Genomic DNA, 55,974 nt, shown 5'->3' on the forward strand with positions numbered 1-55,974 from the left:
TTCACCAACTCAGCAGCCAAGGGCATCCGTAGGCCATTAAATCTGCTTCGATCCCGCTTGTTAGATAGACGCTATGACTTTCTTCTTCATCCAGGGGATTGGGAGCCAGACTTAACGGGAAGGGTAAAAAATGACCTCGACAAACTACTAGAAGGCTGGCTTGGCCATGATAAGCAAATCACCATATTAGACTTGTCCGGAGTTCCTAGCGCTGTTCTCACGCGCCTCATTGGTTCTATTCTCCGCATTGTTTATGAGGCGCTTTTTTGGAGCAGGGAAAAATCAGAGGGCGGCGTAGAACGGCCTCTCTTAGTCGTGATGGAGGAAGCTCATCGCTATCTGGGGCCTGACGCAGGGACGGTCGCCTCCGAGGTAGTGAAGCGTATCGCGAAAGAAGGGCGAAAATATGGTGTTGGTGCCATGGTCGTGTCCCAACGCCCCGCTGAAGTTGACGAGACAGTCTTGTCCCAATGCGGCACAATTATCGCGCTTCGGCTTTCTAATCCTGTAGATCGCGCACGTGTGAAAGGAACTTTGCCAGACAACCTCGCCGGGCTGATGGACTTGCTGCCCGTCTTGAGAACTGGCGAAGCAATTATTACAGGCGAAGCGGCCCGCCTTCCTGTCCGCTGTCGTATTGCCTTACCTCGGCAAGAGCATCTACCTAGGAGCAACGATCCCAAGGTGACTCAAGCTTGGTCTCGGCGGCGCTCAGCGGAAGGATATGATCGGGTGGTTGCATCTTGGCGCAGCCAGCAGACCAATGCGGTTATCCAGAAACTTGAAATCACCCGTTCACCAATCGAAGACGACCCTGAGGAGGGCTGAAAATGGACCGCGACGCAGTATCTTCTTCAAATATTATATCTGCGGGTTATGACCCTGAGAGCGAGACCCTCGAGATTGAATTCAAGGATGGTGCTGTTTATCAGTATTACAATGTTAGCGAGCATCTATATGAGCAGTTCCGGACAGCATCTTCCAAAGGGCAATTCTTCCATGTCTATATAAGGAATGCAGTACCGTTCTCAAGAGTTTGATGGGCGGCAAAAAGGAGACCGGAGGAAATAGTGACGGATTTATTTGATTTACCTAGAAAATAAATCAAATAAATCTACCCCATCATCTTTCAAACCAACCCCCATTTATACCACCTTCACCCCCACAAATATCAAAAAACTGCTACGCACTTACGCCACATCACAACCACAAGAGAAAACCATCAATGAAACCATTAGTTGAGTACTGTCGCGGAGCCGTAAACGCCCTAAACGCTCAATATGGAATGACTAATGTTTTAGGGCACTCTGTAACTTCTGGATCTGCCCGTGAGCATCTCATCCAAGACTTTTTAGTCTCTCACATCCCAGAGATGACCAGCGTAGTGAGTGGAGTTATTATTGATTCAAATGATCGCAGATCAAAACAGCAAGATGTCGTACTCATGTTAAAGTCGATGCCACGACTACCGTTCGCTAGCGGCCATGATTTAATTTTCCAAGAAGGAGCTATAGCAACGTTCGAAATCAAAACACAGGTATTTCCATCGACTCTTAAGAGTATCGTCCGAAACATAGAAAGTGTAAGGCTACTAAAATCTAGCACTGGTGAAGGAGCTCAACTTGGAAATTTATCTTGGCCCTATAGAAGAATATTAAACGTTATAATTACATATGATGGCTCTCCTTTGCAGAGCATAGAGAAAAGGCTCCAAGAATTCCCTGAAATATGCTTACCCGATGTTTACCTAGATCTCACGAAGGGGATTTTAGTAAAAAATGAGGGTCTGCTTTTTAGCCAAGAAGGCACAAACACGCACCTCAAATTTAATGACCCCGCAATAGGCCTCGCCCGCTTACTTGTATTATTATCAAAAGTAACTGGTCGCTTAGTAATGCACGGGGTTAACTGGGAATCTTATATCACCGATCCTGCACAAGATCCTTTATCCAAATAATAACTTTCTAGACGCCCCCTAAACTTTATACAGCTTATAATTCGGAGCACCAATGAATCAGGCTTAGACCCCTTTATCTATTGAACTCGAAAATGACGGGCACGTCCGAAAGCAGCCACGTCTATTTGCCTATGTGAAACACGCTCCCTTTTCCTTTGATCATGAGCCACTGGGGTAATGACCCAGACAAGTCATATGATATCTAAATCATATCTATCTCAATCCAATTATCTCCTCCAACTCGATGCACTCTACGAAGACTGGCACATACACCCTAAAAATTTGGCAACCAACGTCTTGCTCCTTCAAGCCAAACACGCTAAAACCCCTCCCTCAAGTTGTACGACAACCTAAAAATAATCCCCCATCCCCGATGATGGCGCCAACTCCCCGAGCCCCCACCATGACTCCCCCTGCCCCCACCCAATTCCCCCGCCACATCGCCGTCCTGATCCTCCTCTGCATGGGCTGCGCCTTCGCCGGCAACCACATCGCCGCCCGCGTGGCCTTCGACGACGGCGCCGGCGTCCTGCTGGCCATCCTGATGCGCTCCGGAGGCACCCTGTTAGTGCTGGCGATACTGGTCCTATACCAACGCCAAAACCTGCGCCTCCCCCCAGGCGCCTGGCGCTGGCAAGTCCTTCTGGGCCTGCTCATCGCCACCCAAAGCCTCTGCCTCTACTCCGCCGTCGCCCGGGTGCCGGTGGCGCTGGCCTTGCTGGTCGCCAACGTGTTCCCCATCCTGCTGGCCCTGCTCACCTGGGCACTCGGCGGCCCACGCCCCACCGCGCGCACTGCCTTGCTGATGGGCCTGATTCTGGTGGGCCTGGTGTTCGTGCTGGACGTTCCCGGCCGCCTCTCCGCCAGCACCACACTCGGCCCGGATTGGCTGCTCGGCGTCTCCCTGGCCTTTTGCGCCGCGTTAGTGTTCGCCTGCGCGCTGTGGATCACCGACCACAAGTTGTCCCGGGTGCGCGGTTCGGTGCGCAGCCTGCTGACGATTTTCATTGTGTTCAGCAGCGTCAATCTCGCGGGCTTGAGCGGTGCGCTGGTGGATAGCCTGAACCTGCCGGCCACCAGTACCGGTTGGCTGGCGCTGGCCACGCTGGTGGTGCTGTATGGCACGGGGTTTATCGTGCTGTTCATTTCGGTGCCGCGCCTGGATATGCCGCGTAATGCGCCGGTGATGAACATTGAGCCGTTGGCGACGTTGTTGATGGGCTGGATCGTGCTCGATCAGATGCTCAGCGCCGGGCAGGTGGTGGGCGGGGTGATTGTGGTGACGGGGATTGTGCTGCTGACGTATCGCAAGGCTGCCGCGCCTCCCGTCAAGGCGCAGGTCGCGTAAGTCGAGAGGCGGAACGAAAAAGGGGACGGATCCATTTTCAAATGAATCCATCCCCTCTTACTGCGGGTTCAGGCCAAGGCCTGGAATGCCTGCATTCCTTCAACCCATCTGCTCAAACCGCCGCCGCTTCAGGAACAATCCTACCCCCAGCGCAACGGCAAAGATCGACAGCAACCCCAGGTCAACCCCCAACAACCGGACCTGGCTCGCCGCAACACAGCCAACCGCACCCACCACCACCAGCAGCACCCCCAGCCACTTGCGAAGCAGGTACGACTTCACAAACCGGTCAATCAGAAAGAACAGCACCAGGGCCACGACCAGCTGAGTAATTTCAGACATGTGTTTCTCCAGTCAGGTCTTGACGATCAGTGTCGTGGCGGTACGTTGCGGGCCGATGCCGCCATTCACCTGCGCCTCGATGCTGACCAGTACGTCGCCTGCATGATAGGTGGGCAGGGTCTCATTCACATAGGTGCGCACACCGGCGCCGACCGGAACACCCGCGTATGGGGAGGCCACGTAAGAGGTGGCGCCGGCGAAGGCCGAGGCCGTAAGGTTGGCGATTTTGGTGCGTTGGGCGTTGAGCACGTCGCCCTGTTGCCGGGTCAGCGGCTTGGAGATGCCGATCATCATCAGGCATGGCAGGTTCTTGGCCAACATCTTGTCGTACACCTCGACGACCTTGCGGTTGACCTCGTAGTGGGCGCTTTTCGCCTCGCCAAAATGCAACTCGCTGAGGCGTCCGCGCTCGCTGTCGGTAAGGGTGATCTGCGAGACGTTGAACACGATCCCGTGATTGCCCATGTATTGGAAGGTCTCTTCGAACTTCATCGCACGCATCCTTTCGAGCCAAAGGCGGGGATTGTCTAGAAGGCGCGCGCCGGATTCAAATCATTTCACCTGGCTGGCAAGATGTGTTGCCCGCCGTAAGGTGCTGACGGACATAATAATTGTCGAATTCGGTGCTTTCGACGAACTGGAAACCATGGCGGGTATAAAAACGATTCGAGGCGCTGTCTTTGAGGGCACCTACTTTAATCGGGAGTGCAGCCGCATCCGCTTCTTTGAAAATCTGAGTGAGCACAGCAGAGCCGATCCCTGATCCTTGCGCGCTCGGCCTCACGTATAAGTGGTCGAGCACGAGTTCATTGGGGTGGTGCTTGACCACTACGAAGCCAACCCGCTCTCCAGACACCTCAATGTGATGTGTGTTGTGGGCTTCAAAACCGCTAACAAATCGCTCGCGCGCCCGTACAGGATCAAATCGCCCGACGCGCTCCAGGCTTTCGCGCATGGCTTCGATTCGAAGGGCAACAAGATCGTCCAAGTCGCTTTGTTGAGCGCGGACTAACGTCACTGGGGAGTTTTGATTGGGTTCGATGGGCATAGGTCGCGCTTCGCCTAGCATGCTGGGCTGGCCAGTATAGGAAGATCGGATCAGATCACACTCCACGATTTGCTATCGTGGTCTGACATTATTTTTTCTTACACAGCCTCAGCCAGCAGCAGGCAGTCAGCGCGGTTCCAGTTTTGCCGCCCAGGAATGCCCCAAGCCCTGCCCTCAAAAGCTGGGCTTGGGCAGTAGGAGGACGCCCATTTTCGCGTCCGCGAAAACAAAGGAATGACTACATGGACATCGCAACCAAAATGCAGCGGTATCTGGCCCCTCCCGCCTTCCTCACTGCCATGACCTTATTGATGTCGACTAACATGGCTGTTGCAGAACCGAATCTCTGGGTATCTGCCGACCGAGTGGCGCGCCACACCTGTCCGTCCGTTAAATGTGGGGTTGCGGGCCAATTAATGTTCCGCGAAGGCGTCGAGGTTTTGGAGACGAAAGGCGCTTGGGTCCGCATTACCAAGCCCTACTCAGCCTCTTGCTCAGGTGGCATCAGTGAGTACGTGAAGAGTGGTAACTCCGCGTGCGTCGCCAGCAACGGTATTAATAACGGGATGTTCGCAGAGTGGCTGTCTACAAAGTCGCTTACCAAAGACAGGCCTGCCGACCCCGGGGAGGGAGCGACCGGTGACGACGTGCTGGTCAAAGACTCGGACGATTACCGTAGCTACCGCGCCCAGTTCACCAAAGCAGCGCGTGAGCTCATAGACAACGGCACCTGCACCGCCGGTGACTTCGAAGAAATCGGCGGATGGATGGCATCCCCTGCCAGAGGTCAAGGTATGTATTTCATGTACTGCGGCGGCATGACCACAGCCAATCGACTATACCTCGACGTGCGCTCGGGCAAAGTGAGCCGCTAACCGGTTCTGAACAGATCAACCACCTGCAAGCCTAGGTGAATGGGAAAAGAAAATTGGGGTCAGACCCTACGACTCCAAGTTACAGGCATCGAGAACATATAGACAAATATCATACTAAAGGAAATCCAACCTAAGATCGGATCCTCTTTTTCACCAACAACAGGAAGACAGCTATATTTAACGTACTTCATGTGCACATAGACGCATAAAATATTGTAAATCAACATAGTGAAAAATTTTCTCTTTGAAAAACCAGTTCCCGACCATGAATATCTCGCATAAAACGAAGGGAGATAAGCCAGCATAGTAAAGAACGCATATCCTACATAAAACATCACTCAACTTTCCTCCACCTCTGCCACACATCATCCGCCGTCAATATATCTGCCCCCTCGATCAAAATTAGCCCCTCCAAGCAAAGCCTCCTTACAGGCCTCACATAGTCCAAAGCCTCCGGAAATCCAGGCTTTAAACCATTCTTATGGCGCTACAACCAGATTAAGAGTTACGTTTCTTCATATCATTAATGTATTTTTTCGCCAAAAAAAATAGCAGCAACATGAAAAACAAAGCCCAAAAAAAGACTCACCGCTATTACTTTAATATATGCTATTTTTTCATGACGCTTATCATAGCAGGCTAAGGACAACGCTAAAAAACCAATGAAAAACATTATAAACGATAATGTCGGAAGGATAATTGCCATGCCTGTGAATTCATATGATGCGCTATGACCCCGTCCTCTATAGGAAACCGTAGTGTACTGAAAATAAACCGAGCTGATTGATAGCGTCAAGAAATATAAAGATATAGCACCGAGGATTACCGGCGCTAAAAATGACATTTCCTTATCGGCGACTTTCTCATGAGATTTCTTTCTGCACGTATAGCAGCGTCCATTTTTTATTTTAAATACTGGCGCGCTATTCATAACCCGACAACTTTTGCATATTTTTGCTCTAGAGTTCACTTCTTGAAGCTTTCCATTGCTCGGCTTATAGGCCCTAAACTTATAGAGCAAGTACAACGTTTGAGAAGAGGGGGTTAGGCCACGCCCCACTACTGCCTATCTTGCTCTCACCCGAATTTTTCTTCCTGAACAGCCAGCAACGAAGACACCCCGCCAATCAGAAGGGGACGGATTTATTTTCAAATTAATCCGTCTCCTTTTTACTGCCTCCCCTTGTGCGTGTTTCTTTATTACTGGTGGCCACTCATTTACTTAAACTTCAGCAGCACGGCTACAACAGCCATCCCGGTGAAGGAAATGACTTTCATCGCCACATCGATGATCAGAAGACGCTTCAGGTGAGGCGGAAATTTATCAAGATCAACAGGGTTTACCTCTCCAACATGGATATATGCTCTCGACCACACCACCATTCCGGAGATTTTTGCTATCTCCAAAAGCGACCAAATCACACCTCGCCTCCCCAGACTTGGCCCCCAGAGATAAATATAACGGCTGTTCCTTAAGGCCTCTTTCATTGCGTCCAGATGACAGTGGCTCAGGTACATACTGTATGCAACGCTCACGATGGCGAGCAGACTTGGTCCGATTACAATCCCAAAAGCCAGCCAGGACTTCCAGAACTCCTCCATTGTCATGGCAAAGTTTTCTCGTACAAAATTTCCCCACCCATTTCGCCAGCAGCACCACCAAGAGTCGTACCAACCCATGCGCCAGTACCTACGAGGGCTGCGACGCAGACAACACCAACGATACCTGTAGAGACGCCAAGTGCCAGGCAGATCGGAACACCGGCTAATTTCCCCAGCCCTCCACCTACAGCACCACCAGCCGTGGACAATCCAAACTTCCCACCCTCAGTAAACCTAACCTTCTCGCAAGCGGATCCAGAATCCCCGCTACACACCTCCTGAATAGCCAGAAGCGAGGACACCCCACCAATACCAATCCCGATGTACCCACCCGCCTTCATATACTTGGCTGCCCGACTCGTCGCCTCCACATGCGTCGCATACCCCGGAATCTGCCCCGGCCCACCGGCCTTACCCCAATGGTGCACCAGGCTTCGGCTCGAAATACCCAGAGCTGTTTTCAGCTTCGGATGATCGCCCATGGTTGTTTGGCCACGTAGTCGAGTGGAGTTAAGCAAATGCGCATCCAACTGCGCCATCAGCCGCTTGCGTTCAGCAAAAAACTGCGGCGATTTAAGATGCCCATGCTGACGATAGCTTTCCTGATGCAGCCGCTCCATGGCCTGAAGCGTGTCCCGCAGTCGGGTCAGGTGCGTTTCCATTACCACCGCGCTGACGCCGAGCCAGGTTGGGTCGGGCGCCATATAACTGGCAATTTCGGCAGCGTGAAGAAACGCGAAATCGGCCTCGTCCGGCGTTAGAGGATCCAGGGACGCCTTGACCTGCTGAGCAGCCTGCATCAGCTGTGCCTCCTGGTAGGTACAGGAAGTGTTTGTCGGATCGCTCAATACGATCAGAGAGCCGGCTTTGACCTCGCCCAAGTTAGGGTTGAGCGCCCTGAACTTGCACATCACGGCCGGATCGACGGTGGGGAAAAGCAGAGTCTCCAGTGCTTCGCGAGTCATGCTTTTGGGCACCACATAGAAACCCGGCTCCTGAGGCTCCAATCGGTTAAATACCGGCGGGGCTGCATGGCCCGAAGGAGCAAACGCAGATTGACGCGGTGCTACAGAGGGACTGGCTACCGTTGAAACAACGCTTTGCGCCGCTCGCCTGCTTGCCTGGGGTGCAGCGCTTTCGTTCCGGTATCTGGCTGTCAACTCCGTGGGAATCAGCCGGGCGTTACAGGGGCAGTCACTGCGGCTGTCCAGCGTGCCCGCCACCAGCCTGCCGTGGCTTTCAATGTGCGAAATGCCACCGACAATCCGATACGTTTTCCCGTCCACCCCACACGTAACCCGGTCACCGGCACAGGCATGAAGCAGGCCCATTATGTTGACTCGGGGATCACCATCCAGAACCTCCCCGCCGCAGGTGGTTTTATTGCCTTTACCAATGAAAAAACCTTCGCTCATTGATGTGTCTCCACGCGCTCGATAGCGGGCAGAAAATCCTCGGCCAGCAGCACGCCTTCACGGGCGATGAACACACAGCCACCTTGGGGCGTATTGATAATTTCGTCGCCATTGCTCAGACGACTGCCGACCAGCGCAAAATGGCTATTGCCTTCCCCCGCCCCCGTCACGATTTGGGCCTTGCAGCCATCGGCATATATGGCGTAATCGCCCTTCTGCGCCGCGCGCACTTGCTGGCCGTTATCCAACTTGAATTCCATGGGGGTAGTCGCTTGTTGAATCACACCGCCGTTACGGGTTTGGCTGCCCTCGGCTGCTACGCGGTAAATAGCAACTGGAGGGTGAGCTTTGATGTAAGCCTGCCGCTGATTAACGACCGCCAAGGCGTCTTCATGGAAGTCGGCAAGCTGTTGCTCGCTAAAGTGCGATTTGTCGAGGGTCTGGAGAAATTCTGGGGACACTTCATTGGTATATAGGCGAGGCGCTGCGTGTTCCATTGTGCTGTCCTTTTCTGGCGCCCAAGCAGGCGATTGCGCCTGAATGGCGCGCCAGAGATGCTGCTGGACCGCCCAAACCCTGACAACTGTCCGTTCGGCCAGGTTCTACAAAAAACGAATCGTCAGACGCGCCATCCGGAAAAACCTGTGGGAAAGTCATCTGTCGCCCCGTTTTCTAACGCAATTCTGTCGAATGCTTGGGTGCGTATGAGTTACCCGACGATGCGTCGGCTGGGGGCGCTGGGTTGCTCGCGGAGGCGGTGGATCAGTGACGAATTTGCTGACTGATACACCGCCTTCGCGGGCAAGCCCGCTCCCACATTTTTGACCGCGTTTCGGCAGCTTTCAGTTCGGCCGGATGAAGTGACCAGTGCAGCCGGCGAGATCTGGAAGGCGCGCGCCGGGTTTAAATCATTTCACCCCTGGCCAGGAATGCCGAGGCTGTTCGTCCCCAGGACTTGGCCCAATTCCTGCCTCCCCTACCCCATCAAGTCGCTACTGACTACGCGGACGACTCTTTTGAGCCCCGCCGCCCAACCCCCTTCCCCCGATAATCAAGCATCCCCCTACCACCGCCGAGGCCTTCCCCCATGACGAGCCCATCCACCGAACAGGTCAGCCCCCAAACCCTGCGAAGAGTGATCATCGCCGCCGGCATCGGTAACTTCGTGGAGTGGTTCGACTTCGCCGTCTACGGCTTTCTGGCCACCACCATCGCCCAGCAATTCTTCCCCAGCGGCGACGCCAGTGCGGCGTTGCTGAAGACCTTCGCGGTGTTTGCGGTGGCCTTTGCCTTCCGGCCCCTGGGTGGGATTTTCTTTGGCATGCTCGGCGACCGCATCGGGCGCAAACGCACGCTGGCCATGACGATTTTGCTGATGGCCGGCGCCACCACGCTGATCGGCCTGCTGCCCACTTACGCCGCCATCGGCGTGGCGGCGCCGATTCTGTTGTCGCTGATCCGCTGCGCCCAGGGCTTCTCCGCCGGCGGCGAATATGCCGGGGCCTGTGCCTATCTGATGGAGCATGCGCCGAGTGACAAGCGCGCGTGGTACGGCAGCTTTGTGCCGGTGTCGACGTTTTCTGCATTCGCGGCGGCGGCCGTGGTGGCGTATGCGCTGGAGGCTTCGTTGTCCGCCGAGGCGATGGGCAGTTGGGGCTGGCGCTTGCCGTTCCTGATCGCCGCGCCACTGGGGCTGGTGGGGCTTTACCTGCGCTGGAAGCTGGATGAGACGCCAGCGTTCCAGGCGGTGAAGCAAGAGCATGCGGTCGCTCACTCGCCGCTCAAGGAAACCCTGCGCAACCATGGTGCGGCGATCTGCTGCCTGGGCGCTTTTGTGTCGCTCACGGCGCTGTCGTTTTATATGTTCACCACCTACTTCGCGACGTATCTGCAGGTGGCGGGTGGGCTGAGCCGGGCGATGGCGTTGCTGGTGTCGCTGATCGCGCTGATTTTTGCGGCGGCGATCTGCCCGCTGGCGGGGTTGTATTCGGATCGGGTGGGGCGTCGGGTTACGGTGATGACGGCGTGTGTGTTGTTGATGGTGGTGGTGTATCCGTCGTTCCTGATGGCCAGTTCCGGCTCGTTCGCGGCGTCGGTGGTCGGGGTGATGTTGTTGGCGGTGGGCGCGGTGTTGTGCGGGGTGGTGACGGCGGCGTTGCTGTCGGAGACCTTTCCGACTCGCACGCGCTATACCGCTTCGGCGATTACTTACAACATGGCTTATACGATCTTCGGGGGTACGGCGCCGTTGATGGCGACGTGGTTGATCAGTACCACGGGCAGCAACCTGTCGCCGGCGTTTTACCTGATTGCCGTGGCGGTGCTGGCGCTGGCGGGTGGGTTGGCGTTGCCGGAGACATCGCGGATTTCGCTGCATTAGGTGGGCTCGGAGGAAAAAGGCGCGGCGGCGGTGTTGTCGCGTTAAAGTCGGCGGGTGTTCACCCCCCGGAGACCTGAGCGATGCGGATTAGCTGCCTTCATACCGCCGAGAGCAACATTGCAGTGTTTGACGCCGCCGCCGCAGCGCTGGGGATCGGGTCGCAGGTGTTGCACCATGCGGTCCGGGCCGATCTGCTGGCAGCGGCCGAACACGCGGGCAAGCTGACCGCAGAGATCGCCGAAGAAACGCGGCTGGCGCTCGTTGCCCTGGCTCAGCACTGTGATGCGGTGGTGCTCACCTGTTCGACCCTGGGCCCGGTGGTTGAACTTGCCGGTACTCACACCCGGGTGCCGATTTTGCGGGCGGATGAAGCGCTGGCATTCGCGGCGGTTGAAGCAGGTGGGAAGGTTGTGGTGTTGTGCGCAGTCGAAACCACGCTCGAGCCGACTTCTCGCCTGTTTCTCCAAACGGCACAGCACACCGGGACATCGGTGCAGGTGCAGTGGGTTGCGGGGGCATGGGCGATGTTCAAGGCGGGCGACCTGCAGGGTTATCTGGCGACCATCGCGAAGGCGGCCGACCGTGCCTATGCGGATGGCGCGTCTATCGTCGCGCTGGGGCAAGCGTCCATGAGCGGCGCCGCTTCGCTGGTAACCGCGGGCCCTGTTCCGCTGACCAGTGCATCGACAGGGCTGCGGGCTGCACTGAGTCGTGCCGAACGCGGGTATGATCCAGGCTGACCCGGCCCGATTGGACCCACCCTCATGCCCGCCTCCCAAACCCGCCCTACCCCCGCGCCGCTCCTCAAGCCCGGTGAAACCGTGGTGTTGTTCGATGGCGTGTGCAAGCTGTGCAACGGCTGGGCAAGGTTCCTGATTCGCCATGACCGCGACCACCGCGTGCGGTTGGCGGCGGTGCAATCGCCCGAGGGCCAGGCGCTGCTGGCCTGGGCCGGATTGCCGCTGGATCAGTTCGACACCCTCGCCGTGATCCGCGACCGGCGCTGTTGGGCGCGTTCGGAGGCGGTGTTCGAAATCATCGCGCAACTGCCGGCCCGCTGGCGCCCATTGCTGGTGCTGCGCGCAGTCCCGCGTGTCCTTCGGGACTGGGCGTACGACCGCATCGCGCGCAATCGCTATCGGCTCTTCGGAAAGTACGACACCTGCCTGTTGCCGGATCCCGATCATGAACAGCGCTTTTTGAAGGCCCAGCCATGAACGCCCTGGCGCGCATCAACTGGATCGCCCGGAGATGCTCAGGGAGGCGTTTAATCCGGTGTCGCTGAATGTGGCGGGGTTGGCGTTGTGTGGGGTGGCGTGGAATACCAGGGCTGGAACGTAATCTTATCCAGCCCTTTTATACCAGCAGCCCAACCAACTGCCACGGCGTCATCTTCGTCACCATGATCATCACGATCACAAACATCCCCAAGAACCCGAAAACACCCATCCAGAACCATTTGCGGTAAACACCGGCGTATCCATCATCAAGCGCCCTGCCCGTCTCAACCGCACTCAACGCCATCTGCTGCAAACGCTTCTGCAACACCAGCACCGGCAGCCACAGCGCCCCCACGCACAGGAAGATGATCAGCGAGGTCAGCACCCATTCCGTGGTCAATGGCAGCCCGGCAAGCCTGATCAGCAGGAAGCCCGTGATGATCTGGATAAAACCCGCCGGGGTGGTAATCCAGGTATCGAACCGCACCACCATCCGCGCCACATGGGCGATCACCTGCGGGTTGGCCGTACGGCTGGCGGCAATCAGGTACAGGTACGAGCCCATGCCGAAGCCGAACAGAAAAATCGCCGCGAGGATGTGGATGTACTTCAAGCCCAGATAGAGCATGGGTCAGCCCTGCCCGTCGGAGAACTGCACGCTCAGGCTCAGGTTCGCCGGGTCGTTGATGGCGGCCATGTATTCGTCGACGGTGATTTCACCCACGCATGGCCGCGCGCCGGGTTCTGGCACGTAGCCTCGGGCAATTTTGATGGCGAGGGCCACGGCGGCGCAGCTGGGGATTTCCGGGCCTTTGTCATTCAGGGCCGTGAGTTGCACCGCCAGGGACAGCGGTTGCCCGTCTGTGCCGAGGCCGTGTACGTCGATGTACATCGCGCTTTTGCCATCGCCGAAGCGCTCGAACCAGGTACCCAGCCGGTGCAAGCGTGCGGCCCAGGCGACGTGGTCGCGCACGATGCCCATGCGCAGCGCCTGGGCCAGCAGCCCGTTGGCGACACCGCCCAGCTTGAGCCCCGCGCCGGCCTTGAAGCTCAGGGTGTGGGCACCGTAGCGGCTGGCGAAGATGTCCATGTCGGGCACGTCCACGTTGGCCAGGACTCGTGTGCCAAGCTGGGGCAGCTTGCGCAGTGTCAGGTCCTGCCAGCCCAGCACTTCATGCACCTGGCCATTGCGCAGTTGCTTGATCGGTTTGCCCGCGTAGGCCAGCACGCCTTCGACGGTCGAGAGGCCCGGCATCTTGGCGGAAGAGGAAATGCCATGCGCGATCGAGTCGATGCGCGTGAAGCGATAGCGGTACTGGTCGATGATCGCAGACGACAGCGTCGGTACCGAGCTGCAGCCACTGAGAATAGCCACGCCCGCCAGTTTGGCCTGTGCATCCAGCACGCCCACACCGTTGACGAAGGTGCGGCAGTCGGACAGGTCGCAGTAGTTCACGCCTGCGTCGATGCAGCTCTGGGCGACGGCATAGGATTGCCCCTGGAACGGGCCGCCGGTGTGGATCACCAGCTGGATGTTCATCGACTGCAAAACAGCGGCGAACCCGGCGCCCATGGCATCGCCGCACCAGCCTTCGCAGGCTGCGGGCGAGTGGCTTTTCAACTCATCGACTTTGCGCTGCAACTTGTGTGGGTCGCGGCCCGAGACCACCAGTTCGATGCCCGGCGCCAGCGCCAAGTGCCGGCACACGATGCTGCCGAAGTTGCCGTAGCCACCGACCACCATCACCCTGAGTGTCATTCCATTCTTCCCTAAACAATCGATCATGCGCCGAGTCTGAGGCAGACTGGCGCCATAGGCGGCTAAAGATACCCGATTTGTTTAACTGCTTGAGCCAGGATCAACCGAGAGCGTCAAATAATGGAGCTATACACCGAGCGGCTTTATATGCGGCAACTGGAAGCCGGCGACTGGGACTTTTTCCTCGCCTTGCACACCGACCCGTCGGTAATCCAGTACGTCTGCGACGTCCCCAGCGAAACCGAAACCCGCGAGAAATTTGAAACCCGACTTCCGCGATGGCTGCCAGGCGCGAGCCATTGGTTATGCCTCGTGGTCTTCGACCGGCACAGCGGTTGTGCCGTTGGGGTAACGGGATTGAAGCGAGTACCCGATGAACATGCCACGGCAGAAGTCGGCTACTTGTTCCTCAGCGGGCATCATGGGAAAGGCTATGGTTTTGAGTCGCTGCAACGGCTGATGACGTATGGCCGCGAAACGCTCGGGCTGAACGCGCTCATGGCCGTGGTGACCGAGGGCAATGCCGCCTCTTGCCGCCTTCTTGAGAAGTGCGGCTTCCTGTTTGAGCAACGTCATTGCGACGCTTATCAAATCAATGGGCAGTTGTTTGACGACCTCATTTACCGGGCGCCCCTGGAACCCTGAATGCCCCTACCTGCCAGGCGTTGCAGCCCGCTCTTCCAGCTTTCGCCTCAGCCGCTTCAGGTGCTGATTGACGATCAGCTTGTGCGCCGGCCCAACCGGCAGCATGTAGAGGCGCCCGTAGGTGTTGTGGGTGACAACCGATGCGGTGATCGTCAGCACGCGCTCGGCGATCGCAAGACAGATCATCACATCCAGGTGCCGGTCACGCTCGGTCAGCACCAACATGTCGCGGGCGCTGTGCTCCACCAGGAAGAAGTCCAGCCGGTCACCCACCTGCACCGTCTCGCGCCGGGTGCCGGAGAACCCGCCGATGCGCTTCACGCCAAACATCGACGAAATCGCGTCCCTGATTCGGAACGCCTGGCGCAAGAACGGCCCCGGTTCGCCGGTCATGATGTTCCAGGCCTCCAGCGCGGTGATGTCAGCTGGCAGCGGTACCGACCGGGTGTCGTAGTAATCAAGTTCGGACGGTGCGCGCAGCGTGTGAACAACATGGGTAATCGCCAATAGTCTCTTCCCTGTTCGCTCGGCTAGAGCGGTTGGCCTGCATCAATACGATTCCCGTCCGGGTCCTCGAACACAGGTGAAATCGGCGGCAGGACGGCGCCGGCGAGGCAGAGGTTATTTTGCGTGAAGGCTGAAGTAAAGAGAGGAAAGGCTTGCCGTGTTTCGGGAGTGGCTTTCCTCTCTAACGTTTTTCAAAGGTGGAACGCCGCCGCCTCCGCGCCCTGTGGAGCCGCCTCAACCTTCACCTTCAACGCAATCAACAACGCCGCCAGCAGCATCAACACCCCCGCCGCCACAAACACACCGTCGATCCCCCTGAAACTGAACATCGCGCCCCCCGCCGCCGCCCCGGCGGCAATCGCCGACTGCACTGACGCGACCACCATGCCGCCAGCGCTTTCGGCCTGATCGGGCACCGCCCGCGCCACCCAGTTCGACCAGGCCACCGGCACCCCGCCAAACGCCAGGCCCCAGAGCATCAACAGCCACACCTGGCCCGTCACGCTAGCCGGCAACAGCGCCAGGGCGAGCGCCGCAACACCCACCAGTGCGGGCATCAGCACCAGGGTGCCGCGCGGCAGACGGACCAACAGCCATCCCGCCAGCAGCGTGCCGGCGAAGTTCGCCACGCCGAAGCCCAGCAGCATCAGCGCCAGCCCTTCAGCCCCGACACCGGTGGTGCTTTCCAGGAACGGCCGGATATAGGTGAACAGCGCAAAGTGCCCGGTGTGCACCAGCACACATCCCAACATGCCCACGGCGATGCCCGGGCGCAGCAGTACGTCCAGCACTGTCCTCAAGCGCGCAGTCCTGCGGGGTGCGAGCGACGGCAATGTGAACAGCTGGAAAACCAGGGTCACGCCGCCCACGGCAGCAGCGGCCAGGAACGCGCTGCGCCATCCATAAAGACCGCCCAAAAAGCTGCCCAGCGGCACTGCCACGACAGTGCCCACCGCGATCCCGCTGAAGATGATCGACAGCGCACGCGGCAGCAGCGCCGCCGGGACCAGCCGCATCGCCACCGCCGCCGCCATGCTCCAGAAGCCGCCCAGAGCGATGCCCAGCAGGACGCGCATCAGCAGCAACACCGCCAGGCTCGACGAGACCGCCACCAGCAGGTTGGAACAGATCATCAGCGCGCTGAAACCCAGCAGCACCACACGCCGGTCGATCCCGCGGGTCAGGCCCGGCACCAGCAACCCGGCGAACAACGCCACCACCGCCGTGACCGTCACCGCCTGCCCGGCCAAGGCTTCCGACACGCCGAGTTCGGCCGCCATCGGCGTCAGCAGGCTGGCCGGCAGGTACTCCGCCGTCAGCAAGCCGAACACGCCCATCGCCAACGAAAACACCGCCATCCAGGCGGGTGTCGCCGGTACGGCATCCGCATCACACACTCTGTTGCTCATCACCAGGCATCCTCCAAACGTTATCGAGGCCGGAAGTCTAGGTGCGACGATCAGGATGATCTATGATGCGGAATCTTGAATCCTTTACCGAAACCCCGGAAATGATGCCTACCGATCCGTTCGACGCGTCCTCTGACCTTATCAACGAGCTGCTGCGCGGCATGCGCCTGAGTGGCGTCGAGTACCGCCGCATCCAGGCCGGGCCGGCATTTGGCCTGGGCTTTGCGGCCAGGCCCGGGCACGCCTACTTTCACCTTGTCGCCGCTGGCTGCGTCACCCTGCGTACCGAGGACGGCACCCTGTACGAGCTGACGCCGGGCAACGCGGTGTTCATCTCCCATGGGGGCGCCCACCAGTTGCTCTCCAGCCCGGAGGTGCCGGTGCAGGACATCGCCAGCTTCGACGCCGCGTCTCTCGGTGATGCGGTGTGCGCCGTGGATGCCCGGGCCGATGCGGGCGTGGCTCAAAGCGCCCTGCTCTTCAGCGGCTGCATGGAGTTTGAGCTGGGCAGTTTGCACGGCCTTGGCCGCCTGATGCCGGACCTGATGCTGATCGACGCCAAGGGCCAACGCTATCCGGGGCTGATGCCGATCCTGGCCGCCATGGAGCGTGAAGTCAGCAGCGCCCGCATCGGCTTCGCCGGCATTCTTGCGCGGCTGGCGGACGTGGTGGCGGCGATGGTGGTTCGCGGCTGGGTTGAATGCGCCTGCGGAAATGCCTCGGGCCTGGTGGCCGCGCTGCGCGACCCGCGCCTGGCCAAGGCCTTGCTGGCGTTGCACCAACAGCCTGGGCGCGATTGGACGGTGGAGGAACTGGCAGCGCAGTGTCATACCTCGCGCTCGGTGTTCGCCCAGCACTTTCAAACCACGCTCGGCATACCGCCGCTGCGCTATGCCACCGAACTGCGGATGCGCCTGGCCAGCCAGTGGCTGACGCTGGAGCGGTTGCCGATCGAAACCGTGGCGCAGCGCCTTGGCTATAACTCCCAGGCGGCGTTCAGCCGGGCGTTCAAGCGAGTTACCGGGCAGCCGCCAGGGGCCAGCCGGCGACCGGCCAGCCCCGCGCCGGCTTGATGTCAGACGGCTTGAGCCGCTAGCCGCATCAAGTCCGTGAACAGTTGCACAACCCGCTCATCCTCCACGCCCAACAACCGGTCACCGACATAACACTCGGTCTTGCACCACCCCGGCACGTCTGTGGGTTCCAGGTTTGTGAACAGCCAACACCCGTGCTCTCTGGCAATCTCGTCGCGGGCGTTGAGCAGTGCCGCCCGGTCTGCGTCGAAAAACAGGTGGAGCATGTTCACCTGAGGCGTGCGCGGCAGAAGGCGAATACCGGGAATCGCCTGCAGGCAGGTCGCCAGGCTCAGGGTGCGTTGATAGCAGGCCTCCAGCATCCCCAGGCGGTGATCGAAGCGCATGGCCGCCGAGACCACCATGGGGCTCTGCTTGATCAAGGTGCCGCCCATCCTTTGGCGCCACAGGCGTGCCTGTTGGATAAAGTCGGTATCGCCCGCCAGCAGCGAGCCGGCGATGCCACCGAGGCCCTTGTAGGCCGAGACATACACGGAGGAGAAACCTTCAACGATTTCGGCGTAGGGGCGCTGGTAGAAGGCCCGGGTTTCCCACAGGCGAGCCCCGTCCATGTGCAGCGGTGTACCCGAGGCCGCAGCGGCGGCCTTCAGGGCCTCCAATTCGTCCCATTCGGGCAACTGCCCGCCGATCTCGCGGGCCGGTAGCTCCACCACCAGGCAGCTCAGTGGCTCGGCCACCGCTGTCAGGTCGTCGGCAACGATCGGTCGCAAGCGGTGACCCACGATCACCCCATGCAAGTGCAGCAAGGCCTGAAACGCTTGCTCTTCGTGCAGCTGCAAATGAGACGAGGCATGGATCCCGAAACGCGGCAGCCGGCGTCGTTCGCTCCAGAGGTTGACCGCAATCAGTTGCGCCATCACCCCGCTGGGCATGAATACCGCAGCGGGCTTGCCCAGCAGTTCGGCGACCTTGGCTTCAAAGCCTTCGATCAGCGCCCCGCCGCCATAATGGTCATGGGACACATGGTTGGCCTGGGCCCAATCCGCCATTTCCTGGAACCACTGGGCAGGCGTGGGCTCTGCAAACCCGCTGATCTCGGCCGTGCAGGCCGACTTGAGTTGGCGGCGTTCTTCATCAGTGTTTGGTATCACGGTAGAGCGCCTGTGCAGGAGAAAGTAGGTTCAGGAATATCCGGCCCGTGAACGTATCAGTCCTTGACGAGCCTGGCCATGCGCAACCTGAAAAGATCATGCCCACTCACCACCACAATCCCCACCAGCACCAACACCGAACCCACAATGAACGATGACTGCAACGTCTCGTCCAGCAACCACACGCCGAACACCACGCCAAACAACGGCGTCATGAACGACAGCACACCGAGGCGCGAGCCCAGGTAACGCCCCAGCATCCAGAACCACACCAGCAGGCTCAGGAACGAGAACACCACCGTCTGGAACGCCAGGCTGGCGACGGTGATGGCCGAAAAATGCACCCCGGTTTGTCCGGTGGCCCACGCCAATGCAGCCAGGATCACAAACGCCCCGGCGAGCTGATAGAACAAGGTCAGTGGCGCCGGTGCCTCGGCCAGCCGCGAGCAGCGAATGGTGACCGTGGTCGCGCCCCACGCCGCAGCGCCCAGCAAGCCCAGCGCATCGCCCAGCCGTTGATCGGCCATCGAGGCACTGCTTTCACCGGGTGCAAAAAACGCGACGATCACGCCCGCAAACGCCAGTAATATTCCGCCCCACTGCACCGCCGTCAGGCGCTCACTGGGGAACCGGACGTGCAAACCGATGGCCGCAAAGATCGGCGCCGTGTACAGGAAAATCACCATGTGCGAGGCCGACGTATAGCGCAGCCCCTCGCCGACGGCCACGTACTCCAGGGCAAACAGCACGCCCACCAGCAGCCCGCCGCGCCAGGTGTCGAGGTTCAAGGTCATCCTGTTTCGGCGCAGGACCAGGATCAGGCCCACCAGCACCGCCGCAATGCCGGAGCGCAGGGCGATCTGGAAGATCGGCGCAATATCCGGCGCGGCGACCTTGATCGCCACTTGCTGAAGCCCCCAGATGGCGCACATCACCGTCATGGTGACCGCTGCGGGCCCATCAATCGGCTGACGCTTATCCACGACACTCTCCCACCCACGTTTGTATGAGCGGAGTCTGCGATCTGCGGAACCGCTGGATATAGCGCCAAAACGACAAGCGATAGCGCACAATAGCCATTCGACCAGCCTCGTTGCGTGATCCTCATGAACAAGCCATTTGCCCACCGGGTCGTTGCGCCTTTCACTGATGAGCTGCCGGCACCGCTGTACTTTCGCGCCGCGCAGATGCAGGCCTTGACCACCTACCCGTGGCACCGGCATCCGTGGGGCGAATTTGTGTATTCGTTCAGCGGCGTGATGGAGATCAAGCTGGCTGACGAGCACTTCATCGTGCCGCCGCAATTTGGCCTGTGGCTGCCGCCCGAGGCCGAGCACCTGGCGCTCAATCGCCAGGAGGCTTATCACTCTTCGCTGTATATCGCGCAGCCCTTGTGCGAGCACTTGCCGGACACCGCGTGTGCGTTGACGATCACCCCGTTGATCCGCGCCCTGCTCGACGACCTGCGGGCCTCACCGCCCGCGCCGGTGCAAACCGAGGAAGACAGCCGCCTGCTCTACGTGCTGCTGGACAAGCTGAATCAAACGTCGCGGGTCGGCTCCTACCTGCCCGGCTCCAATGACCCGGTGTTGTCGCCCATTCTGGAAGCCCTGGAACAGAACCCGGCAGACGCCCGCTCCCTGGCCGACTGGGCGCGCCTGGTCAACGCCACCGAACGCACGCTGCTGCGACGCTGCCAGCGTGACCTGGGGATGTCGCTGAACCACTGGAAACAACGGCTCAAGGTGATGCACTCGCTGAGCCTGTTGCGAAGTGGCGCCACCGTCGAGACCATCGCGCTTGACCTGGGCTACAGCAGTTCTTCGGCCTTTATCAGCATGTTCCGCAAGCTCACGGGCGAGACACCCGATGAGTATCGCAAGGCAAAATTAGGCTCAGTCAAGGAAGGTTGATGCCGGGTTTTCTGACAAAAATTTCATACAGCTAAACTGTACAGTTTTCCTGCACGCATGCTAGTGTCCGGGCATGAACGCATCTACCAACACTTCAGAAACCCAATCCGCCGCGGCCCTGGCCGCCGAGCTGCGCATCTCTCTGGGCAAGCTGATACGCCGGCTGCGGGAACAAACCCATCCGAATGATTTCACCTCGGCCCAGAAGTCGGTGCTGCTGCGCCTGGACCGTGACGGGCCCAGCACCGTCTCGGCCCTGGCCCGGGCCGAGAGCGTGCGCCCGCAGTCCATGCGCATCACCGTGGCCGGGCTGGAGACGATGAAAGCCGTCACCGGCAAACCCGACCCCAGCGACGGCCGACAAACCCTGATCGACCTGACACCCGCCTTTCGCAAACACCTCATCGCCAGCCGGGCAGCCAAGGACGATTGGCTGCTGCGGGCGCTGCAAGAGCAACTGTCTGCCGAAGAGCAGGCCGAACTTGCGGCGGCAGTAAAGCTGCTGGAGCGCCTCGCTGACTTTTGAACCACCCCTTCCCGTTTGAGGACATCCCATGGCCGTCACCTCGCTGGATCCCAACACCGCGCTGATCATCGTGGACCTGCAAAAAGGCATCGCCGAATACCCGCTCATCCACCCGATCGGCGATGTGGTGGAGCGCTCCCGCGCACTGCTCGACGCCTTCCGTGAACGCAGCTTGCCGGTGGTGCTGGTCAACGTCACAGGCTTTGCCCCCGGGCGCACCGAGCGGCCACGGCGCAGCGATGTATTTCCGGCGGGATGGGCCGACCTGCTGCCCGCACTCAATCAGCAACCCGGCGACATCCTGGTGACCAAACGCACCTGGGGCGCCTTCGCCAGCACCGACCTCGAGTCGCAGTTGAAGGCCCTCGGCGTCACCCAGGTGGTGATCACCGGAGTGGCCACCGGCACCGGCGTGGAGTCCACCGCGCGCCAGGCCTATGAAGCGGGTTTCAACGTGACCCTGGCCATCGACGCCATGACTGACGCAAACCCCGAGGCGCACCACTACAGCCTGCATCAGGTGTTCCCGAAGCTGGGGGAAACCGGCACGGCGCAAGACATCATCGGTTTGCTTGAAACGAGAGGTGCGTGACCATGCAGTGGCATGAGCTGGTGTCTTACTTCTTCGGCGGTGTGTTCCTCGCCAACGCGGTGCCGCATTGCGTCGCCGGCGTGATGGGCCAGGCCTTCCAGACGCCGTTTGCCAAGCCTCGCGGGCAAGGTCGGTCGTCCTCGACGCTGAATGTGTTCTGGGGATTTTTCAACCTGGCGATCGGCTACGTGCTGGTCTGCCGGGTCGGGGATTTCGCGCTCGAAAGCACCGCTGATGTGCTCGCCCTCGGGCTTGGGGCATTGGCCCTGAGTGTGTTCCTGGCGCAGCATTTCGGGCGCTTCAACGGTGGTAATCCTTCAAGGCCGGTGTGAGTTCGATGGGCATTTTCCGCTCGCTGCGCAGCGTCAACTACCGCATCTGGGCCGTCGGTGCACTGGTGTCGAATATCGGCACCTGGATGCAACGCACGGCCCAGGACTGGCTGGTGCTGACCCAACTCACGCCGCATAACGCCTCGGCCGTCGGCATCGTCATGGCGTTGCAGTTCGGGCCGCAATTGCTGTTGCTGCCCTGGACCGGCTTTGCGGCCGACCACTACGACAAGCGCAAGCTGCTGATGGTCACCCAGGGTGTGATGGGCGTGCTGGCGCTGATGCTGGGGGTGTTTACCCTCACCGGTTTTGTCCAGTTGTGGCATGTGTATCTGTTCGCGTTCTTGTCCGGCTGCGCCTCGGCGTTCGACGCGCCGGTGCGGCAGATTTTCGTGGCGGAGCTGGTGGGCGAAGCGGACCTGTCCAATGCCATCGCGCTCAATTCCACCTCATTCAACATGGCCCGCATGATTGGCCCGGCGGTGGCCGGCGTGACCATCGCGTCGGTGGGCACCGGCTGGGCCTTCCTGCTCAATGGCGCGAGCTTTTTCGCGGTGCTGGCCTCGCTGTTCCTGCTGCGGGTTTCGGGCCTGCACACCAGCCTGCGGGCATTGCGCACCAAGGGCAGCCTCACCGAGGGCTTGCGTTATGTGTGGGCACGGCCGGACCTGATGGCGATCCTGATCATGCTGTTCTTGATCGGCACCTTCGGCATGAACTTTCCGATATTCATCTCGACCATGGCCGTCACCGTGTTCCACGCCGATGCCCGTGGTTATGGGCTGCTGACGTCGACCCTGGCCATCGGCACCGTGGCCGGAGCGCTACTCGCCGCCGGTCGCGAGCGGCCGCACTTCAAGGCGCTGCTGATCGGCGCACTGGTGTTCGGGGTGGGTTGCACACTGGCGGCGATTGCTCCGAACTATTGGCTGTTCGCCGGGGCACTGGTGATCATCGGCGTGGGCGCCCTGACCTTCAGCAACACCACCAACAGCCTGATGCAACTCACCACCGAACCGTCCATGCGCGGCCGGGTGATCGCCCTGCGGGTGGGCGTGGCGCTGGGCGGCACACCGATTGGAGCACCGATTGTGGGTTGGGTGGCCGACCATCTGGGCCCACGCTGGGCACTGGCGGTCGGCGCAGCCTCAGGCCTCCTGGCGGCCGGGGTGGCGATCTACACCATGACGCGCAAACTGGATCGGCCCAAAGAGATCTGACCGTCCAGCGTAGGAGCTGTCGAGCTTAAGCGAGGCTGCGAAGAGGCCCTGTCAGACGATAGAGATGTCGCCTGCCAATCCGCCATCGCAGCCTCGCTAAAGCTCGACAGCTCCCACAGTTGATCTTCGCAGCCTTGAACAGCGTGCCCGCCTGGCTGACGAGGCTGCGGCCAAACGTACCTTTCCCGCTGATGTCTGTGCGTAGGAGCTGTCGAGCTTCAGCGAGGCTGCGAAGAGGCCCTGTCAGACGATAAAGATGTCGCCTGCCAGTCCGCCATCGCAGCCTCGCTAAAGCTCGACAGCTCCCACAGTTGATCTTCGCAGCCTTGAGCAATGTGCCCGTCTGGCTGACGAGGCTGCGGCCAAACGTACCTTTCGGCTGATGTCTGTGACTCAAGAGATCGCGCGCGCCAACAATCCTGCGTAGGAGCTGTCGAGCTTCAGCGAGGCTGCGAAGAGGCCCTGTCAGACGATAGAGATGTCGCCTGCCAGTCCGCCATCGCAGCCTCGCTAAAGCTCGACAGCTCCCACAGTTGATCTTCGCAGCCTTGAACAATGTGCCCGCCTGGCTGACGAGGCTGCGGCCAAACGTCCCTTTCCCGCTGATGTCTGTGCGTAGGAGCTGTCGAGCTTCAGCGAGGCTGCGAAGAGGCCCTGTCAGGCGATAAAGATGTCGCCTGCCAGTCCGCCATCGCAGCCTCGCTGAAGCTCGACAGCTCCCACACTGGTTCTCTCGCGTATCATCCCTATCCTCCCCGCCCTAGGAATCGTCATGCCTTCAACCAAACGCGACAGCGCCCGGATCGAACGTCGCCTGGTCACGACCCTGACCGAAGCCTGTGAAATCGCCAAGGCCGAAATCACCGGCTTCGACTGGCTGACCCACGAAGTCGATTACGCAGCCTTCGCACAAAGCCTTCGGGTGGTCTGGGTATTTGATACCCGGGCGAACAAGGAGCTGGCCCTTTCAACGGGACTGGACGGGCGTATGCGCGAGCTGACCGCCACGGCACTGGAAGACGCCGGCGTGGATCGCCCCGCTTCGGAGCGCTATGTTCGCTTCGACTCCGAAGAAGAATGCCGCCTCCAGCATGGCGGCGATTGGCGTCTGCGCGTGGCCAGACTGTATGCCGCAAAGGGGTGAAGCCTTGGCTAAAGATATCGAGAATCCATGTGTCTCAACCTGCCAGCTCAGCGGTGAGCTGTGCGTGAGTTGTGGACGCACCAAGGACGACATCCGCAAATGGAAAAAGATGAAGCGGCCAGAGAAGATGGCCGCTGTGCAGCGTGCAACATTGCGCTTGAAGACGTTGAAAAAGGCCAAGTGAGCCCCTCAGATTCAAGCCATCACGTACGCCCCACCGAGCCCGTCACCGGCAGGTTCCCCAACAGCTTGAGCCCGGTGGTCTTCACGAACGTCGCGTAGTCCATCGGCTTCTCGATGCGGGTTTCAGCGTTGGGCAATACGTAGGCCCAGGCGCGCTGGGACGATACGTCGTACACCAGCTTGAACAGGCGGGTCGGCACCCACACCTTGTTGTCGCCGATGGTGCTGTAGCCCGGGTCAAACAGCGGGCCGGTGAACACGAAGACATTGCCGTCGGCACGCTTGGCAAACTTGCGCACGTCCGCCTCGACCTTGCTCCAGATCTTGCGGTTGTTGGTGGGGTCCTGGGGCACCATGTTCGACAACGCGAAGGATTGGGCCATGGCGTTGGTGCTCGGCGCATCGGCGGCCGGGGATTGATGGCCGCGGTCCACGGCCGGGTGTTGGCCACGGTAGTCACTCAACTCGGCCCGTGCGCCCTTGGGAATGCGCGGGTCCGGGTAGAACTGGTTGGTGCGCTCCTCGCCTTTGGCGTCCTGCAACTGGCCGGCGTTCAGGCGCTCGACCACCACCAGCGGGGTCTTGCTGGTTTGCGAATACAGCACCGCAAAATTATCGGAGCACAGCGCCAGGGGTTTCATGGTGGCTGGCACGGTGGCGGTGTTGATGGGTTGCCTGGCCGGGAACAGGTCGGCGCAACTGTCGAACGACGGCTTTTTCTGTTGGCTCGAATAGAGATCCAGGGCCGCGCCCTGGCCAATGGAGCCCGAGCGGGAAGTGTGTTGCGGGTGCGGCGTGATGAGGTCCAGCAGGCCACGGGCTTGTGCCCCGGTGGAGAGCAAAACAAGGGCCGACAGCCCAACTGCAATTTTGCGAAGGTGCATGGGTTAAATCTTCAAATGGGAGGGAGGAAAAAACGTACCGCGAGGCTCTATTCCGAGCCACACGACCGCTAACAGTCGTGCGGGGGTTATTGACCGTCACCCATCACATTAGTTGCCGGGTACCGTTACTTCACCGGTATATATGAATACCCGCGCACCATGGTTTTCCCTTCGTTCGCCTCCCGCTTGCGAATCTTCTCGAACATGTTCTCCTGGGTGTACTCAACGAAGTATTCCTTACCCGGCTCAACCGACAGCATCAGGAATACGTTCCGGGCATTCGGACGTTGTCCGGCAGACACCTTGTGCACGCCCGGGCTGACCAGCACCCAGGAATAGGTCTCGCTGCTCAGCCCCACGATTGCGCTGTCGTCGATACTGAACACGCTGTCATAGAAGCTGCCCTGGATAACCTGGGTCCGCATCATGTAAACCAGCGCCTTGCCCGCAGGCGGCGCCGGAGGTTCGAAGTAAGGTTGGCTGGTGCTGGTATGACCACACCCGGTCAGCAGCATGAGCAACAGGACCGCGATACTTTTGATGAATCTGCTCACTTGGCCTGCCCCAATAGCTGGTTGATCACCGGCGCCATTTTTTCCTCGACCGTCTTGTATTTCGACAAGTCGAAGCCCCCCTCGCCCGTCAGGTTGTAGTGCGCAACGCCAATGGACTGCTCGCCTTTGTAGAGCTGCACGCTGGCATCGGACAGGTAGGCAGAAAAGTCCCAGGAACGAATGGCGGTGTAGGTCAGGCGGTATTCACAGTTGCCCGGCACCGGCGCGGCATACAGCCGGCTCTCAATGTGGTGTTTGCGCAGCAGCGTTTGCAGGCCATCGACAAAATCCCCTACCACGACCTTGGGGTTCTCTTCGATGCACAGCTGGGAGATTTTGTATTGAGGCGCGACAGGGTCAACCTTGACGTTTGTACACCCGGCCAAGGCCAGTAGAAGGCCTGCCGTAAGGGCTCTGGACAGCATGTTCAATCCCTGAATCAGAAGTGATATCAAAATAATGGCCACATGCTAGCTTGACGCCCCTTGGCGGTCAATTGACAGTGACTGATAGGTTTGAAGATAAGCCCGCAGCAGCCGAATCACCTGCTGTTCCAGGCCGGCCTCATAGGCCGGCGTCGCATTGCCCTCCAGCAGGGCTCGCACCGGGCCCACCACCGCGCTGATCGAGATGGCGGCGGTCAAGGATGGGTCTTCAAAACGGGCATCCGATGCCGTCGCCAGCATCGCCGCAACGGCGGTCACCATCCGCTGGCCGATACGCGCGACAAGCTCTGCACCGCCCCGCTCCCCCGAGATGGCATAGAGGGCTTTGGACGCCGTCGGGTCCATGAGCTTCACCGCCAGAAAAGCCGTGACAAACCCCGACGCCATTTCGGCCACCGTGGTGCCCTGATGATGATCACACGCCTGCTCGACGGTCTCGGCCACGTGCACCAGATGCTTTTCCAGCACCGCCGCGAGGAGTGCATCGCGGTTTGGATAGTACTGATACAGACTGCCCACCGACATGCCCGCCCGCTCGGCCACGCGGGTCGTGGTGCACCGCACCAGGCCCTGGGCGGTCAAAACCTGAAGGGTTGCCGTGTGCAGCGCGTCGACCGTCGCCGCCGACCGCGCCTGAACCGCTGATTTTCTTGGCTTTAGTGAGGCTTTGGGAGGGCTCATGGAATGCGAATTCTAAACCTGAAGGATCCTTCATATTATAGGCTTCCTCCCGTCAAGCAAGAGCCACAGCCATGACCCGCTCAGGAAACCGCAGCACCTTCACTCTCGGCGATCGCAGCGTCAACCGCATAGGTTATGGCGCCATGCAACTGGCCGGCCCCGGGGTATTTGGCCCGCCAAAGGACCGTGATGCGGCGCTGGCCGTACTGCGCGAGGCCGTCGCATCCGGCGTGAACCACATCGACACCAGCGATTTCTACGGACCGCATATCACCAATCAGATTATTCGCGAGGCACTGCATCCGTACAAAGACGACCTCACCCTCGTCACCAAGGTGGGCGCCCGTCGAAGCGACGATGGCGGCTGGCTCAACGCCTCGTCAAAGGCCGAGCTGACCCAGGCCGTGCATGACAACCTGCGCAACCTGGGCCTGGACGTGCTGGACGTGGTCAACGTGCGGGCCATGCACGGCGTGATGGGCACTGCCGAAGGCTCGATCGAAGAGCCCCTGAGTGTCATTGCCGAGCTGCAACAACAGGGGCTGATACGCCATATCGGCATCAGCAACGTCACGCCCACGCAGGTGGCCGAGGCGCGAAAACTCGTGCGTTTCGTGTGTGTGCAGAACCTGTACAACATCGCCCATCAACACGATAACGCGCTGATCGACGATCTGGCCCAGGACGGCATTGCCTATGTGCCGTTCTTCCCCCTGGGCGGGTTCTCACCAGTGCAGTCGGCGGTGTTGTCGAACGTTGCGCAGCGGCTTGGCGTAACACCGATGCAATTGGCGCTGGCATGGTTGCTGCGTCGTTCTCCCAATATCCTGCTGATTCCTGGAACGTCTTCGGTCACCCATTTGCGTGAAAATATCGCGGTGGGCGAACTGCAGCTTTCGGACGAGGTTGTGGCAGAGCTGAATACCATCGCGGGCTGACCCTCACGCCAGCAGCTCGGTAATCCACCGGGCTTGTTGTGCGACCTCATGCACCTTGTCCTCGGGCACTGCCTGCCGCGCCTGGGCAAAGTCCTTCAGGGTTTGCTGTTTGTGGCGCAGGATGCGCTGCCACTTGAGCAGGAACTCCGGGCTGCGGGCCTGCATTTGCAGCGGGCCGAAGTACAGTTCCTCGGCGCTGTAGATCACAGGCGCCGCGCGCTCGGCCACGATGATTTCGTAGAAGAAGCGGTTCTCCCGCAGCAGTTCCTCGCAGACGATGGAGTAACCGTTTTCCATCAGCCATTGGCGCAAGGGCTGCTCGCCGCCGTTGGGTTGCAGCACCAGGCGCTGCTGGCCGTTGAGACGCGCCTTGCCGTTGTCGAGGATGTCGCGGATGGTCTCGCCGCCCATGCCGCAGATGCTGATCGTGGTGATCCCGTCTCCCGGTTCGATGGCCGCCAGGCCACTGGCCAGGCGCACGGTGATGTGTTGCTCCAGTTCATTTTCGCGCACCGTACGCTCGGCCGCGCGGAACGGCGTCAACGCCACCTCCCCCGCCACCGCTGCGACGATCGCCCCGCGACGCATCAACGCCACCGGCAAGTAACCGTGATCGGAACCAATATCCGCCAGATGCGCACCAGCGGGCACATGCGCTGCCACGCGCTCCAGGCGCAGGGACAATGTGTGTTCGTTCAACTGCCGTTCCTTTTTGCCGCGATGGGGCTGATCGGTTCAGGATAACTGATGGGGTATGCTTGCTCACCGCACAATTGCATGGAAGAGGTGATCGATGACGTCATTCAGGGTTCGCGAGCTGAGCAGTACGGACACCGAAGCATTGCTGGCATTTGAAACACAGAACCGTGAGTGGTTCGAGTCGCATATCGATGCCCGCGCTCCGTCGTTCTACTCCCTGCAGGGTGTGGCCGAGCATATCCAGGCCTACCTGGCCGACTTCGCCCTCGGCGCCTGGCACCCGTTTGTGATCGAAGACGCCAGCGGCGAAATCGTCGGTCGCGCCAACCTGAAAAGCATCGACTCACCGAAGGGTTCTGCCGAAGTCGGTTATCGCGTGGGTGAGCGTGCGTGCGGCCAGGGCCTGGCCACCCAGGCACTCAAGCATCTGATCCAGCAGGCACAGGCACGCTGGGCGCTGACGCAATTGGTGGCGTATGTATTCCCGGAAAACGTGGGCTCCCAAAAAGTGCTGCAGCGCTGCGGATTCGTGGCTGAACAGCCTGCACCGGGCGACCAGGCGCCTGGCGAAAAGCGCTTCGTCCTGAAGATCCAGGCCTGAAGGCGCGAACCTTTACGCGGTAAACACCGTCCGAGCTAGGGCATTGATGCTTACCGCTCGCCACGAGGTTTCCGTTTGAAAGCTGCCATCATCAAAAAATACCGCCTGATCATCAAGACCATGGGCTATGTGGGCTGGGCGCTGTTCTGGCTGCTGCTCTGGGATATCGCCGTCACCGTGGACTTCATGCTGTTCCTCAACAGCAAGATCAACCTGCCGCTGATGCCACTGACCTTGCTCGGCTCCGCCCTGGTGGTGCTGATCAGTTTCCGCAACAGCAGCGCCTACAACCGCTGGTGGGAAGCGCGCACGTTGTGGGGGGCGATGGTCAACAATTCCCGCAGCTTCGCCCGCCAGGTCCTGACGTTGCTGGATGACCCGGGCCACGAGATCAACCCGATAAAAGCGACCTTGCTGCGCCGTCATGTGGCCTATGTGAACTGCCTCGCGGCGCACCTGCGGGGCCAGCCGTGCCCGGAGGAAATACGCGCATTCCTGCCGGCCGCCGAGTTCACCCGCAGCACCACCACCAATAACTTTGCCAACGACATCCTCAACGGCTCCGCGGCGCTTTTGGCCCAGGAATACAAGGCCGGGCGCCTGGACAGCATTCGCCTGGCGCGGCTGGAGTCGACCCTGGTGGACTTGTCCAACAGCCAGGGCGGCATGGAGCGTATTGCCAATACGCCGCTGCCCTACCCTTACGTGTATTTCCCACGGCTGTTCATCTCGCTGTTCTGCCTGATCGTGCCGGTGGGCCTGGTGGAATCCCTGGGCTGGTTCACCCCGCTGGCCTCCACGGTGGTGGGTTTCATGCTGCTGGCCATCGAACGTATCGGCACCGATTTGCAAAGCCCGTTTCGTGACAGCGAGCACCAGATCCAGATGGAAGCGCTCTGTGAAACCATCGAAAAAAACCTGCAGTCGATGCAGCGGGATTCCCTGGGTGGCGAGCGGATCAGTTGATCCTTGCCGGGCCGATAACAAAAAAAACCGGCCAGTGGTGAATTATTCAGTGTCCGCATGTATCTGACCCATTAAGCGCATGCCACCAAAACAGTGGCATCGAAATGGACCTGCGGTTGAGTATTCCCATGAAATCACGCAAGAAAACCGTCAATCCGATTGGATTGGATGACATCACCATTGTTGACGACGCCAAGATGCGCAAGGCGATCACCGCCGCGGCGCTGGGCAACGCCATGGAATGGTTCGACTTTGGGGTGTACGGCTTCGTCGCCTATGTGCTCGGCAAGGTGTTCTTCCCCGAGGCATCCCCCAGCGTACAGATGATCGCTGCGCTTGCGACCTTCTCGGTGCCCTTCCTGATTCGCCCGCTGGGCGGCTTGTTCTTCGGCCGGCTGGGGGACAAATACGGCCGGCAAAAGGTCTTGGCGGCGACCATCGTGATCATGTCCCTGAGCACCTTTGCCATCGGGCTGATCCCCTCATATGACTCTATCGGCATCTGGGCGCCGATCCTGTTGCTGCTGGCCAAGATGGCCCAAGGTTTCTCGGTAGGCGGCGAATACACCGGCGCCTCGATCTTCGTCGCCGAATACGCCCCGGACCGCAAGCGCGGCTTCCTCGGCAGTTGGCTGGACTTCGGCTCCATCGCCGGCTTCGTTCTCGGCGCGGGCGTGGTGGTGTTGATTTCTGCGGTGATCGGCGAAGAGGCGTTTCAGTCCTGGGGCTGGCGCCTGCCGTTCTTCCTCGCGCTGCCGTTGGGCATGATCGGGCTCTACTTGCGTCATGCGCTGGAAGAGACTCCGGCCTTCCAGCAGCATGTGGAACAACTTGAACAGGGCGATCGCGAAGGCCTGGCGGGCGGCCCGAAAGTGTCGTTCAAGGAAGTCGCCACCAAGCACTGGCGCAGCCTGATGACCTGCGTCGGCGTGGTGGTGGTGACCAACGTCACGTACTACATGCTGCTCACCTATATGCCGAGTTACCTGTCCCACAACCTGCACTACAGCGAAAACCACGGCGTGTTGATCATCATCGCGATCATGGTCGGCATGTTGTTCGTACAGCCGATGATTGGCTTTGTCAGCGACAAGATCGGGCGCAAACCCTTCATTGTCGTTGGCAGCATCGCGCTGTTCCTGCTGGCTATTCCGGCGTTCATGCTGATCAACAGCGGCAAGCTCGGGCTGATTTTCTCGGGGCTGCTGATCATTGCCGTGGTGCTCAACTTCTTTATCGGCGTGATGGCCTCCACCCTGCCGGCAATGTTCCCCACGCACATTCGCTACAGCGCGTTGGCCAGTGCCTTCAACATCTCGATCCTGGTGGCCGGCCTCACGCCGACGGCCATGGCCTGGCTGGTGGAGACCACCAACAACCTGTACATGCCGGCCTATTACCTGATGGTGTTCGCCGTGCTGGGCCTGTTCACCGGCCTCACCATGAAAGAAACCGCCAACAAGCCCCTGCGCGGCGCGGCACCGGCGGCTTCGGACCTTGAGGAAGCCAAGGAGCTGCTGCAGGAGCATGAGGACAATATCGAGCAGAAGATCGAAGACATCGACGCTCAAATCGCCGAATTGGAAGCCAAGCGCGAGAACCTGGTGCAGCAGCATCCACGTATCAACTGACGCAACATATTTGGAAACGAATAGACGGTGAACTAACGCGCAAGCGCCAGGCTCCTTCCTTAAGCGCAGTCAGCGCGGCCCTGATAAACCTCATCAGGGCCGCTCAACGATAAGGAGCCGCCCGTGACCGTCACCCCCGCCCTCACCCACCGCTGCACGCCTGGCCCGCTTCATGCGACCTTGCTTGCCGGTACCGTCCCGCTGTTTCTCGGCGCCTTGCTGAGTGACATTGCCTACTACCAGACCTTCCAGATCCAGTGGAGCAACTTCGCCGCCTGGCTGATCGCCGGCGGCCTGGTGTTCTGCGGGCTGGCGTGGCTGTTTGCGCTGGTCAACCTGTTGCGGGCCGAGCGCAAGGCCGGGCGCCCTACCCTGTACTTCCTGCTGTTGCTGGTCACCTGGGCGCTGGGATTGGTCAACGCCTTTGAACACGCAAAAGATGCCTGGGCCGTGATGCCTTCGGGCCTGGTGCTGTCCGCGATCGTGACCCTGCTGGCCTGCGTGACCACCTGGGTCGGGCTGACCAACCTGCGCTCGGGAGGTGACCAATGAAGCATTCCAGCACACTGACAATGTTGAGCATGGCGATGCTGTTGAGCGCCTGCGGTGGCGAAGCCGACAGCACCCAAGCCCGCGGTCCCGATCCCAAGCTGCCGGAGCCCCAGCGCGGCCTGTTGCCCAGCATGAAGATCGCCGAACCGGTGGCCTGGGGCGAACAGAAACCCACAGTGCCCGAGGGTTACAGCATCACCGCCATCGCCACCGACCTGCGGATTCCGCGCCAGACCCTGGTGCTGCCCAATGGCGATATCCTCGTCGCTGAAGGCCGCGGCGGCAGTGCGGCGAAACTCAAGCCCAAGGACGTGATCGCCAGCGTGATCAAGGCCGAGGGCAACACCAAGGTCAAGGGCGGCAACCGCCTGACGCTGCTGCGCGACGCCGACGGTGACGGCACCTACGAGCTGAAAACCGTGTTCGCCGACAACCTCAACGCGCCATACGGCCTGGCCTTTGCCGACGGCAAGCTGTACGTGGCCAACCAGGATGCGCTGGTGCGCTTCGACTACCAAGACGGCCAGACCAAAGCCGGCGGCCCGCCCACCACCGTCACGGACCTGCCCGCCGCGATCAACCATCACTGGACCAAATCCCTGGCGATCAGCCCCGATGGCCGCTCGCTGTATGTCGGCATCGGCTCCAACAGCAACATCACCGAGCGCGGCATGGAGGTGGAGATCGACCGGGCAATGGTCTGGCAGATCGACGCCGCCACCGGCGCCCACAAGCCTTACGCCACCGGCCTGCGCAACCCCACCGCCTTGACCATTCAACCGGGCTCCGGCCAGGTGTGGGCGGTGGTCAACGAACGGGATGAGTTGGGCCCCGACCTGGTGCCGGATTACCTGACCTCGGTGCGCGAAGGCGCGTTCTACGGCTGGCCGTACAGCTACTGGGGCCAGAACGTCGACACCCGCGCCCAACCGCAAAACCCGGCCAAGGTCGCCGCCGCGATCAAACCGGATTACAGCCTGGGTTCTCACGTCGCGGCACTGGGCGTGGACTTCTCCATCCCGGCCATGGGCGAGAAATTCGCCGACGGCGTGTTCGTGGGCGAGCACGGCAGTTGGAACCGGGACAATCCGGTGGGTTACAAGGTGATCTTCGTGCCGTTCAGCAACGGGCGGCCGTCCGGTGAACCGCTTGACTTTGCCACGGGCTTTCGGGGTGACGACGGCAAGACGCGCGGGCGGCCAGTGGGAGTGACCGTCGATCCACGGGGCGCGCTGATCATTGCAGATGACCTGGCCAACACCGTGTGGCGGGTGACGCGCAATAAATGAGGCACGAATCTGCCAACGTGGTTGCCTTCCCGTGGAGCGTGGCGGTACCTTCGCCGCACTCACGAACAGGAAGGTAACCGCAATGCCAGACACCACCGACAACGGCTTCTACGATCGCGCGGATGCGCACATCGAGCTGTCAAACGAACAGTTCAGGGCGTTCGCCGACCTGGGCAAAGTCAGCGCCTCGATGATGTTTGGCACCACCCGCTTCAATGCCTGGGTCAGTGCTCGCAGCTTTAAATCCGGCGAAGAAATGGCCCAGGCGCGTGAGGCGATGCTGAAGTATTTCTGTGATCAGTACCGGATGATGCTTGAGGACAATCTTGATGATCACATCAATAATTTCAGCAAATACATGCTCGTAAAAAGCAGTTGAGCAGGCAGGTTGCCGCTCCCCATTCAGTGGGCGGCAACCGCAGGCTTGCCGTGGGCCCGATGCCCCGGTTTGAAGCCATGATTGCGAGCGGCCCACACAATCGCAAACCCCACCGCCAGCAACACCAACATCGCCCACGGGAACGAAGCCACACCCCAGGTATCGAGCAACACCCCACCCACCACGCCGCTCCCGGCAATCGCGCTGTTCCACGCCACCACATTCAGCGACAGCGCCACATCGGCCCCGTCCCCGGCCGCATCCGCCAGCGCCGTTTGCAGCAACGTCGCCGCGCCACCAAAACTCAAGCCCCACACCGCCACACCGAGGTAGATCACCCCCGGCACCTGCGCCAGAAAACCGAACGCCAGGCACGTCGCCGCAAAGCCCGCGAGGCTGACCAATACGGTGTTGCGCAACGCCGCATCCACCAACCGGGCGGTCACCCAAATGCCCATCAGTGCCGCCACGCCAAACACCAGCAGTACCAGGTCCACCCGATCCACCAACCCCGCCGGGGCCACGAACGGTGCGATGTAGGTGTAGAGAATGTTGTGGGCGAGCATCCAGGCGATCACCACCGCGAGCACCGGCCGTACGCCCGGCGTGGTCAGCACCTTGCGCAATGGCATGCGCTGATGGGCCGACTGGCCGGGGTAGTCCGGCACCTTCACCAGCACCCACACGATCAGCACCAGGGTCAGCGCCGACATGATGCCGAAGGTGGTGCGCCAGCCCACCAGGCCGCCCATCCAGGTCCCCAGCGGCACCCCGAGTGACAGCGCAATCGGCGTTCCAACCATGGCCAGCGCCAAGGCCTTGCCCTGTTGCTGCGGCGCCACCATGCGCCGCGCATACCCGGCCAACAAACTCCACGCCAGCCCTGCCGCCATGCCGGCAAGGAACCGCGCCAGCAGCGTCAGCCCGTAGTGGGAGGACAGCGCCGTGATCGAGTTGAACAGCAGGAAACCGACGATGGTCAGCAGCAGCACATTGCGCCGCCGCCAGCCGCGGGTGGCGATGGTCAGCGGGATCACCGCCAACACCGAGCCCAGCGCATAGGCGGTCACCATCTGCCCGGCCATGGACGCTGAAATCCCCAGGCCGTCGCTGATCAACGGCAACAGGCCCGCCGGCAGGGTTTCGGTGACGATGCAGATAAAACCGGTCATGGCCAAGGCGAGCAAGGCGCCGATGGGCAAGCGGTCGGGAACGGCGTCTGCCGATAAGGTGGTTGAGGGGGTCACAGGGAAACTCCTTGAACGAGAGGACTTAAATACCGATCGATATAAATGTTGGGCGCCCTACGCAGCGTTGTCAACGACTTATGTATCGACTAGTATTTATCTCATCACCCGAGAGGATTTCCCCATGGCACAGATGGGCCGCCCCCGCACCTTCGACCGCGACCAGGCCGTGGAACAGGCCATGCACCTGTTCTGGCAGCACGGTTACGACGCCACGTCCCTGAGCCAGTTGAAAGCCGGATTGGGTGGCGGCATCTCCGCGCCGAGTTTCTATGCGGCGTTCGGCTCCAAGGACGCGCTGTTCCAGGAGTGCGTGCAGCGTTACCTGGCGACCTTCGCCCAGGTCACCGAATGCCTGTGGGATGACAGCCTGCCGCCACGCCAGGCCATCGAGACCGCGCTGCGCCAATCGGCGCGCATGCAGTGTGAAGACGGCCACCCCAAGGGCTGCATGGTGGCCCTGGGCGTGATGAGCGCGCCCTCCCCCGAGAACGTACAAGTGACCCACGGGCTGACTCATTCCCGGGAGCGCACCCGGGCGGGCATCGTGCATTGCGTGGAGCGTGGCATCCGCCTGGGCCAGTTACCCGCCGAGACCAACGCCCGCGCCATGGCCACGGTCTACGACAGTTTCCTGCAAGGCGTGTCGATCCTCGCCCGGGATGGTGTGCACGCCAACACCATCGACGCGGCCATCGGCCAACTGATGCTGACCTGGGATTTATCCGCCGCTACAGCGCCGCCCACTCGGCGCGATGCTCCAGCAGAAAGTCGACAAACGCCCGCACCCGATGGGGCACGTAGCGGCCGTGGGGATACAGCAGGGTAAACGGCCGCGAACGCCCGCCGTAAGGCTGCAACACCTCCACCAGGCTGCCGTTGGCCAACTCTTCCTCGACGATGAATTTGTAAGTCTGGAACAGCCCGGCGCCATGCTTGGCCAGGGTCACGCCGCCGAGCACATCGTCGGAGCAGCTGTAACCGGCCTCGCCGGCAAACTCCCGCTCCTTGCCATCGACCTGGAACAACCAGGAAATACGCCGCCCGTTGCTCGGTAGTTCGTACTGGATGCATTCATGGGCCGGCAAATCCTCCAGGGTCTGAGGCGTGCCGGCGCGCTGCAGGTACGCTGGCGTCGCGACCACCACCAGCCTGGCGTCTTCCAGCAAGCGCGCAATCAGCGTCGAGTCCGGCTGGGCACGCACGCGGATCGCCAGGTCGTAGCCTTCGGCGACGAAATCGATGTTGCGGTTGCTGATGTGGATATCCACGGTGACTTGCGGGTACAGCGCGCGGAATTTCGGCAGCAGCGGCAGGATGCGGTGATGGCCATAGGTGGTCGGGATGCTGATGCGCAACAGCCCGGACGGCACCGATTGCGCGCCCATCATTTCCTGCTGGGCTTCCACCAGTTGCGTCAGGGCCTGGCGGCATTGCTCGAAAAACGTCCGGCCGCCATCGGTCAGGCGGATGCTGCGGGTGGTGCGCACAAACAGCCGCGAGCCCAGGCGTTCTTCCAGCCGCGAGATGCTGCGGCTCACCGCGGCCGGGGTCACGCCCGCCACCTGGGCGGCGGCGGTAAAGCTGCTGGCCTCGGCGGCGAGGCAGAACAGCTCGATGCTGCCCAGCTGCAAATCTTCGAAATGGCGCTTCATGATTGATTACACCGGGTATCGACTTAAGGATGCTCCCGCGCTATTTATCAGCACAGGCCGCATAAATATACAGCGCCACCCGCCCCACGCTTGCTTTCATTCCATGCACACCGCTAATCTTGCGAATAATTCTTATCCGCAGACACTCCCGCCATGTCCGCCAGCGACCTTCCCTTGAACCAGGCCGTCCATATGCTCTACGCCGAGCACCATGGCTGGTTGTTCGGCTGGCTGCGCAAAAAGCTCGGTTGCCCGCAAAACGCGGCGGATCTTTCCCATGACACCTTCGTGCGCATCCTCGCGTCACGCGATGCATTGGGCGGCATGCGTGAGCCTCGGGCGTTTCTCACCACCACCGCACGCCACCTGATCATCGACCGCGCCCGCCGCCGCCAGATCGAGGACGCGTACCTGCGGGAACTGGCGCTCACCGTCGACCTGCTGGAAAGCTGCCAGCAATCGCCGGAACAGATCCTGCTGACCCTTGAAGCCCTGGAGCAGATTGCGTTCGTGCTTGACGGCCTGGCGCTGAATGCCCGGCAGGCGTTCCTGATGCACTTCCTGGAAGGGCTGCGCCAGGCTGAAATCGCCAGCCGCCTGGGGATTTCCGAGCGCATGGTGCGCAAACACCTGATGAACGCCCTGGTGCACTGTCACCACGCGCTGGATGTTTGAGCCGATGCTTGATTCCTCACAGAGCCTCGACGAGCAGGCCGCCAGCTGGATGATGCGCCTGCACGACGGCAACCTCAGCGAGCGCGAGCGCCTGCAGTTCGAACAATGGAAAGCCCAGGACCCGCACCATGCTGCCGCGATCGAGCGCCTGCAAGGTTTCGTCGGCCGCTTGCAGGCCCTGCGCCCGCAACACGCGCCGGTGCATGCCGCGCTGGATGCGGCGCTGGTGAAACGTCGGCGCAACCCGGCCGGCAGAGTGGTGCTTGGGTTGATGCTCGCCCTGCCCCTGGCATTGCTGCTGCGCAGCTATCCGCCAAGTTATTTGCTGGCCGACCAGCGCACCGCACCGGCCGAGTGGCAGCGTATCGACCTGGACGACGGCTCGCAGTTGATCCTCAGCGGCAACAGCGCCGTGGACCTGACCTTCAACCCGCAGCAACGCCAGGTGAAACTGCTGCGCGGGGAGATCCTCGTGCAGGTGGCCCATGACGCCACTCGGCCATTTATCGTGGTGACTGAAGACGGGCAAATGCGCGCCCTCGGTACCCGCTTCACGGTCAAGCGCGAGGCGCCCGGCACGCTGCTGACCATGCTTGAATCGAAGGTCGCCGCCCAGGATGCCAACCACCATCCTGCCGTCGAAGTCAGTGCCGGCGAGCAGGCGCGCATTACTGCACAGGCGGTCACGCGGTTGGGCCATGTCGACACACGGGCGACCAACGACGCCTGGCAGTACCACCAACTGGTGGTCCAGGACCGCCCGCTCCCGGAAGTGCTCGACGAGCTCGCCCGCCAGTACGGCGGCCACCTGCAATTCGACCGCGAGCAACTGGCCGACCTGCGGGTGTCGGCGGTACTGCCGCTGGATGAGCCACGGCGGGCGCTGCAATTGATCAGCGATGCGTTCCCGGTGCGGGTGCGCTCGTTCAGCCCGCTGTGGTTGAAGATCGAGCGCGAAAAATAAATCGGCGCGCCGGGTTCCGCTTTTTGCAATCGCCCCGTCAAGGAAGAAAGCACCTCATCACAGGAACCTCTTCCATGCCGTCGGACTTCAGCGTTTCGCGCCACCCCAAGCGTTCTTTTGTGCCCCTTGCCCTGGCGATCAACCTGGCGACGTTTGCCCTGCTGGGCCTGGGCATCAGCACGCCGGCGGCGGCCCAGAGCGAGGTACAGCGCTACGCCATTGCACCCGGTGCGCTGGGCCCGGCGTTGAACCTGTTCGCCCAGCAGGCGCATGTGGCATTGCTGTTCGACGCGCGCAGCGTGGCGGGCTTGAGCACCGCCGGGTTGCAGGGTGAGTTCGCGGTCAACCAGGGTTTTGCCCGGCTGCTGCAAGGCAGTGGGTTCCAGGCCGTGCAAGGCGCCAACGGTTTTGTGCTGGCGCCGGTAAGCAACACCACCGGCTCCCTCGAACTGGCGCCCACCGCCGTCACCGGGCTGACCGAAGAGGCTTCCACCGAACACGTCAAAGGCTACGTGGCCACCCGCAACCTGAGCGCCACCAAGACCGACACGCCAATCATCGAAACCCCGCAATCACTGTCGGTGGTCACCAGTGACGAGATCCGTGATCGCCAATCCGAAACCTTGTCCCAGACCCTCGACCTGACGCCCGGTTTCACCAGCCAGCCCACCAGTTTCAACCGCACTTCGGACCGCTTCCGCATCCGTGGTTTCGACGTCGAGTCGGCCACCGGCGGCTCCCTGCGTGACGGCCTGCGCCTGCAAAACAACTCCTACGACGGCGTGCAGGAACCCTACGGCCTGGAGCGCGCCGAAGTGATTCGCGGCGCGGCCTCGGTGCTCTACGGCCAACTGTCGCCGGGCGGGCTGATCAACACCGTCAGCAAGCGCCCGAGCCAGACGCCGTACCACGAAGTGAACGTGCAGGCCGGGCAAAACAACCGCAAGCAATTGTCCGCCGACTTCACCGGCCCGCTGGGCGACAGCGAGACCTTGAGCTACCGCCTGACCCTGCTGGACCGCAAGAGCGACACCAGCGCCGACCACATCGACAACGACAAGCTCTACGTCGCTCCCGCCCTGACCTGGCGCCCGGATGACGACACCTCGCTGACCCTGTTGTCGTTCTACCAGAAGACCGAGACCCGCTTCTCCGCGCCACTGCCCTACCAGTTGGTAAAAGGCGTCGGCGACGGCAAGTTCCAGATCGGCCGCCACGACTTTATCGGCGACCCGAACTACGACGAAATGAACGGCGAGATGTCGGCGCTGGGCTACGAGTTCGAGCACCGGTTCGACGAACACACCCGCATCAGCAACAAGCTGCGTTATTACCAGTCGGAGGTGACCTGGCGGTACCTGCAAGTGAACGCCACGCCGGCCTTCATCGCGACCGCGCAAAACACTGGCATCCTGCGCCGCCAGTACAGCGACCGCGTCGAACGCTCCCGTGGCCTGGCCAGCGATACCAACATCGAAAGCAAATGGTAGTTCGGCGATTGGCAGCACACCTTCCTGCTGGGCTTCGACGGCTATGACACCAGCTACGACTCTCACAACTTCCGAGGCAATGCGCCGTCGCTGAACCTGGCGAACTACGTCAACAACCAGCCGGTGGTGGTCAACCGCGCACCGAATACCGACCGGGGATCGCAGATCGACACCTTGCAAAAAGGCGTGTATTTCCAGGACCAGATCACCTTCGACGAACACTGGATTGCCGTGCTGGGTGGCCGCCACGACTGGGCTGACCAAGACACCGAACTGTTCCGCAACTCTGCCAAGACCAGCCAGAGCGACGAGGCCACCACCTGGCGCGCTGGCCTGGTGTACAAGGCCGACAACGGCCTGGCGCCCTACCTGAGCTACAGCGAATCGTTCTTCCCGGTGGCAGGCGTGAACAAGGCCGGGCAAGCGTTTGTGCCCACCGAAGGCAAGCAATACGAAATCGGCATTCGCTACCAACCCGAAGGCAGCGCCACCTTGCTGAGCGCCGCCGTGTATCAGTTGGTGCAGAAAAACGTACTGACCCAGGACCCCACCGACCTCACCCAAACCTATTCGGTGCAAACCGGCGAAGTGCGCTCCCGCGGCCTGGAGCTGGAGGCCAAGACCGAAGTCACGCCGAACCTCAGCCTGATCAGCTCGTACGCCTACATCGACGCCCGCATCACCAAAAGCAATATCGCCAGTGAAGTCGGCCAGCGCAGCGAAGACACGCCCTACCACCAGGCCGCCCTGTGGGCCGATTACCGCTTGGCAGAACTCGGTTTGCCGCAACTGCGCATCGGCGGTGGAGCGCGCTACAAAGGCACCACCCAAGCCTCCGGCGTACCGTCAGGGATGCCCGCGTACACGCTGTATGACGCCCGCGCCAGCTACGAGATCGACCCGCATTGGGAAGTCGCGCTCAACGCCAATAACGTCACCAACAAACGCTACACCTACTGCGAGTTCGCGATTTGCCGGTATGGCGATGAGCGCCAGTTGGTGAGTTCGGTAACTTATCGCTGGTAGGCCAACAGCGCCTCGCCCAACGCCTCGGGCCGCCCGCTGAACAAGGTTTGCAACGGCTGCGGCGACGCCAGGTGGCGGTACAACGCACTGCGCTCGGCGTAATTGCCGGCCAGGCGTACCGCCGCCTGCACGTACGCTTCAAGGGTCGGGGCGATGGTCCAGTCGGGCAAGCCGACCCGGCGAAACAACCCCTCGTCGATATGCTCGAACACCTGCGGCCCGGTCTTGCACACGCCCGGCAGGCCGACCGTCAGCGCATCGATGATGCCGTTGGTGTTGCCGAACGGGAACGGGCTGAGGAACAGGTCGCAGCGATTCAGGGTGGCCATGTAATCCGCGTACGGCTGGTGCGGGTACACGGTGGCATCGCCCACGTAGCGCTCGATCAGGCGCACCAGTTGCGGGAACAACAGGCCCTGGGCCTGGCCCACCAAAAAGTGAAAACGCACGCGCTTGCCAGTCTCGCGCAAGGTGCTCAGGGCGATCGCCTGGCATGCGCGCAAAAACGTCGGGTTGAGTTTCATGGTGGTCGCTGCAATGGCGATGTTCACCACCGGCGCGTCGAGCCGCTCCAGCCGTGGCAGGTCGACGCTGATGGCCGACGGACGATACGGCTGGCCATCGGCAGGCAAGCGCAGCAAGTGCTCGCTGAAGCACGCCGGATCACCGACAAAATCCTCTTCCACGCTGATGCAGTCGATATGCCGCGAACCGGTAGTTGCCGGATGCCCCAGCGCCGCCACCTGCAACGGTGCAAAGCGCAGGTTGCTGGCAAACATCGTGATCTGGAACATGCCGACGCTGGGCATGTAGAACACCTCGGGCCGGCGTGATTCGGCCAGTGCCGTCAGCTCCCGCAGGCAGGCGAACAGGTCATCCGGCCGGGCCAGCTCGATAAACTCATCGAACACTTCACGCCCCAGCGCATCCACGTTGGCGCCGTAGCCGACTGCGACCACGTGAAAATCCCGTCGAGCGGCCTGCAGGGTCAGCGAGTGGGTGCGGTAGATCGAATGCCCGCCGGAAAACCATTCCAGCAGCACCAGCATCAGCGGCTTCTCCCGGGCGACCGGTGCTTGTGGCACCACGCTGCGGATGCCCAGGCTTTCCAGCTTGCGTTCGATCAGCGTATTGATCGAAGCCTTGATGCGGTGCCGCTCCGGCAGGTCGGCGTAGCTGCAATGCATGTACACATCGTGCAGCACGTTCAGCGGCAGCGCGTCGAGGCTGTCGAGTTGCTCAAGGCGCCCCGGCAACCAGGCCAACAACGCCTCGCGCTTGGAATGGGCCGCCGGGGTGCCGAGAAAGCGCGGCGACATCAACGCCATGAACAGCGCCGCCGCCAGCGTCGGGTTTTGCGCCCACAGCAGTTCCACATCCAGCGGCAATTGCGACTCGGGGGAATACAGCAGGCAGAACTTCACCAGGTCCTGTTCGGCAATCCGGTAATCGCCGCCCGGGCCCAGCAGGTTCAGCGAGCGCAGGATGTGGTCGCAGTTGACGAAGGCGCTGGCGGCAAACAGTGATGACAGCCAGCGTTGCAGGTTGATGAGCTGGCCAAAACCGTTGGGGCTGATGCTGAAACCCGGGTCGGAAAACAACGCGGTGATGGCGCTGGTGAGCCGGGTCAACACGTGGCTTTCCAGCTCTCCCGGGCTGATCGCCGGGGACACCGACAATGAGAACTGCTCCGACAGTTTGCCGTAGTTGCGATCGATCAACTGCAGCAGGCGCACCAACTCCCGGGCGCCGCCTTCGTGGTCGCGGGTGTAGCACAGGTATTCGAACGTCTCGAGGGAAAACACCGGATCATTCATCGGGTTTGCACCACGTCGATGTTCACCTCGTCGGCGGCGCTGCCCATTGCGGTGAGGTGATAGTCCGGCGCCAGCGGCTGGCTCCAGGCACCGCCCACGGCTTGCGCCTGCTGGTACTGGCGAGTGGGTTCGCTGGCGGTTTCCAGCAGCCCGTTGTGGATCAGCCCGCCACGGCTGATCAGCACCGCGCCGTTGCCGCTGGCGGTCAGGGTGGTGACGTCGTCGGTGTGGGTGATGTAGTTGGCGGAGGGTGTGTCGAGGTCCAGGCGCAGCAACCCGTCCGCCACCTGCAGCAGGTTGTTGCCGTGGTCGAAACTCAAGGCTGCACCGCCGCCGCTGCCGTTGAGGGTGATATTGCCGCCGGCGCCGGTCATCACGTTGTTGTAGCCCTTGGCATTGGTGGCGCTGAAGGCAATCCCGGCGCCCGAACCTTGCGCCGTACCCTGCAGGCTGATATCGCCGCTGCCGGAGAGAATATTCACCCCATTGCCAGGGCCCGACGCACCGCTGCGAATACTCAAGCCCGCCGCACTGGAAGCCGGCCCGGCGCGCCCGTTCAGCGTGATGTCGCCGCTGGCCGTCGACAGGTTAATCACCGAACCGGTGCCGGTGGAGTTGAGGGTCGTGCCCGCATCCCCGTCACTGCTGCCATCGATGAAAATATCACCGCCCCGGGCCGCGTTCAGCGTGACCGTACCGGTGCCGGAAGACGCGATAAACACACCGCGACCGGAGCCGCTGTTGCCCTCTATGGTCAAGGTGCCGTCGCCCACACTGAGGGTTTGCGCAGAGGTCGCCGCCGTCGAACACACCAGCACGCCGGCCCCCGACACGGCACTGCCGCGCAACGTGACATTACCGCTACCGCTGGCCGCGATGGTGTTGCTGGTGCTGAAAATCCGTGTGCCGTTGCCGCTGCCCAGGTTGGTGCTGTCCACCGTGATCGAGCCCGCGCCCGCCGTCAGCAGCTTGCTGCCGCCGGTAAGCACGAACGCATCGCCGGTGCCGGTGCTGCTGGCTTGCAACGCGGTGAGGCTGATATCGCCGCCGCCGGCATCAATGGTGCTGTTGCTGATGGTGATCGCCGTCGCGGTGGAGCCCGCCGCCAGTGTTGAAGAAGTGGCGCCCCGCAGGTTCACGTCGCCGCCCTTGGTGGTGAGCCGCGTGCCGTTGCTCAGGGAAATCCCCGTGCCGTTGCTGACGTTGGTGCTGGCCCAGGACTGGTCCGGCTGCACCGCACCGCTGATGGTGAGGTTGCCGCCGTTGGTGCTGATGGTGGCGTTGCTCAGCGCCACCGAACCGTTGCCGCTGTTGTTGAAGTTGGAATACAGCGACACGTTCAAGGTCTTGCCGTCGGCGGCGCTGATGCTGGTATTGGTCATCACGATATTGCGGTGGGCCTGCAAGGTCAGGGTGGCGTTGCCCACGCCCTTGACGTTGTCCAGCACGTTGATGTCTCCCGACGTGCCGGCGCCCGAGGAGGTGCACACAAGAATCTTCGCGCCTTCGGACAGCGATGCGTTGAGGGTCGCCGAACTCAGGTTGGAGCTGCCACCGGCATTCGGCGTGAACGGCGAACCGGTGGATGTGCCGGAACTGGCGCCCTTGGTGATGTTGATATTGAACGGATCGATCAGCCAGGTACCGCCCTGGCCGGACACTGCGCTGAGGTCGACGATGCCGGTGATTTCCAGGGCATGCCCGGAGGTCTCCACCAACCCGCCACGTCCCTGGCTGCCAGCGCCGCTGACGCTGATGCCGCCGTGGAATTGGGTGCTGTCCTTGGACCAGAGGATCACCTTGCCGCCGTCGCCGCTGCTCAAGGCGTTGGCGCTGATGTGCGCGTCCTGGCCCATGAAGGTGCTGTCGGCCTCATGCACATTGCCGCCGCCCTGATAGTCACCGCCCATCAGCACGGTGCCGCCGCCGATATCACCGTCGGCATTGATGCGGCCGCTATCAAACAGGCCGACGTACTGCCCGGTCATGGTCACGTTGCCGCCCCGCTCGCCCGCATTGCGCCCCGACACATCGAGCACGCCGCTGTTGACCACCACCCCGTTGCTGCCGCCGTCGAGAATGATCCGGCCGTTGCGCTGTTCCAGGCTGCGGGCCTCGATCACGCCTTCGTTGTTCACCACATTGCTGAGCATCGCCTGGGAGTCCCGGGCGCTCATGGCCACGGCGCCCCCGTTGGCACTCAACAGCCCGCGGTTGACCACACTGGCGCCGATTGCCGGGTCGTTGACTTCGAGGTTGATCAACCCGTCACCGTTGAAGTCGAGGGTGATTTTCTCGCCGCCGCCCAGCACCACCGAGCCCAGCCGCGCGACCACTGTGCCTTCGTTCAGCACCTGGCTGCCGAGCAGCGCGACACTGCCGCCGTCTTTGGCATTGATCGTGCCCTGGTTGATCACCGCCCCCTTGCCTTGCCCGGCGAATACGTTTTTGCCGGCCATGAAATCGCTGTTGGAGATGTCCAGGGAACTGGCCACCAGGCCACCCACATCCACCATCGAGCCGGCGCCAAACAGTACGCCCGAGGGGTTGATCAGGAACACCTGGCCGTTGGCATTCAGGTGCCCGAGGATCTGCGAACCGTCGCTGCCGGTGACGCGGTTGAGGGCAATCGAGGAAGCGCCCGGTTGCAGGAAATTAACCTGGGCGCCGCTGCCGATATTGAAGGTGTCCCAGGTGGCGATCAGCTTGTCGCTGCCCTGGTGCACCGTCATCACATTGCCGTTGCTGACGATGGTCCCGCTGCCGGCGATCACCTGGCCGTTGGTGGGCAGTGCGTTGCTGTCCAGGGCCAGCGCCGGGATGGGCACCAGGCTGTACAGGGCGCACAACACGGCAAAACTCAGGGGCTTGAGCACCGGCAATTCGGCTTTGGATGGATGCGTCTTCATGGCCTTCTCCTCAGAACGAATAGTTGATGCCAGTGCCGATGGCGCTGATGGTGGTGCCCGCGCCCGGCGAGTAGCCGCTGGCCGCGGTGACGCCGGTCAGGGCGAAGTTGTAGTTGGCCAGGGAATTGTTTTTCAACAGCACGTACTGGCCGAACAGGTCGATGCGCTTGGTCAGTTTGTAGTTGGCGCCGACGGCGTACTGGGTGGCCCCCATGCCGTGGGTATCGCAGTCGGGCGCGGCCGCGCCGATCATCTCGCACTTGCCAGGCAGGGCCTTGCCGTAGCTGGCCTTCAAGGTCCAGGCGCCGATCTTGTGGGAGGCGCCCACCAGATAGGCGCGGCGGCGGTAGCGCGACAGGTCGCTGGAGGTGGTGCTGGTGTTGACCACCCCGTCTTCGGAGTACGACAGGTCATCGGCGATCACCGACAGTTCGGTGTCACCAAAGTCATAGCCCAGGCCGTAGCGGAAGCTGAAATCGTCCGACGAGGTGCCGTCGGTGACATGGGTGCTGCTGCCCAGGCCCCGGGCGTTGCGGCCTAGGTCGGCAATCCCGAAATAGTTGATGTGCCGCTCTGCCGCGAACACGGCGGTGAAACCACCGTTGTTGTAGGTCAGGCTGGTGCCGTAGATGTAGCCCTTGTCCACATCATTGGCCACGCTCATGCCGTTGTTCGAGTACGCCAGCTTGAGCTGCAGGCCGTTCCACACCGGCGTCCAGTATTCCACCACGCCGGACTGACGTCGGTTGAACGCCGCGTCGCCATTCACCGCCGTGTCGTCATAGCTTTGCGGACCGACAACATTCGTCGACAACCCCGCGCTGAAGCCCGGCGAGCCGATGATGTTGAAGTACGCGGCGCTGGTCTTGCCGTTGAACGGATCGAGCGTGGTGGTGGCTTCTTTCATCGGCATGTCCCACACGCCATACAACAACGTGCCGTAATCGGTGTTGTTGAACGCCGCACCGGTGTTGCGCAACTTGGTGCTCGGGGACGCCGAGGGGTTCACCGATTTGTCGTCGCTCGCGGTGTAGTTCATCGAGATGCCGTATTCCAGTTGCCAGAGCAGTTTCCAGTCGTCGCTCAGGCCGTAGCCGCCGTGCACGCCGATGGCCGAGACGTTATCGCGGGCACGCCAGAAGCTAGACATGTTGCGCCCATTCGGGGTGGCCAGGCGGTTCTGGTTGGCGGGCGCGGCCGGCGTGGCGCCGTGACGGTCGACGTATTCGGGGACGATGCCGAAGTCGCCGTAGATCACCGTGTCGGTCTCGGCCACGGCGAAATCCTCGCCCTTGGAACCCAGGTCACTGGCCAGCCCGGCAAACGCCTGGGGCGAGCCGGTGACAGAGAACCACAGGCGCTTGGCGGCGCGGTCGTCGCTGGTGGGATCGTCGCCCGGGGAAAACGCCAGGCTGGCATTCATCACCAGATCGCGGTGGTAGAGGTTCACGCCCAGGCCGTAGCCGTAGCGGCTCAGGTGGTTTTCGCTGCGGTCCCATGGGTCCTTGTTGACCCGCACTTTGCCGGCGTCGGCGAACAAGGTGCCTTCGGCGATGGCCCCGGAAAAGTTGCCGAGGTATTTGCGCAGTTCAAGGCGACCCAGCACGCCTTCGTCGCCGGCCACTTCGCCCACCGGGTAGGCGCGAACGCCGTTGGGGCCGCCGAGGCTGAGTTTTTCCGAAGAGTCGAGGTTCTTGTTGGCCCACTGGGCGGTCACCGAACCAAACAGCGAGTAGCCGTTGCCGATGGTTTGCAGGCGGCTGAAGTTGAAGTTGGTCTTCTGGTAACGGCCTTCCGCCCGGGCGGTCAGGGCATCCAGCGACGCGTCGATGGGGGTGTTTTTATCCAGGTAACCAATGCCGTAGGACAGGCTCCAGGCGTTGCTGCCCTGCCAGTCATCGCGCCAGTTGCCGTAGAGGGTGGCGCTGCGAAACACCGCGGCTTTCTCCACGGTAAGGCCGCCGGCGCTGTCTTCGAAACGCCGGTGATCTTCCGCCAGGTTGAAGTTGATGTTGCTGTCCCGCGAGCGCAGCAGCGAGCTGTTGATGAACACCGACGACACTTCGGCGGTGCCGCCCGCGTTGACGCCCTTGAGGTTTTTACCGATGGCGTATTCCAGCTCGGCATAGTTGGCGCCCACCGAGATCCCGGTGGCCCCCAGCGGCTGCTGATAACCGACACCCTTGATGTCCAGGCCCTCGAAGGTGTTTTGCGAGTTGACGGTAAAACTGTCGCCCACACCGAAGGCGTCGTTGAGGCTGACGCTGGAGGTGAGCCGATTGGAACCGGTGTAGTAGTTGCCGTAGTTATCGATGGCGGCCCGGGCGGTGATGGCGGTCATCTCGCTGAGCTTGAGCACGATGTCGGCCGCGCCCGGCTGCTGCGATGGCCGCAGGATCGCGCGCACCGCCACCCCGGTGATGTCCGAGAGGCGCAGCAGCACGCGCTCCAGGTCCTGTTCACGAATGATGGTGCCCGCGGGCAAGGCGTCGACAAACTGTTGCTGCACGCCGGGGCGCAGGCGCACGTTGGCATCCGGCAGCGCACTGACCTGGCCGATTACCCCTTCGGAAATCCCGATGATCACCTGGCCATTTTGAATGTCCTGGGCCGGCAGATACGCCCGGGCCACCAGGTAACCGCGGGCACGGTACAACGCGGTGACCCTTGAAGCAGCTTCCCGCAGGCCATCAAGGCCGAGGGTCTGTTGGGTGTACGCCAGCAACTGCGCCTGCACGTCGGCATCGCTGACTTGCCGGTTGCCCTGCACGGTAAAGCGCTGCACCACCAGCTTCACGGTGGAGGGGCTCGGCGCACTCTGGGGCTCATCGTTCTGGCTTTCGATACGCACGCTGCCGGGCCGGGCGGCCTGGCCGCTTTCGGTGGGGCGCAGCACCGAACGGCTCGAATCGAACAAGGTGCCGGAGGACGGCAAGGTGTCTGCCTGGGCGTGCAGGGCAATCAACGTGGCAGCCAGCAAGGTCAAGCGGCCAGGCCCCAGGGCGCGATGCGCCCGGGTAAACGGGAGGTGTGGGCTCATACGGTTCTCTTATTGTTTTTATCGAGACGCAGCGGGCGGTGAGTCTTAAGGGAAGAGGATCCGGGCGACGTCCTTATCACCGAACAACCGTGCGGCGTTGTGGCCAATACCAGGGATCGTGTACTGCGGATGGCGCAGCGGCACCTGCCATTTGTTCGACAGGAAGCCTTCATAACCGACGTACGTCAGTTGGCGCTGCAGCCGGGTTTCGCCCTGGTAGTTGGCCCCGCAGGAATTGTCCAGCACGCGGCTGGTGGGGTTGTTGTCCTGGGCGCCCACAAGGTAGGTGACGTCCCGTGCGGCGTAGCGGGTGAACAGCTGGCGCCCGGTCAGGTGCTGCATTTGCAGGTATGCCGGGGCCGCTTCAATGCCGTAGCGGTAGCGGTTGTAGCTGGGGCACAGGATGCTCACGACGGGGGCGAACGCGCCGTCCTGCAGACGGTTTTCGTCGACGTACAGGTAGTTCGACGGGCTGGCGATCACGTAGCGGATGGTCAGGCCATGGGCCTTGAGACCGGCATCGAGGTCGTTGACCACGGCGTAGCGCTGCATCAGCTGTGCGCCTGCCGAGTGGCTGACCATCACGATTTCCTTGAGGGCCGGAAAGCGCTGGCGGTCGGAGAGGTAGCGCACCACATCATCGAGCACCTGGAAGGCCGGGATGCCCTTGTGGCCGTACTGCGATTCGATGCCGTGCATCCACCTGTCCCGGGGCCACAGCGGCATGTCATCGCTGACGCCTGAATCCTGCGGGGTGAGGAAGTTGGGGGCCAGCAACAGGGTGCGTTCGCCAGGGAGTTTGGCGTTGCCCATCAGCTTGCGGCCGGTCTTGAAGTACTGGTCGGCGTCGCGTTGTACGCCGTGAACGATCACCACCGCGCGTTCGATGGATTTGGGCGGGTTGTACAGATCGGCGTTGGCGTAGATCAGGAACGGGTAAGCCTGATCGTCATGGCCCAGGCGCAGGACCTGACGGGCGTCGACGTCGCGCTTGTCGCTGGCGTCGGCCTGGATATCGACTTTGGCGCAGCTGGTCACGCCCACCATCAAGGCGAAGGAGACCAGCACGGTGGCGAAGGTTTTGCTGCGCTTCATGTAGGCAGTTCTCTTGTTTTTTGCGAAGCCTATCAGCGCCGTCCTCCTATGAAAAATATCTAAATAATGCGGTTTGAATACTTTAAAAATATGGTGTTCACCCCCTGGCCTCGCGCAGCCGTTCACAAAACCGCTCCCACACTTGCGGGTTCAACAGATGCGCCGGACGCTCGCCCCGCAGCATCAAGGCGATCTGTTGCGCCGACGACCTCGCCACATTGCGCCGCCCACCGTGAGTGACGCCCGCCGTGTGGAAGGTGGCGACCACATTGGGCAGTGTCATCAATGGTGCGTCCTGCACCGGCGGCTCGCAGGCCCACACGTCGAGGCCGGCACCGCCAAGGTGGCCGCTGCTCAGCGCCTGGAACAGCGCTGCTTCGTCGTGAATACCGCCACGGGCAGTGGAGACAAACACTGCGCCCGGCTTCATCGCCGCGAACTGTTCGGCACCCATCAGGTGCTGAGTCGTGGCGTTCAACGGGCAGTGCAACGACACGTAGTCACTGCGCCCCAGCAACGCCTCCAGCGTCACCGGCTGTGCGCCCCGGGCGTGGATTTGCTCGGCGCTGAGGTACGGATCGTACGCCAGCACCTCCAGGCCAAAACCCTGGGCGATGCGCGCCGTGCGCTGGCCGATTTCGCCGAGGCCGATCAGCCCCAGGGTGTTGCCGTGGATCTCTTCGCCCATCAGGTCTTCACGGCTGAAACCCCGTTCGCGGCGCAACTTGGTGTCGGATTCGACGATGCGCTTGACCACCGCGAGCAGCAAACCGAAGGTGTGTTCCGCCACCGAGAACGCATTGGCACCCGCCTGGTTCACCACCGCAATACCGGCACGGGTGCAGGCCTCGACGTCCACCGTGTCAAAGCCCGCGCCGCCGGAAGACACGCAGAGCAGATCAGGGCACTGGGCGATCAACGCCTGGTTGACGAACCATGCCCGTGGCAGCTCGTCCTTGGCCGCCGACACATGGTAGGCATGGGCCCGGCTCAAGGCCGCCAGGGTGCGCGGGTCCTCGCCTTGATGAGCCAGCACCTGCAACGCCAGGTTGGCCTCGCTGCGAACCAGATCGTCAAACACGGGGCTGATCCATAAATCGAGCCGACAAACCTGCATGACGCGCGACGAATCGTTCATCCGGGATCCTTCAATGAAAGTGAGTGGTTCAGGGTTTGGCGTGAGCCAGGGGCGATGCCAAGGGCTCGCCGTGATCCTGCACACGTGCAGCGGGCCGAGGTTCGATCATGGTCAGCACGATGGCGAAGGTGATCAGTGAACACACACCCAGGAAGCCGAACACGTAGTCCCAACTGAAGCTGTCCAGCAACAGGCCGACCACGAACGGCGCGAAGGCCCCGCCCAGCGAGCCGCCGGTATTGACGATGGAGGCGGCAAACGGCACCCGGTCCTTGGTCGCCAGGCCCATGGGGTACACGAGGAAGGTCGAAAAACCGATATTGAGCAACACACCCGCCAACAGGAATACCGCCGCCAGCAGCGCCGGGTCGCTCGGTGAATGCAGCAGCACAAACATCATCACCACCGTGGCCAGCGAGCTGATCAGCATGGCCGGCTTGCGGCGCTTGTCGAAGACCCGGTCCGACAGCCAGCCGCCCAGCAGGTTGCCGATCACCGCGCCCACCCAGGGGGCCGATGCCACGGCGCCCATGGTGATCACCGAGAACTGCTTGACGGTGATCAGGTAGGTCGGGATCCAGGTCATGATCGAATAGGTGATGCCCACCATCATGAAATAGCCGAACGCGCAGGCCCACACATTCCACGACGCCAGGATGCTTTTGTTGTCGGCCAGGGGTTTGACGTCGCGGCTGCGAATCAGCCTGTCGACCCATGCCGGCATGCGCACCATGGGCCTGGCTACCACTTGCCCGTGCACTTCGGTGCCCTGGATATGCCGCACTTCGCTGGGCGAGACATACGGGCTGTCCGCCGGATCATCCTTGACCAGCCACCACCACAGCAGCGCGACAAAGAACCCCGGCACGGCAAACAAATAGAACACCTCGCGCCAGCCATACAGGTGCACGATCCAGGCGCACAACGGCGGTACGAAGGCCGGGGCGAACTTGATGGATGACATGAAAATACCGGTGGCCAGGCCCTTCTCGCTCGGCGGGAACCAGCGGTTGATGATCGACACGATCCCGATATTGATCGGCCCTTCCGCCGCCCCCAACAAGGCCCGCGCCAGCTTCAGTTGCAGCACGCTGCTGGTGAAGCCGATCAAGAGCGTGGCCAGGGAGGTCAGCACCAGGGAGCCGGTCAGCAGCTTGCGGATGCCGTACTTGCCGAACAGGTAGCCGGCGGGAATCTGCACGATGGCGTAGGTCAGGTAAAACAGGCTGGCCAGGGCACCGATGTCGGTGTTGCTGAGGTGGTATTCCTGCTTGATGAAAGGCACCACCACGCCGATGTTTGCGCGGTCGGCACCGGCAACCATATAGGCCAGGAAAAACAGGGCCGCCACAACCCAGCGAAAGCCGCTGGCAGGCTTGGAGTCCGCTTTCATTTCTTCACCGATTTTATTGGATTTATGGTCGGTAACTTCGTGAAGGGTCATTCACGCCAGTAGGCCGTGAGCCAAATAGTGCCGAGGAAATTTAAGTAGACATAGGGATATTCCGTGAACTAAAAATATTCCAAAACCAGATGAGAACGCACCCGTGGCCACCTTCAAACAGCTGGAAGCGTTGATCGCCGTGGTCGATCACGGCACCTTCGACGGCGCTGCCACGCGCCTGGGGCTGGTGCAATCGGCGATCACCCGGCAGATTCAGGAACTGGAGCACTGGCTGGGTTTCCCGCTGTTCGACCGCAGCGGGCGCAGCGCCAAACCGACCCTGATGGCCGCCGAAGTCGTGACCCACGCCCGGCAGGTGCTGCTGCAACGCGACATCGTCAGCAGTTGCCTGATCAGCCCCGAGGTGTTGAGCCGCAAACTGCGCATCGGCATCACCGAGCTGAGTGCCCTGACCTGGCTGCCGCGCCTGATCAAGGCGATTGCCACCCGCTATCCCAAGGTGCGCATCGAGCCGGAAGTGGAACTCAGCGTGCGCCTGCACGGGTTGCTGATGGCAGGCCAGGTGGACGTGATCGTGGTGCCGGATGCCTTCAGCTCCAACGGCCTGGTCAAGGTCGCGCTGGATGAAGTGCGCAACAGCTGGTTCTGCGCCCCCGGCCTGCTGGACCACCAGCGCCCGCTGGCCCTGGAAGACCTGACCCGCTACACCCTGCTCACCCAGGGCAAGCTCTCGGGTTCGGGGTTGCTGGTCGACCGCTGGCTGGCTGCGCGGCACGCCAGCCCCCAGGCGCATATTCCCTGCAGCAGCCTGGCCGCGCTGGTGGGCCTGACGGTGTCGGGGCTCGGCGTCACCTACCTGCCCGACTCCACCGCCGCGCCCTACCAGGCGAGCGGGCAACTGGTGCGGCTGCGGGTGGAGCCGCCGCTGCCATCGACGCCGTATGTGGCGCTGGCCCGGGCCGACAGCTACAGCCCGTTCCAGCGGCATGTCATTGAGTTGATCCATACCCATTGCGACCTGCACCACCCCTATCAGCGGGAGGGCCTTGAGCATGATCAACCTCAAGCAGATTGAAGCGTTCTACTGGACCCTGAAACTCGGCACGCTGCAGCGGGCGGCCACGCAGTTATTCCTCACTCAATCGGCGGTCACCAAGCGTTTGCAGGAGCTGGAAAAACAGGCGTGCCTGCCGCTGTTCGAAGGCTCGGGGCCCAAGGCGCACTTGAGTGCCAAAGGCGCTGAACTGCTGGAGGCCTGTGAAGGTTTGATCGACAGCCTGGCCAGGCTTGACGGGCTGCGGGGCGCGTCGCGGCACACCCTGCGCACGGTACGCATGGGGCTCACGGAGCTGGTGACGGTGACCTGGTTTTCGGACTTTGCGGCGCGGGTGAAAGCAGTGCATCCGGAGGTGGCGTTGCATCCGGATGTTGATCTGTCGGCGTCGCTGCAAAGGAAGCTGCTGGATGGCGACCTGGACCTGGTGGTGATCCCGCAGGACTACGTGACGCCGGCGATGGCGGCGATCGATCTGCAATCCGTCGAATTTACCTGGCTGGCGCCGGCGAGCCTCGCGCTGCATGCGCGCTCGCTGTCCCTCAAGGAACTGGCGCAGTGGCCCATCATTGTCCAGGGCACGCACTCGGGGATTACCCAGCGTTGCGAGCAGTTGTTTGCCCGGGCGGGGATCGAGTTCAACCGGGTGTATGGCAGCAACAGCCTGTTCGCGCTGGTGGCGTTGATCCGGGCCGGGGTTGGGGTCAGTTGTTTACCCCGGGGGCTGTTCGGCGATGAGATCCGGCGCGGCGAGCTCCAGGAAATGCTCCTGGATACCCCGCCCGAGCCGGTCAACTATCAACTGGCCTTCCTCAAGCATGGCCACCTCGGCCTGACCGCCTCCCTGGCGGAACTGGCCAGCCAGTGCGCGGCGGCTCACACAAACCGCTGAAGCAACAGCCGGGAAAAATCACAGCATTGGCGGGCCAGTTGCGCGACATTGCGGTTCAAACCCAACTGGCGGTCCGAGCGATGCAAGGCCACATAGCGGATGCTCGGCAAGGCCGGCTCGGTGACCAATACCCGCAACGCACCCGCCTCCACCAGGTGTGAAAGGCACGCGGTGGGCAGGTAGCTCACGCCCACGCCCGACAGGGTCAACCCCACCTGAACCAGCAGGTTGTGACTGGTCAAGGTGCGTGGCAGCTGCACCTCGTGGGCCGCCAGCCAGCGCTCGTAAGTCAGGCCGGTGCCCGACTGCGAACCCTGGGTCAGCACGGTGTAGTCCGCCAACACCCCGAGGCTGACCGGGTCGTTGTCAGGGATCAGTCCGGGCACGCACATCCAGGCGTTTTCCACACTGCCCAGCGGCGTACTCAGGAATCGCGAATCACTGTAGGCATCGGGCACGATCACCAGGTCCAGTTGATCACTCTCGAGCTTGCGAAACAGCTCGCTGCTCAACTCCACCGACGGTTCGATCTGCACCTTGGGGTAGGCCTCGCGCAATGCCTCGACCAGCGCGGGCAGCCAGGTCAATGCCGTCAGCTCGGTGACCCCCAGGCGAAACCGGCGCACCAGCACTTCCTGAGCGCTGACCCGCTCCAGCAGGTAGTCGCGGCGTTCCAGCAGGTCCTTGCCGTAGTCCAGCAGCTCGGCGCCTTTTTCGGTCAGCCGCGCGTTGCGCTTGCTGCGGTCGAAGATCTGCACATCAAAGGTTTCTTCCAGCTCCTGGATGCGCTTGGAAATCGCCGACTGCGACATGTTCAGCTTGTTCGCCGCCGCCTCGAAACTGCCCAGCTCGGCAATCCAGTACAACGCGTCGATTTGCTTGAACGTGATCATCGGCCACCTCCCATGAGAAAAAGCGATCCTATCAGATAATAAAATATCGCTAAAACTGTATGTTCATCGCTCCTAAGATCTAGCCACAGACCCATAAGATCAATCGGAGTTACAGCCATGTCCTTGCCCGGTTCCCGCATCCTCCCCAACCCACCACTGGCCAGCGCCGAGGTGCTTGAAGCCTTCGCCCAGGTGGTCACCCCGCACATCAGCGACAACCTCGGCCGGCACATCGGCGCCCGTGGGCTGAACCGCTACAACCGTACCGGCAAGCTGGTGGGCACCGCGCTCACGGTGAAAACCCGCCCCGGCGACAACCTGCTGATCTACAAGGCCATGAGCATGCTGCAGCCGGGCCACGTGCTGGTGGTGGACGCCCAGGGCGATACCAACAACGCGGTGATCGGCGAGCTGGTCAAGCTCTACGCCCAGCAACGCGGCTGCGTGGGGTT

General features: G+C 61.6%; 58 protein-coding genes and 1 pseudogene (2 of these 59 only partly in view). 32 read left to right on the forward strand and 27 right to left on the reverse strand.

Going from position 1 to position 55,974, the window contains the following annotated elements:
* The 4 genes from M2400_RS16675 to M2400_RS16690 all read left to right on the forward strand — a co-directional run.
* Positions 1 to 828 carry the end of an ATP-binding protein gene (locus M2400_RS16675; RefSeq protein WP_259197300.1) on the forward strand. 1,005 nt of this gene lie to the left of the window's left edge, so 828 of the gene's 1,833 nt are visible here — the last part of the coding sequence; the start codon falls outside the window, past its left edge; the stop codon is at positions 826 to 828.
* Between the two features lie 2 nt (positions 829 to 830).
* Positions 831 to 1,040, forward strand: coding sequence for a KTSC domain-containing protein (locus M2400_RS16680; protein ID WP_259197299.1), 210 nt, complete (start codon positions 831 to 833; stop codon positions 1,038 to 1,040).
* A gap of 185 nt (positions 1,041 to 1,225) precedes the next feature.
* The gene (locus M2400_RS16685; protein WP_259197298.1) at positions 1,226 to 1,957 is read left to right on the forward strand and encodes a DUF6602 domain-containing protein; all 732 of its coding nucleotides are present in this window, start codon (positions 1,226 to 1,228) and stop codon (positions 1,955 to 1,957) included.
* 403 nt (positions 1,958 to 2,360) lie between these two features.
* Positions 2,361 to 3,305, forward strand: coding sequence for an EamA family transporter (locus M2400_RS16690; RefSeq protein WP_259197297.1), 945 nt, complete (start codon positions 2,361 to 2,363; stop codon positions 3,303 to 3,305).
* 99 nt (positions 3,306 to 3,404) lie between these two features.
* Here M2400_RS16690 and M2400_RS16695 read toward each other — a convergent pair whose 3' ends face one another.
* The 3 genes from M2400_RS16695 to M2400_RS16705 are packed head-to-tail and all read right to left on the reverse strand — an operon-like array spanning position 3,405 to position 4,695.
* Positions 3,405 to 3,647, reverse strand: a complete 243-nt coding sequence (locus M2400_RS16695; protein WP_259197296.1) for a hypothetical protein — start codon at positions 3,645 to 3,647, stop codon at positions 3,405 to 3,407.
* 12 nt (positions 3,648 to 3,659) lie between these two features.
* Positions 3,660 to 4,139: a hypothetical protein gene (locus M2400_RS16700; protein ID WP_259197295.1), complete on the reverse strand. Its 480-nt coding sequence runs from the start codon at positions 4,137 to 4,139 to the stop codon at positions 3,660 to 3,662.
* Positions 4,140 to 4,194: 55 nt separating this feature from the next.
* Positions 4,195 to 4,695, reverse strand: a complete 501-nt coding sequence (locus M2400_RS16705) for a GNAT family N-acetyltransferase (protein ID WP_259197294.1) — start codon at positions 4,693 to 4,695, stop codon at positions 4,195 to 4,197.
* 242 nt (positions 4,696 to 4,937) lie between these two features.
* On the opposite strand from M2400_RS16705, the gene M2400_RS16710 reads away from it, so the two are divergent.
* A complete protein-coding gene (locus M2400_RS16710; protein WP_259197293.1) occupies positions 4,938 to 5,570 on the forward strand; it encodes a hypothetical protein in 633 nt (210 codons plus the stop codon).
* 523 nt (positions 5,571 to 6,093) lie between these two features.
* Here M2400_RS16710 and M2400_RS16715 read toward each other — a convergent pair.
* From M2400_RS16715 to M2400_RS16730, 4 genes are all read right to left on the reverse strand, one after another.
* On the reverse strand, positions 6,094 to 6,501 hold the full coding sequence (locus M2400_RS16715) for a hypothetical protein (RefSeq protein WP_259197292.1): 408 nt from the start codon (positions 6,499 to 6,501) through the stop codon (positions 6,094 to 6,096).
* A 287-nt stretch (positions 6,502 to 6,788) separates the two neighbouring features.
* Positions 6,789 to 7,178, reverse strand: coding sequence for a hypothetical protein (locus M2400_RS16720; RefSeq protein WP_259197291.1), 390 nt, complete (start codon positions 7,176 to 7,178; stop codon positions 6,789 to 6,791).
* On the reverse strand, positions 7,175 to 8,587 hold the full coding sequence (locus tag M2400_RS16725) for a PAAR domain-containing protein (protein ID WP_259197290.1): 1,413 nt from the start codon (positions 8,585 to 8,587) through the stop codon (positions 7,175 to 7,177). The genes M2400_RS16720 and M2400_RS16725 overlap by 4 nt, the downstream gene beginning before the upstream one ends.
* Positions 8,584 to 9,084, reverse strand: coding sequence for a hypothetical protein (locus M2400_RS16730; RefSeq protein WP_259197289.1), 501 nt, complete (start codon positions 9,082 to 9,084; stop codon positions 8,584 to 8,586). The genes M2400_RS16725 and M2400_RS16730 overlap by 4 nt, the downstream gene beginning before the upstream one ends.
* Before the next feature lie 590 nt (positions 9,085 to 9,674).
* Between M2400_RS16730 and M2400_RS16735 the strand changes: the two genes are divergently transcribed.
* The 3 genes from M2400_RS16735 (at position 9,675) to M2400_RS16745 (ending at position 12,184) form a co-directional block, all read left to right on the forward strand.
* Entirely contained in the window at positions 9,675 to 10,967 is a 1,293-nt protein-coding gene (locus M2400_RS16735; RefSeq protein ID WP_259197288.1) for an MFS transporter, read from the forward strand.
* Positions 10,968 to 11,047: 80 nt separating this feature from the next.
* On the forward strand, positions 11,048 to 11,707 hold the full coding sequence (locus M2400_RS16740; RefSeq protein ID WP_259197287.1) for an aspartate/glutamate racemase family protein: 660 nt from the start codon (positions 11,048 to 11,050) through the stop codon (positions 11,705 to 11,707).
* A 24-nt stretch (positions 11,708 to 11,731) separates the two neighbouring features.
* Positions 11,732 to 12,184, forward strand: a complete 453-nt coding sequence (locus tag M2400_RS16745; protein WP_177121335.1) for a thiol-disulfide oxidoreductase DCC family protein — start codon at positions 11,732 to 11,734, stop codon at positions 12,182 to 12,184.
* A 139-nt stretch (positions 12,185 to 12,323) separates the two neighbouring features.
* Here M2400_RS16745 and M2400_RS16750 read toward each other — a convergent pair whose 3' ends face one another.
* Both M2400_RS16750 and M2400_RS16755 read right to left on the reverse strand, forming a co-directional pair.
* Positions 12,324 to 12,815, reverse strand: coding sequence for a DUF2269 domain-containing protein (locus M2400_RS16750; RefSeq protein WP_177043989.1), 492 nt, complete (start codon positions 12,813 to 12,815; stop codon positions 12,324 to 12,326).
* A 3-nt stretch (positions 12,816 to 12,818) separates the two neighbouring features.
* On the reverse strand, positions 12,819 to 13,946 hold the full coding sequence (locus tag M2400_RS16755; RefSeq protein ID WP_259197286.1) for a saccharopine dehydrogenase family protein: 1,128 nt from the start codon (positions 13,944 to 13,946) through the stop codon (positions 12,819 to 12,821).
* Between the two features lie 120 nt (positions 13,947 to 14,066).
* Between M2400_RS16755 and M2400_RS16760 the strand changes: the two genes are divergently transcribed.
* A complete protein-coding gene (locus tag M2400_RS16760) occupies positions 14,067 to 14,591 on the forward strand; it encodes a GNAT family N-acetyltransferase (protein ID WP_259197285.1) in 525 nt (174 codons plus the stop codon).
* A gap of 6 nt (positions 14,592 to 14,597) precedes the next feature.
* Here M2400_RS16760 and M2400_RS16765 read toward each other — a convergent pair whose 3' ends face one another.
* Positions 14,598 to 15,098 (reverse strand): DUF2867 domain-containing protein, encoded by a 501-nt coding sequence (locus M2400_RS16765; protein WP_259197284.1) that lies wholly within the window; start codon positions 15,096 to 15,098, stop codon positions 14,598 to 14,600.
* A gap of 191 nt (positions 15,099 to 15,289) precedes the next feature.
* Entirely contained in the window at positions 15,290 to 16,507 is a 1,218-nt protein-coding gene (locus M2400_RS16770) for an MFS transporter (protein WP_259197283.1), read from the reverse strand.
* A 65-nt stretch (positions 16,508 to 16,572) separates the two neighbouring features.
* Here M2400_RS16770 and M2400_RS16775 point away from each other — a divergent pair, with 65 nt between their 5' ends.
* Entirely contained in the window at positions 16,573 to 17,580 is a 1,008-nt protein-coding gene (locus M2400_RS16775) for an AraC family transcriptional regulator (protein ID WP_259197345.1), read from the forward strand.
* A 2-nt stretch (positions 17,581 to 17,582) separates the two neighbouring features.
* On the opposite strand, the gene M2400_RS16780 is transcribed toward M2400_RS16775, so the two are convergent.
* Positions 17,583 to 18,692 carry a low specificity L-threonine aldolase gene (locus M2400_RS16780; protein ID WP_259197282.1) on the reverse strand — a complete coding sequence of 370 codons (1,110 nt, stop codon included), beginning with the start codon at positions 18,690 to 18,692 and terminating at the stop codon, positions 17,583 to 17,585.
* A gap of 56 nt (positions 18,693 to 18,748) precedes the next feature.
* Positions 18,749 to 19,675 (reverse strand): DMT family transporter, encoded by a 927-nt coding sequence (locus tag M2400_RS16785; RefSeq protein WP_259197281.1) that lies wholly within the window; start codon positions 19,673 to 19,675, stop codon positions 18,749 to 18,751.
* Positions 19,676 to 19,798: 123 nt separating this feature from the next.
* On the opposite strand from M2400_RS16785, the gene M2400_RS16790 reads away from it, so the two are divergent.
* The 7 genes from M2400_RS16790 (at position 19,799) to M2400_RS16820 (ending at position 24,603) form a co-directional block, all read left to right on the forward strand.
* Positions 19,799 to 20,605: a helix-turn-helix domain-containing protein gene (locus M2400_RS16790; RefSeq protein ID WP_177121341.1), complete on the forward strand. Its 807-nt coding sequence runs from the start codon at positions 19,799 to 19,801 to the stop codon at positions 20,603 to 20,605.
* A gap of 73 nt (positions 20,606 to 20,678) precedes the next feature.
* The gene (locus M2400_RS16795; protein WP_177132080.1) at positions 20,679 to 21,131 is read left to right on the forward strand and encodes a MarR family winged helix-turn-helix transcriptional regulator; all 453 of its coding nucleotides are present in this window, start codon (positions 20,679 to 20,681) and stop codon (positions 21,129 to 21,131) included.
* A gap of 28 nt (positions 21,132 to 21,159) precedes the next feature.
* Positions 21,160 to 21,723, forward strand: coding sequence for an isochorismatase family protein (locus M2400_RS16800; RefSeq protein ID WP_259197280.1), 564 nt, complete (start codon positions 21,160 to 21,162; stop codon positions 21,721 to 21,723).
* 2 nt (positions 21,724 to 21,725) lie between these two features.
* Entirely contained in the window at positions 21,726 to 22,055 is a 330-nt protein-coding gene (locus tag M2400_RS16805; RefSeq protein ID WP_177121342.1) for a hypothetical protein, read from the forward strand.
* A 5-nt stretch (positions 22,056 to 22,060) separates the two neighbouring features.
* Positions 22,061 to 23,275 (forward strand): MFS transporter, encoded by a 1,215-nt coding sequence (locus M2400_RS16810; protein ID WP_177043999.1) that lies wholly within the window; start codon positions 22,061 to 22,063, stop codon positions 23,273 to 23,275.
* A 772-nt stretch (positions 23,276 to 24,047) separates the two neighbouring features.
* On the forward strand, positions 24,048 to 24,419 hold the full coding sequence (locus M2400_RS16815; RefSeq protein ID WP_259197279.1) for a hypothetical protein: 372 nt from the start codon (positions 24,048 to 24,050) through the stop codon (positions 24,417 to 24,419).
* A gap of 4 nt (positions 24,420 to 24,423) precedes the next feature.
* Positions 24,424 to 24,603: a DUF1289 domain-containing protein gene (locus M2400_RS16820; RefSeq protein WP_177044001.1), complete on the forward strand. Its 180-nt coding sequence runs from the start codon at positions 24,424 to 24,426 to the stop codon at positions 24,601 to 24,603.
* Positions 24,604 to 24,622: 19 nt separating this feature from the next.
* On the opposite strand, the gene M2400_RS16825 is transcribed toward M2400_RS16820, so the two are convergent.
* The 4 genes from M2400_RS16825 to M2400_RS16840 all read right to left on the reverse strand — a co-directional run bounded on the left by M2400_RS16825 (position 24,623) and on the right by M2400_RS16840 (position 27,167).
* Positions 24,623 to 25,486, reverse strand: coding sequence for a DNA/RNA non-specific endonuclease (locus tag M2400_RS16825; protein WP_177044002.1), 864 nt, complete (start codon positions 25,484 to 25,486; stop codon positions 24,623 to 24,625).
* A 125-nt stretch (positions 25,487 to 25,611) separates the two neighbouring features.
* Positions 25,612 to 26,001, reverse strand: a complete 390-nt coding sequence (locus M2400_RS16830) for a DUF2846 domain-containing protein (protein WP_218171048.1) — start codon at positions 25,999 to 26,001, stop codon at positions 25,612 to 25,614.
* Between the two features lie 35 nt (positions 26,002 to 26,036).
* Complete coding sequence (locus M2400_RS16835) at positions 26,037 to 26,465, reverse strand: Sbal_3080 family lipoprotein (RefSeq protein ID WP_177044003.1); 429 nt, start codon at positions 26,463 to 26,465, stop codon at positions 26,037 to 26,039.
* A 45-nt stretch (positions 26,466 to 26,510) separates the two neighbouring features.
* Positions 26,511 to 27,167 carry a TetR/AcrR family transcriptional regulator gene (locus tag M2400_RS16840; RefSeq protein ID WP_259197278.1) on the reverse strand — a complete coding sequence of 219 codons (657 nt, stop codon included), beginning with the start codon at positions 27,165 to 27,167 and terminating at the stop codon, positions 26,511 to 26,513.
* A 71-nt stretch (positions 27,168 to 27,238) separates the two neighbouring features.
* Here M2400_RS16840 and M2400_RS16845 point away from each other — a divergent pair, with 71 nt between their 5' ends.
* Entirely contained in the window at positions 27,239 to 28,105 is an 867-nt protein-coding gene (locus M2400_RS16845) for an aldo/keto reductase family oxidoreductase (protein ID WP_259197277.1), read from the forward strand.
* A 3-nt stretch (positions 28,106 to 28,108) separates the two neighbouring features.
* Here the strand turns inward: M2400_RS16845 and M2400_RS16850 are convergent, their stop codons facing one another.
* Positions 28,109 to 28,804 (reverse strand): class I SAM-dependent methyltransferase, encoded by a 696-nt coding sequence (locus M2400_RS16850; RefSeq protein ID WP_259197276.1) that lies wholly within the window; start codon positions 28,802 to 28,804, stop codon positions 28,109 to 28,111.
* A gap of 94 nt (positions 28,805 to 28,898) precedes the next feature.
* Here M2400_RS16850 and M2400_RS16855 point away from each other — a divergent pair, with 94 nt between their 5' ends.
* The 6 genes from M2400_RS16855 (at position 28,899) to M2400_RS16880 (ending at position 34,222) form a co-directional block, all read left to right on the forward strand.
* Positions 28,899 to 29,405, forward strand: coding sequence for a GNAT family N-acetyltransferase (locus M2400_RS16855; protein WP_259197275.1), 507 nt, complete (start codon positions 28,899 to 28,901; stop codon positions 29,403 to 29,405).
* A 75-nt stretch (positions 29,406 to 29,480) separates the two neighbouring features.
* Positions 29,481 to 30,371: a bestrophin family protein gene (locus M2400_RS16860; RefSeq protein ID WP_259197274.1), complete on the forward strand. Its 891-nt coding sequence runs from the start codon at positions 29,481 to 29,483 to the stop codon at positions 30,369 to 30,371.
* A gap of 128 nt (positions 30,372 to 30,499) precedes the next feature.
* Positions 30,500 to 32,002, forward strand: a complete 1,503-nt coding sequence (gene proP, locus M2400_RS16865; protein WP_177044008.1) for a glycine betaine/L-proline transporter ProP — start codon at positions 30,500 to 30,502, stop codon at positions 32,000 to 32,002.
* Positions 32,003 to 32,125: 123 nt separating this feature from the next.
* Positions 32,126 to 32,554, forward strand: coding sequence for a DUF2231 domain-containing protein (locus M2400_RS16870; protein ID WP_177121348.1), 429 nt, complete (start codon positions 32,126 to 32,128; stop codon positions 32,552 to 32,554).
* Positions 32,551 to 33,843, forward strand: coding sequence for a sorbosone dehydrogenase family protein (locus M2400_RS16875; protein ID WP_259197273.1), 1,293 nt, complete (start codon positions 32,551 to 32,553; stop codon positions 33,841 to 33,843). Before M2400_RS16870 ends, M2400_RS16875 begins: the two co-directional genes overlap by 4 nt.
* An 82-nt stretch (positions 33,844 to 33,925) precedes the next feature.
* Positions 33,926 to 34,222 (forward strand): DUF3144 domain-containing protein, encoded by a 297-nt coding sequence (locus M2400_RS16880; RefSeq protein ID WP_177115395.1) that lies wholly within the window; start codon positions 33,926 to 33,928, stop codon positions 34,220 to 34,222.
* A gap of 23 nt (positions 34,223 to 34,245) precedes the next feature.
* On the opposite strand, the gene M2400_RS16885 is transcribed toward M2400_RS16880, so the two are convergent.
* Positions 34,246 to 35,469: an MFS transporter gene (locus tag M2400_RS16885; RefSeq protein ID WP_177044012.1), complete on the reverse strand. Its 1,224-nt coding sequence runs from the start codon at positions 35,467 to 35,469 to the stop codon at positions 34,246 to 34,248.
* 124 nt (positions 35,470 to 35,593) lie between these two features.
* On the opposite strand from M2400_RS16885, the gene M2400_RS16890 reads away from it, so the two are divergent.
* Positions 35,594 to 36,298 (forward strand): TetR/AcrR family transcriptional regulator, encoded by a 705-nt coding sequence (locus M2400_RS16890; RefSeq protein ID WP_259197272.1) that lies wholly within the window; start codon positions 35,594 to 35,596, stop codon positions 36,296 to 36,298.
* Here M2400_RS16890 and M2400_RS16895 read toward each other — a convergent pair.
* Positions 36,201 to 37,124 carry a LysR family transcriptional regulator gene (locus M2400_RS16895; protein WP_259197271.1) on the reverse strand — a complete coding sequence of 308 codons (924 nt, stop codon included), beginning with the start codon at positions 37,122 to 37,124 and terminating at the stop codon, positions 36,201 to 36,203. The genes M2400_RS16890 and M2400_RS16895 overlap by 98 nt on opposite strands.
* 153 nt (positions 37,125 to 37,277) lie before the next feature.
* Between M2400_RS16895 and M2400_RS16900 the strand changes: the two genes are divergently transcribed.
* The 4 genes and pseudogenes from M2400_RS16900 to M2400_RS16915 all read left to right on the forward strand — a co-directional run.
* Positions 37,278 to 37,799, forward strand: a complete 522-nt coding sequence (locus tag M2400_RS16900) for a sigma-70 family RNA polymerase sigma factor (RefSeq protein WP_177044015.1) — start codon at positions 37,278 to 37,280, stop codon at positions 37,797 to 37,799.
* Positions 37,800 to 37,803: 4 nt separating this feature from the next.
* Entirely contained in the window at positions 37,804 to 38,763 is a 960-nt protein-coding gene (locus M2400_RS16905) for a FecR family protein (RefSeq protein ID WP_177044016.1), read from the forward strand.
* Between the two features lie 74 nt (positions 38,764 to 38,837).
* Positions 38,838 to 40,253, forward strand: coding sequence for a TonB-dependent siderophore receptor (locus tag M2400_RS16910; RefSeq protein ID WP_259197270.1), 1,416 nt, complete (start codon positions 38,838 to 38,840; stop codon positions 40,251 to 40,253).
* A gap of 18 nt (positions 40,254 to 40,271) precedes the next feature.
* Positions 40,272 to 41,279, forward strand: a pseudogene (locus M2400_RS16915) (TonB-dependent siderophore receptor); the annotation flags it as partial.
* Here M2400_RS16915 and M2400_RS16920 read toward each other — a convergent pair.
* The 6 genes from M2400_RS16920 to M2400_RS16945 all read right to left on the reverse strand — a co-directional run bounded on the left by M2400_RS16920 (position 41,267) and on the right by M2400_RS16945 (position 52,671).
* Positions 41,267 to 43,096, reverse strand: a complete 1,830-nt coding sequence (locus M2400_RS16920; protein ID WP_259197269.1) for a peptide transporter — start codon at positions 43,094 to 43,096, stop codon at positions 41,267 to 41,269. The pseudogene M2400_RS16915 and the gene M2400_RS16920 overlap by 13 nt on opposite strands.
* Positions 43,093 to 46,005 carry a filamentous hemagglutinin N-terminal domain-containing protein gene (locus M2400_RS16925; RefSeq protein ID WP_259197268.1) on the reverse strand — a complete coding sequence of 971 codons (2,913 nt, stop codon included), beginning with the start codon at positions 46,003 to 46,005 and terminating at the stop codon, positions 43,093 to 43,095. The genes M2400_RS16920 and M2400_RS16925 overlap by 4 nt, the downstream gene beginning before the upstream one ends.
* A 10-nt stretch (positions 46,006 to 46,015) precedes the next feature.
* Positions 46,016 to 49,045 (reverse strand): porin, encoded by a 3,030-nt coding sequence (locus M2400_RS16930; protein WP_177079040.1) that lies wholly within the window; start codon positions 49,043 to 49,045, stop codon positions 46,016 to 46,018.
* A 45-nt stretch (positions 49,046 to 49,090) separates the two neighbouring features.
* A complete protein-coding gene (locus M2400_RS16935; RefSeq protein ID WP_177044025.1) occupies positions 49,091 to 50,140 on the reverse strand; it encodes a hypothetical protein in 1,050 nt (349 codons plus the stop codon).
* Between the two features lie 97 nt (positions 50,141 to 50,237).
* Complete coding sequence (locus M2400_RS16940) at positions 50,238 to 51,278, reverse strand: hydroxyacid dehydrogenase (protein WP_259197267.1); 1,041 nt, start codon at positions 51,276 to 51,278, stop codon at positions 50,238 to 50,240.
* Positions 51,279 to 51,306: 28 nt separating this feature from the next.
* Positions 51,307 to 52,671: an MFS transporter gene (locus tag M2400_RS16945; RefSeq protein ID WP_259197343.1), complete on the reverse strand. Its 1,365-nt coding sequence runs from the start codon at positions 52,669 to 52,671 to the stop codon at positions 51,307 to 51,309.
* 154 nt (positions 52,672 to 52,825) lie between these two features.
* On the opposite strand from M2400_RS16945, the gene M2400_RS16950 reads away from it, so the two are divergent.
* Together M2400_RS16950 and M2400_RS16955 are read left to right on the forward strand one after the other, a co-directional pair.
* Entirely contained in the window at positions 52,826 to 53,758 is a 933-nt protein-coding gene (locus M2400_RS16950) for a LysR family transcriptional regulator (protein WP_259197266.1), read from the forward strand.
* The gene (locus M2400_RS16955) at positions 53,736 to 54,629 is read left to right on the forward strand and encodes a LysR family transcriptional regulator (protein WP_259197265.1); all 894 of its coding nucleotides are present in this window, start codon (positions 53,736 to 53,738) and stop codon (positions 54,627 to 54,629) included. The genes M2400_RS16950 and M2400_RS16955 overlap by 23 nt, the downstream gene beginning before the upstream one ends.
* Here M2400_RS16955 and M2400_RS16960 read toward each other — a convergent pair.
* Positions 54,614 to 55,522, reverse strand: coding sequence for a LysR family transcriptional regulator (locus tag M2400_RS16960; protein ID WP_177115404.1), 909 nt, complete (start codon positions 55,520 to 55,522; stop codon positions 54,614 to 54,616). The genes M2400_RS16955 and M2400_RS16960 overlap by 16 nt on opposite strands.
* 117 nt (positions 55,523 to 55,639) lie before the next feature.
* Between M2400_RS16960 and M2400_RS16965 the strand changes: the two genes are divergently transcribed.
* On the forward strand, positions 55,640 to 55,974 hold the 5' portion of the coding sequence (locus M2400_RS16965) for an RraA family protein (protein WP_177044030.1). It continues 331 nt past the right edge of the window; the window shows 335 of its 666 coding nt (coding positions 1-335); the start codon lies at positions 55,640 to 55,642; its stop codon lies beyond the right edge, outside the window.

It is taken from the genome of Pseudomonas sp. BIGb0558, from assembly GCF_024807515.1.
GTDB classification, from domain to species: Bacteria; Pseudomonadota; Gammaproteobacteria; order Pseudomonadales; family Pseudomonadaceae; genus Aquipseudomonas; species Aquipseudomonas yamanorum_A.

Coding starts and splice junctions, on each gene's coding strand:
- M2400_RS16680 (WP_259197299.1), top strand. CDS start 831: ATGGACCGCGACGCAGTATCTTCTTCAAATATTATATCTGCGGGTTAT.
- M2400_RS16685 (WP_259197298.1), top strand. CDS start 1,226: ATGAAACCATTAGTTGAGTACTGTCGCGGAGCCGTAAACGCCCTAAAC.
- M2400_RS16690 (WP_259197297.1), top strand. CDS start 2,361: ATGACTCCCCCTGCCCCCACCCAATTCCCCCGCCACATCGCCGTCCTG.
- M2400_RS16695 (WP_259197296.1), bottom strand. CDS start 3,647: ATGTCTGAAATTACTCAGCTGGTCGTGGCCCTGGTGCTGTTCTTTCTG.
- M2400_RS16700 (WP_259197295.1), bottom strand. CDS start 4,139: ATGAAGTTCGAAGAGACCTTCCAATACATGGGCAATCACGGGATCGTG.
- M2400_RS16705 (WP_259197294.1), bottom strand. CDS start 4,695: ATGCCCATCGAACCCAATCAAAACTCCCCAGTGACGTTAGTCCGCGCT.
- M2400_RS16710 (WP_259197293.1), top strand. CDS start 4,938: ATGGACATCGCAACCAAAATGCAGCGGTATCTGGCCCCTCCCGCCTTC.
- M2400_RS16715 (WP_259197292.1), bottom strand. CDS start 6,501: ATGAATAGCGCGCCAGTATTTAAAATAAAAAATGGACGCTGCTATACG.
- M2400_RS16720 (WP_259197291.1), bottom strand. CDS start 7,178: ATGACAATGGAGGAGTTCTGGAAGTCCTGGCTGGCTTTTGGGATTGTA.
- M2400_RS16725 (WP_259197290.1), bottom strand. CDS start 8,587: ATGAGCGAAGGTTTTTTCATTGGTAAAGGCAATAAAACCACCTGCGGC.
- M2400_RS16730 (WP_259197289.1), bottom strand. CDS start 9,084: ATGGAACACGCAGCGCCTCGCCTATATACCAATGAAGTGTCCCCAGAA.
- M2400_RS16735 (WP_259197288.1), top strand. CDS start 9,675: ATGACGAGCCCATCCACCGAACAGGTCAGCCCCCAAACCCTGCGAAGA.
- M2400_RS16740 (WP_259197287.1), top strand. CDS start 11,048: ATGCGGATTAGCTGCCTTCATACCGCCGAGAGCAACATTGCAGTGTTT.
- M2400_RS16745 (WP_177121335.1), top strand. CDS start 11,732: ATGCCCGCCTCCCAAACCCGCCCTACCCCCGCGCCGCTCCTCAAGCCC.
- M2400_RS16750 (WP_177043989.1), bottom strand. CDS start 12,815: ATGCTCTATCTGGGCTTGAAGTACATCCACATCCTCGCGGCGATTTTT.
- M2400_RS16755 (WP_259197286.1), bottom strand. CDS start 13,946: ATGACACTCAGGGTGATGGTGGTCGGTGGCTACGGCAACTTCGGCAGC.
- M2400_RS16760 (WP_259197285.1), top strand. CDS start 14,067: ATGGAGCTATACACCGAGCGGCTTTATATGCGGCAACTGGAAGCCGGC.
- M2400_RS16770 (WP_259197283.1), bottom strand. CDS start 16,507: ATGAGCAACAGAGTGTGTGATGCGGATGCCGTACCGGCGACACCCGCC.
- M2400_RS16775 (WP_259197345.1), top strand. CDS start 16,573: ATGCGGAATCTTGAATCCTTTACCGAAACCCCGGAAATGATGCCTACC.
- M2400_RS16790 (WP_177121341.1), top strand. CDS start 19,799: ATGAACAAGCCATTTGCCCACCGGGTCGTTGCGCCTTTCACTGATGAG.
- M2400_RS16795 (WP_177132080.1), top strand. CDS start 20,679: ATGAACGCATCTACCAACACTTCAGAAACCCAATCCGCCGCGGCCCTG.
- M2400_RS16800 (WP_259197280.1), top strand. CDS start 21,160: ATGGCCGTCACCTCGCTGGATCCCAACACCGCGCTGATCATCGTGGAC.
- M2400_RS16805 (WP_177121342.1), top strand. CDS start 21,726: ATGCAGTGGCATGAGCTGGTGTCTTACTTCTTCGGCGGTGTGTTCCTC.
- M2400_RS16810 (WP_177043999.1), top strand. CDS start 22,061: ATGGGCATTTTCCGCTCGCTGCGCAGCGTCAACTACCGCATCTGGGCC.
- M2400_RS16815 (WP_259197279.1), top strand. CDS start 24,048: ATGCCTTCAACCAAACGCGACAGCGCCCGGATCGAACGTCGCCTGGTC.
- M2400_RS16825 (WP_177044002.1), bottom strand. CDS start 25,486: ATGCACCTTCGCAAAATTGCAGTTGGGCTGTCGGCCCTTGTTTTGCTC.
- M2400_RS16830 (WP_218171048.1), bottom strand. CDS start 26,001: ATGCTGCTGACCGGGTGTGGTCATACCAGCACCAGCCAACCTTACTTC.
- M2400_RS16835 (WP_177044003.1), bottom strand. CDS start 26,465: ATGCTGTCCAGAGCCCTTACGGCAGGCCTTCTACTGGCCTTGGCCGGG.
- M2400_RS16840 (WP_259197278.1), bottom strand. CDS start 27,167: ATGAGCCCTCCCAAAGCCTCACTAAAGCCAAGAAAATCAGCGGTTCAG.
- M2400_RS16845 (WP_259197277.1), top strand. CDS start 27,239: ATGACCCGCTCAGGAAACCGCAGCACCTTCACTCTCGGCGATCGCAGC.
- M2400_RS16855 (WP_259197275.1), top strand. CDS start 28,899: ATGACGTCATTCAGGGTTCGCGAGCTGAGCAGTACGGACACCGAAGCA.
- proP (WP_177044008.1), top strand. CDS start 30,500: ATGAAATCACGCAAGAAAACCGTCAATCCGATTGGATTGGATGACATC.
- M2400_RS16875 (WP_259197273.1), top strand. CDS start 32,551: ATGAAGCATTCCAGCACACTGACAATGTTGAGCATGGCGATGCTGTTG.
- M2400_RS16880 (WP_177115395.1), top strand. CDS start 33,926: ATGCCAGACACCACCGACAACGGCTTCTACGATCGCGCGGATGCGCAC.
- M2400_RS16890 (WP_259197272.1), top strand. CDS start 35,594: ATGGCACAGATGGGCCGCCCCCGCACCTTCGACCGCGACCAGGCCGTG.
- M2400_RS16895 (WP_259197271.1), bottom strand. CDS start 37,124: ATGAAGCGCCATTTCGAAGATTTGCAGCTGGGCAGCATCGAGCTGTTC.
- M2400_RS16900 (WP_177044015.1), top strand. CDS start 37,278: ATGTCCGCCAGCGACCTTCCCTTGAACCAGGCCGTCCATATGCTCTAC.
- M2400_RS16905 (WP_177044016.1), top strand. CDS start 37,804: ATGCTTGATTCCTCACAGAGCCTCGACGAGCAGGCCGCCAGCTGGATG.
- M2400_RS16910 (WP_259197270.1), top strand. CDS start 38,838: ATGCCGTCGGACTTCAGCGTTTCGCGCCACCCCAAGCGTTCTTTTGTG.
- M2400_RS16920 (WP_259197269.1), bottom strand. CDS start 43,096: ATGAATGATCCGGTGTTTTCCCTCGAGACGTTCGAATACCTGTGCTAC.
- M2400_RS16925 (WP_259197268.1), bottom strand. CDS start 46,005: ATGAAGACGCATCCATCCAAAGCCGAATTGCCGGTGCTCAAGCCCCTG.
- M2400_RS16930 (WP_177079040.1), bottom strand. CDS start 49,045: ATGAGCCCACACCTCCCGTTTACCCGGGCGCATCGCGCCCTGGGGCCT.
- M2400_RS16935 (WP_177044025.1), bottom strand. CDS start 50,140: ATGAAGCGCAGCAAAACCTTCGCCACCGTGCTGGTCTCCTTCGCCTTG.
- M2400_RS16940 (WP_259197267.1), bottom strand. CDS start 51,278: ATGAACGATTCGTCGCGCGTCATGCAGGTTTGTCGGCTCGATTTATGG.
- M2400_RS16945 (WP_259197343.1), bottom strand. CDS start 52,671: ATGAAAGCGGACTCCAAGCCTGCCAGCGGCTTTCGCTGGGTTGTGGCG.
- M2400_RS16955 (WP_259197265.1), top strand. CDS start 53,736: ATGATCAACCTCAAGCAGATTGAAGCGTTCTACTGGACCCTGAAACTC.
- M2400_RS16960 (WP_177115404.1), bottom strand. CDS start 55,522: ATGATCACGTTCAAGCAAATCGACGCGTTGTACTGGATTGCCGAGCTG.